Below are 56,607 nucleotides of genomic sequence, written 5' to 3'. Positions count from 1 at the left end.
AGGCCCTCGTAGGTGCCGCCGGCGACGAGCCGGGCGCCGGCATCGACCGACGCGGTGACCAGGGCATGAATCTTCTCGAGCTGACCCTGGTCGATGATCGGCCCGAGCGCGACCTGCTCGGTGACGGGGTCGCCGACGGGCAGTGCCTCGGCCTTGGCGGCGAGCTGGGCGACGTACTCGTCGTAGACGGACTCGTGCACGATGTGCCGGCCGGTGGTCATGCACACCTGGCCCTGGTGCAGGAAGGATCCGGCGGCACCGGCCGAGACGGTGGCGGCGAGGTCGGCGTCGTCGAGCACGACGATCGCGGAGTTGCCGCCGAGTTCGAGGTGGACCTTCTTGAGGTTGCGGGAGGCGGCGGCACCGACGGCCCGGCCGGCCGGGGTGGAACCGGTGAAGGAGATCACCGGCACCCGCGGGTCGTCGACGAGCGCGGCGCCGACGTCGGCGCCGGCGGGCAGCACGGACAGCACCCCGGCCGGCAGGCCCGCCTGCTCGAAGATGCGGGCGAGCGCCACGCCGCCGCAGACCGCGGTACGCGGGTCGGGCTTGAGGATCACGGCGTTGCCGAGGGCCAGCGCCGGCGCGACGGAACGGATCGCGAGGATCAACGGGAAGTTGAACGGCGCGATGACACCGACGACCCCGACGGGGACCCGCTTCGACATGCTCAGACGCGGTGCCTCGCTGGGCAGGATCTCGCCGAGCGCATGGGAGGGCAGGGCCGCACCCTCGTAGCACTCCTGCGCCGCGACGTGCGTCTCGAGCTGCGCCTTGGGACGCAGGGAGCCGGACTCGCGCATGATCCAGCGCTCGATCTCGTCGGCGTGCTGCTGCCACAGGACGCCGGCCCGGCGCATGACCGCGGCACGCTCGGTGTGCGGGCGGGCCGCCCAGTCGCGCTGGGCCGCGACGGCACGGTCGACCGCGCGCTCGAGGTCCCCCTCGTCGGCGAGGCCGGCGCTGCCGAGCGTCGCGCCGGTCGCCGGTTCGACGACCTTGATCTCACCGCCCCCGCCGGGGGTCCAGTCCCCGGTGAAGATTTTTCCCTGCCAGATGGATTCGTCGAGAAGGGCCATCACGAACTCCTTGTGTACGGGTGCCGGACCGGCCGGCGGGCGACGCGGGACGCGGCGGGCGCGATTGCGGGTGAAGGGACGGCCGAGACGGCCGGACAGTGCGGGCCGCACGGTGCGGGCTGGGCGCTCGCTCGGTGGAGCGAGCTCTCCGTTCGGCCCCTGAAGTATGGGTCACGTCACATTGACGTGAAAAGCAGAATTAGCCGGTGATATTCCCCAGGTCTGCTCAACAACGGCGACATGCGGGACCGCGGGCGGCACCGGAGCCGGTCGCCGCCCTCGGATCGGCCGAGTAGGCAGGTCAGGAACTCGGCACGGCCGGGTCGAGAACGCCCCAGGTGCGCAGGATCTCATCCGGATCGTCCTGCCCGGGCACGGGCGGGGCCGTGGGCCGGCCCGCCGGTGTACGCGAGAAGCGGGGCGCGGGCGCAGGTTCGGGGTGACCGTCCCGGTACAGGAAGGTGCCCCGGGCGGTGAGGTGTGCGTCCGCGGGCGCCTCGGTCATCGAGAGGATCGGCGCGACACACGCATCGGTGTCCCGGAAGATCGCCGCCCACTCGTCGCGGGGGCGGGTGGCGAACACGCCGGCGATCCGCGCGCGCAGCTCCGGCCAGCGCCGGCGGTCCCACTGCCCCGGCAGCGCACCGTCCGCGTCGAGGCCGAGGCCCGCGAGAAGCCGCGCGTAGAACGGCGGTTCGAGGGCCGCGACCGCGACGTGCCGCCCGTCGGAGGTCTCGTACACGTCGACGAACGGTGCCCCGGAGTCGATGAGATTGGTGCCGCGCTCGTCGTTCCATGCGCCGCCGGCGAGCATCGAGTACGGGTTGGCCATCAGGTGTGCGACGCCGTCGACGATCGCGGCATCGACGACCTGACCGCGCCCGGAGCGCTGCACCTCCCACAGGGCGGCGAGAATGCCGGACACGAGATACATTGCGCCGCCGCCGAAATCGCCGACCAGACTGAGGGGCAGCTGTGGCGGTCCCCCGGCCCGGCCGATCGCGTGCAGCGATCCGACCAGGGCCTGATAGGTGGGGTCGTGCCCGGCACGCTGCGCGAGGGGCCCGTCCTGCCCCCAGCCGGTCATCCGGCCGTAGACCAGTTTCGGGTTGCGCGCCCAGCAGTCCTCGGGGCCCAGACCCAGGCGCTCGGTGACGCCGGGCCGGTAGCCCTCGATCAGCACGTCGGCCTTCTCGGCCAGCGCGAGCACGGTGGCGAGCCCGTCGGGGTCCTTCAGGTCGGCGGCGATCATCCGTTTGCCGCGCTGGAGGGTGTCCAGCCGCGGGTCGATGGGCATGGTGAACCCGGCGCCGGTGCGTTCGACGCGCACGACGTCGGCGCCCTGGTCGGCGAGGAACATCGCGGCGAACGGCGCGGGACCGAGTCCCGCCAGTTCCACGACCTTCAGTCCGGCCAGCGGGCCCTGCCGAGATTCGGTCATCGTGATCTACTCCTGCAGGTGAGGGTGCGGCCGGCGGCACACGACACGGCCGCCGGCCAGGGGTTCGTTACCGTCTAGACTCCGACGAGTTCGCCGACGGTGACGGTCTGCTTGCCCTCGGTGATGTGGGCGGCGATGAACTCCTCGTTGAGTTCGATCCCGAAGCCCGGCCCCTCGTTCGGGTAGAGCTTGCCGTCGGAGAAGACCGGGACGTTCAGGGCGATGTCCTGCGTGATCGTCTGCTCGGCGTTCTCCCACTGGTTGTTGATGATCAGCGGACCGAGATTCTCGTGGGTGAACTGCGAGGCCCAGTTGTTGGCGATCATCAGGTGCGCCGAGGGACTGGCCTCGAGGCCCGAGCCGATCATGCACCCGCTCATGACGGCCATGTCGGCGAGGCGGGCCATCGTCAGCCAGCGCTGCGCCTTGAGCAGGCCGCCGGCCTTCTGCATCTTGATGAACAACCCGTCGGCCGCGCGACGTTCGATGATCTCCCGGATGTTGTGCAGCTCCTGCGCGGACTCGTCGGCGAAGATCGGCGTGTCGATGCGGGTGCGCAGGCGCGCCATGCCCTCGATGTCCCAGTGCGGGACGGGCTGCTCGATGCACTCCATGCCGTACCGGTCGAGCCGGCGCATCGTCTTCAGGGCCTGGTCGTAGTTCCAGAAGCCGTTGGCGTCGACCACGATCCGCGCCGAGTCACCGAGTGCGGCCCGGACCTCGCGGACGTTGTCCACGTCGTGGTCGGAGTTGCCGTCGGACTTGAGCTTGATCAGGCAGAAGCCGTTCTCGTGGGCCTGGACGGCCTCGGCGACCACCTGGTCGACCGGTCCGGCGGACGCGACCCAGCCCTGCACGGAAGCCTCGGCGTTCTTGCCGCCGAGCAGCTGGTACACCGGTACGCCCAGCGCCTTGCCCTTGAGGTCGTGCAGCGCGAAGTCGACGAGCGCCTTGGCCTGGTTGTTGTCGCGGACGAACGTGTCCATCTGCCCGACGATCTTCTCGATGTTGAGCGGATCCTGGCCGATCAGGAATGCCGGGGCGATGTGGTTCGCGATCATCGCCGTCATCGACTCCTGGGTCTCCCCCCGGTACCAGGTGGAGGTGTCGCCGCTGTCGCCGTAGCCGACGATTCCCTCGTCGGTGTGCAGCTTCAGCACGACGGAATGGATGTGGGTGATCCGGGTTCCCGGCATGATGAACGGCTTGACGAGCGGGGTGGAGACCGGGATCAGTTCGACCTTGGTGATGATCATGCGACGTGCTCCTGAGCAGACGAAGGAATGACGGTGGCGCCGGCGTCGGCCAGAGCCGTGAGTTCTGCGGTGTCGAGGCCGGCCTCGCGGAGGATCTCGACGGTGTGCTCGCCGACGAGCGGAGCGCGGCGCTCGATCGTGCCCGGGGTGTGGGAGAGCTTGGCAGGGATGCCGGGGACGGTGACCGCGCGGCCGTCGTGCGGGTGCGTGACGGTCGGCAGCATGTCGCGGGCCCGGAAGTGGGGGTCCGCGAAGATGTCCGCGGCGTCGAGGATCGGGCCGAGCGGCACCTTGCCGCCGAGCAACTCGACGAGTTCGGCGACGGTGTGGGTGCGGGTCCAGGCGTTGACCACCTCGTAGACGGCGTCGCGGTTGAGCCACCGGTCGTGGTCCGTGGCGAACCGGGGGTCGTCGACGAGTTCCGGCTGACCCATGACGGCGGCGAGCTTGGCCCACTGCGGATTGTGCGGGGCGCCGAGCGCGACGACGCCGTCCTTCGCCTGCACCGTGTCGAACGGCGCGAATCCCTGCAGCTGGTTGCCGAGCGGCCCGGGGACCTGACCGGTGTGGCCGTAGGTGTTGACCACGACCTCGGAGATCGCGAGCACGGCGTCGGCCATGGCGACGTCGACGTACTGGCCCTGCCCGGTGCGCTCGGCGTCCCGCAGCGCGGCGAGGATGCCGAACGCGGCGAACAATCCCGGAACGGTATCTCCCACACCGGATCCCACCCGGACGGGGTGCGCGGCGTCGGTCCCGGTGATGGACATCAGACCGCCCATGGCCTGCGCGACGATGTCGAAGGCCGGCCAGTCCCGGTAGGGGCTGTGCCCGCCCGTCTTGTCGCCGAAGCCGCGAATCGAGGCGTAGACCAGGCGGGGATTGCGGGCCGCGAGGGTGTCGTAGTCGAGACCGAAGCGGTCCATGACGCCGGCGGTGAAGTTCTCGACGACGATGTCGGCGTCGTCGATCAGGCGCAGCAGTACGTCGCGGGCCTCGGGCTTCTTCAGGTCCAGCACGAGCGACCGCTTGTTGCGATTGGCCGACTGGAACACCCCGCCGTAGTCGCGGGGTTCGTCGTCGGAGGCGAACGGGCCGGCGTAGCGGAGGAAGTCGCCGCGCGGCGGCTCCACCTTGATCACGTCGGCGCCCTGGTCGGCGAGCAGCGACGTGCAGAACGGCCCGGCGAGGGCCTGGGTGAGGTCGACGACCCGCACCCCGTCGAGGGCGCGGCGGGCAGTGGTGTTCATGCGGTGGCCTCCCGCCCGAGCAGCGCGCGGCCGATGACGACCTTCTGGATCTGCGGGGTGCCCTCGCCGATCTCGAGGCCGGAGACGTCGCGCAGCATGGCCTGCAGCGGCAGTTCCTCGGCGAAGCCGCTGTGGCCGTGGGCGACGATGCAGTCCCGGATGGTCTGCAGCGAGACCTCGGTGGCGTAGAGCTTGGTCATCGCGGCCTCCTTGGTGAAGGGCTTGCCGGCGTCGGCGAGGGAGAGGGCGCGGTAGGTGAGCCAGCGGGCCGCCTCGAGCTTGGTGGCGTTCTCGGCGATCGGGAAGGACACCCCCTGGAACGAGGAGACCGGCCTACCGAATGCCTTGCGGGACTTGACGTAGTCGATGGTGATGTCGAGGGCCTTGCGGGCGACGCCGGTCGACATCAGGCCGATGACCGAGCGGGTGTAGTCGAATTCGCTCATGACGAGCCGGAATCCGTTGCCGACACCACCGATGACGTACTCGTCCGGGACGAACACGTCGTCGAGGAACACCCCGGCCCGGCCGAGCGGCTTCCAGCCGGCGTCCGGGAACTTCTGCATGCTCACACCCTCGGCGTCGAGGGGCACGAGGAAGGCGGTGACGCCGGATTCCTCCGGGGTGGCGCCGCGGGCCTTGACGAACGTGATCATCGCCTTGGCGTGCGGAGCGAAGGTGATGGACGTCTTCTCGCCGTTGAGCTTCCAGCCGCCGTCGACCTTCTCTGCCTTGGCGCGCATGGCCATCGCGTCCGAGCCGCTGCCCGGCTCGGTCAGGCCGAGGGCGACGACGTGGCGGCCCTCGACGATGCCGCGCACCCAGTCCTTCGCGACCTCGGGGGCGAGGAAGCGTTCGAGCAGCGGGCCGGTGAGGTTGTTCGTGTAGGCGAGCTGGGTGAGGTAGAAGTTCGAGTAGGCCAGTTCCTCGTGGGCGATGCCGAGGTGGGTCTTGGTGAGCACCTCGCCGATGCGGCCCTGGCCGCCGTTCTCCTCGGAGACGCCGAGCCCGAGAAGGCCCTGCGCGGCCATCTTCTCGGCGAGATCCCACGGGAACTCCTCGCGGTGGGCGCGTTCGAGGTAGCTCTCGGCGTGCGGTGCCGCGAACTCTCGGACCCACTGGGCGAACTCCTCGTATTCCGGCGCGAAGAGAACCGGCGGGTGCAGGGCGTCCGTGGCAGACATGATCGATCTCCTCGAAGTGGTTGTGAATCAGCGCTTGTCGTCGGCGCCGGGAAGAACACCCGGGCCGCGCGCTGCCGATCAGCGCGTCGGAACCCAGTATGTCCGCAGTCACAACCCCAGAAAAGAACAAGAATGTGTTGATGGTTATGAGTAAATGTGTGGTGTGTCTTTCGGGCGGCCCTGGCAGCCCAAAGGAGACACCGCCTACAACTGTGGCACCCGGACCGTGGCGAAGGAGATGAACTCGCGCACCACACGGCTCAGGATCACGTCGGGGCGCCACGCGATGACCAGCCGCACCGGATCGAGCGCCGGTACGTCGATCGGCAGCAACACGATCTTCAGGCCCCCGTAGGTGCGGTTGACCTGCGGCTGGTGCAGCATGATCGTCCAGCCCAGGCCCCGGCCGACGTACGCCCGCACGGTCTCGTAGTTCGCCGACCGGTACTCGATCCGGGGCGTGAACCCGGCCCGTGCGCACACCTGCAGCGCGTGGGTCGATGCCGGGGCCGCGTCGAGCAGCACCATCGGTTCGTCCCGCACCGCCGCCAGCTCCACCGGGCCGGGTGTCGCCGCCAGCCGATGGCCCGCCGCGACGACCAGGGCCGGGCGTCTCGTCATCAGCGTGGCGGTACGCCAGGTCGGCGGCAGCTCGAGGTCGTAGGTGATCACCGCGTCCAGCGCCCCGCCTTCGAGGCGCTCGGCCAGCTCGTCGGCCATCGCCTCCCGGAACTCGAGTGACACCCGCGGATGCAGGTCGGTGAACTCGGACAGCATCGGCGGCAGGATCGTCGGCCCGACCGTCGTGTAGCACCCGATGGCGAGACGGCCGGCGAGCTCGCCGCCCGAACCGAGCATCTCGTCCTCGATCTCGCTCGCCTGCTGCAGGAGCGTCCGCGCCCGGGCCAGGAGCGACTCCCCGGCCGGCGTGAGCTGCACGCCGTGGGCGCGGCGGCGCACGCACAGCTGCGTCGAGAGGGCCTTCTCGAGTTCGGTGACCGCCAGCGACACGGCCGACTGCGAGACCAGCAACCGTTCGGCCGCCGCGCTGATCGTGCCGGTCTCGGCGACGGCGACGAAGGCGACCAGTTGCCGCATCGTGAAGGCCGGCGCCCGATCGCTGCTCATGAATCGATCATATGGGCGGTCCGCCCCGGGGCCGTCAGGCGTCGGGAGCGGTCGTCAGCGGCACGTCGCCGTCCGGCCGCCGGCGGGGCTCGGCGACCCGGTGCAGCCCCCGGCCCAGCTTGCCGACCCCGGTGGTGCCCGCCCCGACCGCCCGGCCGCCCAGGGTGCGGGCGCTGTCGCCCAGCGTGCGGGCACTGTCACCCAGCGTGCGGGCACTCTCGCCGAGGGCACCGCCCGCGGCCCGGACCGGCTTGCCCAGCTCCACCAGGTTCTCGGCCACCGCCGGGTCCTCGGCCTCGAGAGCACGCTGCGCGGCGCTGCCGAACGCCGCGGCGACGTCGTCCAGGTCCGTGCGGAACCGGGCGATGTCCCGCTTCACCCGGGCGGACGACAGCCACCGCACCAGTTCGAACGGCGTGAGGCCCGCGTAGCTCGCGAGCCGCGCGCGGGCGCGCAGCAGCAGCGCGACGTCCCGCTCGACGCGCCCGGCCAGCGACGTGCCGATCGTCGCGCGTTCGTGCTCGAGCCGGTCCGGTTCGGTGGTACGCACCTGCTCGAGCCGCAGCCGCTGCCACAGGTTCAGCGAGTCCTCGACGAGCACGAGCAGCTGCAGCGTCTCCCCGAGCCGGTCGGTCGCCACGGCCTGCTGCAGGCAGGCCACCCGGTCCTGCGCGGGTGCGTCGACGGCGAGCCCGTCGAGCAGCCGTCCGGCGTGGGCGTGGAGCCGCTCGGCTCGATCGGCGAGGACGTCGCCGAGCCCGCGCACCGATTCCCAGTCTGCAGCGCGCAGCCGGCCGGTGCCGTCCAGGATCCCCGCCACCCGGGTCAGCGCGTTGTGATGGTCGACGGCGTCCCCACCGTCGGGGGCACCGACCAGCTCGAGGATCTCCGCGGAGAGCTCGTGCACCCGCGCGACGGCCGCCTCCACCGAGACGATCGCGGCCCGCAGGGCGCGGGCGACGGCGTCGTCGGCGGGACCCGGTTCCTCGAGGTGCACGTCGTCGGTCATGGCTCCATGGTGCTACGTGCGCGCGACGGACGCAGCAGGATCCTTCGCGGCGAGCAGGTGGCGGATGCCGTAGCCGGTGACGAGGGCGGTCACGAACGCCATCAGCAGGCCGCCGAGCACCCCGATCGCCGCGACGAGCCACCACGGCTGACCGGGTTGCCACAGCGGGGTGCACACCAGGAGGAACACGGTGAGGCCGGCCAGCCACGCGGCTGCGGTCCACACGATCCAGCGCCCGGCACGGGCGACGTGCCGGCGCAGCTCGAGCCACTGCGCGAATCCGATGGACGCCAGCAACGCCACGCCGAAGACGACTCCGAGCGCGATCGGGAGCGCCATCGGCCATGCGGACCACGTCTCGTGGAACGTCGAGGGCGACATCCCGAGCAGGTAGGCGCACGCCGCGGCGACGCCCGTGCCCAGCACCCAGCGCCGCACCGACATCGCCGGCAGCCGGCGTCGCAGCACCCGCGCCTGCGACCAGCCCAGCACCGACCCCTCGACGACACCGGCGGCCATCAGCGCCGGTAATGCCGCGGCACTGTCGAACAGCACGGCACCGACGACGGCGGGAACGAGGAATCCGGCGAACTCCCCCGCCGTCGCCGACACGGTCCAGTCCCGCAGCAGACTCATCGGCCGAGCCCCAGCCGGGCCGCCAGTTCCGGCCCGCCGACCTGCCGGACGAAGTCCGGGTCCCCGCACACCACCAGCTGGTCGCGGGCCCGGGACAGCCCGACGTACAGCCGCTCCCGGGAACGCTCCTGCGGCTGTGTCTCGTTCACCGCGAGCACCACCGCCCGGCGCTCGAGTCCCTTGAAGCCGAGGACGTGCCCGTAGAAGACCTGTTCGGTGTCCCAGAAGCTGTCCCAGTACGCCGCGTTGCCCTCGGCCTGCCGCGCCACCTGCTCCGGGTGCCGGCTGCCCGTCGCGAGCAGCGCGACGTCGCCGGGCCGCCAGCCCTCGTCGAGCAGGGCGTCGATCCGGTCGTCGGCCACGGCGAGCGCCTCGTCGCCGCGGCACGCGACGAACTGCACGTCGGGTCCCTCACCGCCGAGCAGCCGCATGCGCTGCCCGACGAGCGGACCGAAGGTCCCGGCGATCTGCCGGGTGTTGCGCAGGTTGTGGTCGAGCACCAGCGGGACCAGTGGCACCGGGGGCCGGCCCTCCCGGTCGAACACCCGCTGCGCTTCGTCGGTGAACACGTAGATCCCGCTGGTCTCCTCGTCGCGCAGGGCGGCCATGATCGGATCCCACCAGGCGTCGGCGAAGTCCTGCGCCTCGTCGACGACGACCGCGTCGAAGCGCTGTCCCTCCGGCAGGGACCGGGCCAGTTCCGTCATCTGGGCGGGCAGGTCGTGTTCCCAGAAGCGCACGGTGTCGGCGGTCCGCAGCGCCTCGTCGGGGCCTTCGGCCGCACCCCACAGCCGGCCGAGGGCGTGGAACTCGCCGACGTAGGCGGGCCGCTTCTTCCGGTTCCACGTCGCGGTGATCCGCTGCAGGTAGGACGCGAGACCGTGCGAATAGCAGATCAACGCGACGCGCTGGTGCTGCTCGGCGAGGCGCCGGGCCTGCTCGAGCGCGAGGAACGTCTTCCCCGTGCCGGCGCCGCCGCGCACCTCGACACGGGTCAGCAGGCGGGTCGCGTCGAGGATGACGGCCTGCTGCTCGGTGAGCCGGTCCGCGGCGTCCTCGTTGGCGACGGCGCGCGAGACCACGTCGCGCTGCGGCAGGCCCCGGCCCGCGAGGACCTCGGCGAACCGGTCGACGCCGTCGGCGGTGAGGGCCGGCCGGTCGAGCTCCTGCTTGTCGAGCACCGCCCGCAGTCGTTCGGCGATGCTGCCGAGGTCGTTGCGATCGATCACCTTCCACCGCGGACACTCGGGCAGGGCGAAGTCGGCGCGGATCTCGGTGTGGGGCAGGACGACGAAGTGGTCCCAGCGCAGCCGGCCCTGCGTCCAGCGAGGATCGGCCTCGACGTAGCGCCGCAACGCGTAGCAGGACTGGAGCACCTGCCGGACCGGATCGATCGACCGGTCCTTGCCCTGCCGGGCCTGCACCCACTGGAAGCCGTCGTGCCACACCTGACCACCCTTGACCTCGAGGCACACGATGCCGTGGCCCTCGAGCGCGACGACGAAGTCGATCTCGTGGTCCTTGAGGTGGTCGGTGACCCGCAGGCCCGCCGCGACGAGATCCCCGTCGCCGAGCTGCCGGACGAGTGCCTCCCAGACGAGGCGTTCGGCGTCGTTCGCCAGCAGTGGGCGCTCGGGTCTGCGGATCGGCATGCGCTCAGCTTGGCACGCGCACCCACGCCTGCTCGAGCAATGCGGTCACTTCGGCCTCGTGCCGGGCCCGGTAGGCACTGAGCACCCGGCGCGGGCGGGTCTCGTCGCCCAGACCGACGGCGGCCGCGAAGGCCGGCGCGACGCCCTCCTCCGGCACGATCTCCGGGGCCGAGTGGCCGATGAGGGCGAGTGCCTTGCGCAGCGGTTCGGCGTTGTCGGCGACGGTGCGCAGCGGGAGCACGTCGAACCGTCCGCCGGGGTGGAACTCGAGGAACATCTCGTTGCCCTCGTCCACTCCGAGATCCTCGAGGAACCGTCGCACGCTGCCGAGATGCGGGGACGCACCCGTCCAGCGCACGACCTGGGTGCCCAGCCGGGACGACAGGGCGACCTCGCGTCCCGGGGCGCAGCCGATGACGCCCGCGACCGCGGACGGCACCGGGAAATCGGCGCCGCGCAGGTGGTCCCGCGTGGCGGTGACCCGCAGCCGCCACACGTCGCCGAGGCGGTAGAGCCGGCGGGTGCGGTGCGGGGGCTTGACGCTCACGTGGGTGCGACGGCGCCGGCGCACCCGGCCGTCGACGATCTCGAAGTCGCCGCTGCCGGCGAAGATCCGGGCGCTGGTCGGCGACACCCCGAAGCGTTCGACCAGACGGTCGACGACACGGTCGAGGTCGGCGGAGCCGCCGTCGGCGTCGACGATCCGGGCGATGCGGCCGCGCACCGCGCCCGCCTCGTCGGTCTCCCATTCGGTGAGCGACCACCGGCCGTTCTCGGCGAGCGAGAACCGCTCGTCGGCGCCCATCGCGTCGATCACGGCGGCGGGACCGGCGGGGGTGCCCATGCGGTCGACGAGCTCCGCGGCCGTGAGCGGATCCCCGATCACCTCGAGCACCGCGGCGGCGTGATCGGCGAACGCGGACTGCCGGGTCAGAGCACGGCCCTCGAACATCGGGACGCCGCACCGGTGCAGCCACGCGGCGAATTCCGCGGCGGGCAGGTTCCACACGACGGCGACGGCTGCGGGTTCGACGACCCCGTTCGGGGATTCGAACTCGGCGAGCAGCGCGTGGGTGTGGCGCTCGGCTTCGGGGAGGCCCGGGACCGCGACCCACCCGTCGGCCACCTCGAAGCGATCGTCGAGGCGCGCGAGCGCCCGCCACAGCGGCACGTCGAGTCCCGGGACGGGCTGGGCCAGCTCCGGTCGCAACCCCAGGATCCGCTCGAGGGCGGCGACGGGGCGGACATCGACGCGCAGCGCCGCGAGCAGATCGCCGACGGCGGTGCCGAACGCGAAGGTCGACGGAGCGTCCGGGTCCGGTGGCTCGTCGCCGAGCACCCGGCGGCGGATCGCGTCACGCTCGGGTGCGGACAGCCCGGCGACGTACGCGGCGAGCTCGTCGAGGGCCCGCTGCGGCGCGGGCACCGGCAGGTCGCGGGCGGTCAGGGCGGCGATGCGCGCGGCGACCTGCTGGATCTCCTCGGGGGTGCCGTCCTCGAGTTCGACCCGCACCAGCGGCCGGTCCGGGTCGGCGCGCAGCGCGCGCCACCGTGCGAGCGCGACGAGGTCGTCGAGCAGCAGCGACAACGCGGGCGGGAGCGTGGGGGCGTCGGTCGCCACTCGCAGCGACGCCGGATCCCGCAGGATGGCGAGGACGAGGACGGCCTGCACGATCTGGTGCACGGTCTCCGGGCCCGCGCCGCGCACGGAGAACAACGCGGCGGGCGTGTAGCCGAGCAGACCGGCGGTGGTCGCGGCGCGGGGCAGCCGCGCGACGGTGGCGGCGGCCCGGGTGCCGAGACCGAGCGCGGCGACGGGGACGTCGACGGTGTCGGCGATGCCCGCGGAGAACACCAGATCGGGATGCTCGGTGACGTAGATGCGGGCCAGTTCCCCACAGATCGCCACGACGTCGGCGGAGGCGGCGGTCTCCGCCGGGGACCGGCGTTCCCACCAGCGCTCGTCGGGTGCGAGGGCGGCCAGTTGCGCGTTGCGGGCCGAGCCGTACCGGTCGAGCCACGGCATCAGGTCGATCCAGACGTACTCGCTGAGCATCCCGGGGGACAGTGCAGTCGACCACAGCGACACGACCCGGTGCTCCTCTTCGATGCGCGACTGGCGACCGCGGTCTCGTGCGGGACGCCCGCCGGGGACTCTACCGGCCGGCGGTCCGGCCGATGCACGACGACCGGATCAGCCGAGTTCGTCGGCGCGCCGGACCAGCATGTCCCGCAGCCGGGCCGTGTCCCGCTCACCGAACCCGATCTCGGGGAGACGGTCGAGGCCCCCGGCGATCCCGCGCCGGATCCCGTCGAGCATCCGGGTGACGGCGCGTTCGGGCACCCCGAGCCGGCCGCCGGACTCGACGAAGTGGCGGCGGGTGAGCTTGTTGCCCTTGCCGTACAGGTCGAGGGCCATCGGGTCGCGCCAACCGAGGTAGGGCTGGGTGCACAGGAGGTCGTAGGCCGGGGTGACGGCCCACAGCCCGGCCTCGGTGAGGCGGATCGAGAAGTTCTTCCCGTGCAGGTCGCCGTTGCCGACGGCGTACGAGTACGCCACCAGCCGCAGCAGTTCGAGGGTCGCGACGCGGGCCGATCCGCCGCCGCGCTCGCACGCGGCGGCCAGCGCCTCGACGACGCGTTCGGTCTTCAGCCGGTACTTGGCCGCCGGGTAGACACCGAGGACCTGGCAGGCGTCCTCCTGCGCGGTGCGGTGGACGGTGTGGCCGGGACCGATCCATCGGTCGAAGCGGGCGACGAGCAGTCCCGCGTTGCCCCTGCGGTCGTAGACCAGCTGGTGTCCGGCGACGGCGAGGCCGCAGGCGGTCGCGAGACCCATGAAGAAGTGCTCGTTCTCGACCAGGCGGGGGTAGCCGCGGGGCGGTGCGAGTTTGAGGATGGCGGGGCCCTGCACCGTCGCGACGGGGGCGGAGTACATCTGGGCCGACACCTTCGCCTGCACTCCCGGCAGGGAGGTCGGGTCGAGGACGACGGACTCGTGGCCGGAGATCCGGTCGAACAGCTCGTGCAGGTCCTCACGCCGGACGGCCTCCGGGTCCAGCAGGAGCGTCGACGTCGGGGGCCGGGCGCCGGCGGGGAGCACCCGCACATCGCCGATGGTGTCCGCGCCGACCGCCATGAGAATGGTGAGGTGGTCGTCTTCGGAGGTCTTGGTGGCGGCGACGGCGCCGCGGAGCCGGATGCCTTCGGGCAGCAGGCCGGCGAAGAACGGGGGCACGCTGCCGCCGCCGGCGCGGACCTCCTCCGCGGTCTTCGGCACCGTCCACGCGAGGGCGGGGGCGGCCGGATCGTCGAGGTAGTCCTGCGCGTACCGGAACACGACATCGTGGCCGTCCCGGGCGAGGTGCCCGGCCAGCCGGTCGCCCTTGTACACGTCGGCGCTGTCGACGGCGACGAGGCGTTCGACCACCCGGCTCACCCGGCCCGGTCGCCGCGCGTGGTGAGGGTCAGGTCGCAGCCCAGCGCGTCGGCGATGGCCACGACGAGATCGAGTTGCACGGTGGCGCGGCCGGACTCGAGCGACTGCACGCTCGAACGCGACACACCGGCGAGGTCGGCCAGTTCGGACTGGGTGAGGCCGAGCCGGTGCCGACGGTCGACGAAGTAGTCACCGAGACCGCCGCGTCCCGTGCGGGCGCGACGACGGGGCGTGGCCACGGCCTCTCCTCTCTGTGCTTGCGACGGCAGGCATTGATGCGAGTGTGCCCCCACTGCGCGCGATTGTCCAGGGTTGTGCCTGCCATGACAGGCTCAAGGAGGAGAGGGTGCGTCTGCCGACGCGCGTCCGCTGCTTCGGCCTGCCCTCGCAAGCCCAGCGTGCGGGCGGTCAGGGTGTGACGCGCTCCGGTTCGACCTCGAGCTGGGCCGCGGGCCGGAGCCGCAGCAGCACCAGACCCGCGACGGACGCCACGATCAGTGACCCGACGGCGCCGTGCACATGCAGCGCGTTGACGGCGACCCCGGCGCCGACCAGCCCCACCAGCAGCGCACACCACAGAACGACTTTCGCGACCACCATGACCCAAGCACCTTCCCGAGGCCCCCTGCCCGAGAGGAAGAATAGTGCGCCAGGTCACACGAGCGCGGGAGGGTCGCGGCGTGTCCACCACGGGGAACGCATCGCACCCGCTGCGGCGCAGCACAGGGCACACCGCTGCGGCGCAGCACAGGGCACACCGCTGCGGCGCAGCACAGGGCACACCGCTGCGGCGCAGCACAGGGCACACCGCTGCGGCGCAGCACAGGGCACACCGCTGCGGCGCAGCACAGGGCACACACCGCTGCGGCGCAGCACAGGGCACACCGCTGCGGCGCAGCACAGGGCACACTGTTGCCCATGAACTCGGAGGAGATCCTGCGCCCTCTCGAAGGCATCCGCGTCCTCGAACTCGGCAACTACATCGCCGCGCCCACCGCGGGCCGGCTGCTCGCCGACTTCGGCGCGGAGGTCATCAAGGTCGAACGGCCCCGCACCGGCGACGAACTGCGCAACTGGCGCCTGTACGCCGGGGACACGTCGATGCTGTACCGCACGGTGAACCGCAACAAGAAGTCCATCGTGGTGGACCTGCGCACCGAGGCGGGCCGGGCCGTGATCCTCGATCTGGTGCGTCACTGCGACGTGCTGCTCGAGAACTTCCGGCCCGGCACCCTGGAGAGGTGGGGAATGGGCCCCGAGGTGCTCGCGCAGATCAAACCGGACCTGGTGATCACCCGGATCTCCGCGTTCGGCCAGACCGGCCCGCTCGCGGAGCGTCCCGGATTCGCGGCCGTGGCCGAGGCCGTGGGCGGGTTCCGGGAACTCGTCGGGGACCCGGACCGGCCGCCGGTGCGGGTGGGGGTGTCGATCGGCGACTCCATCGCCGGGCTGTACGCGGCCTTCGGCTCGGTCACGGCGCTGCTGCAGCGGCAGCTGATCGGGTCGCTGCCGCCGGCGAACCGGGTCGTCGACGTCGCCCTGAACGAGTCGATGCTGTCGATGATGGAGTCGCTGATTCCCGACTACCTCGCCTACGGGGTCCGGCGGGAACGGGTGGGCGGCCGCATGGAGGGCATCGCCCCCTCCAACGCCTATCCCTGCTCGGACGGCACCTCCGTGATCATCGCCGGGAACGCGGACGCCATCTTCCAGCGCTACATGCGCACCATCGAGCGACCCGACCTCGCCGACGATCCCGACCTCGCCACCAACGCCGGTCGCTGGGCCCGCCGGGAGGAACTCGACGCCGCGATCGCCGACTGGACGCGGCGTCGGCCGCGCGACGAGGTGCTCGGGATCCTCGACGCCGCGGGGGTGCCGAGCGGGCCGATCTACACGGCGGCCGACATCGTCGACGACGAGCAGTACCGGGCGCGGAACATGATCCAGCACTTCGCCGTCGACGTCGGCGAGGACGAGCCGAAGCAGGTCGGGTTCCCGGGCATCGTCCCCGTGCTCGGCGGCCGGTCGCTGCCCATCCGCCACGTCGGACCGGATCTGGGCGAACACACCCGCGAGGTGCTCGGGGGTCTGCTCGGCCGGACCGAGGCCGAGATCGACGAGCTCCTGGAGGTGGTGTCGTGAGTGGCGGTGTGGTGCGCGGTGGTGTGATGAGCGGTGGTGTCGTGAGTGCCGGGGCACCGCAGCTGCGCGACGTGACCCTGCGCGACGGGCTGCAACTGACCGGCAAGGTGCTGCCCACCGAGCGGAAGGCGCAGATCGTCCGCGCCCTGCTGGCCGCCGGCGTGCCGCAGCTCGAGATCGGCTCGATGGCCCGGCCCGACCTGGTCCCGCCGATGGCCGGCACGGTCGAGCTGATCGGGATGCTCACCCCCGAGGAACTCGACCGCTGCTACATCTGGGTGGCCACGCCGCGGCACGTGGAGAAGGCGGCCGCCGCCGGCGCCCGGCACTTCCAGTACTGCCTGTCGGTGTCGGACGCCCACAACCGCGCCAACATCGGACGGGACACCGACGCGAGCCTCGCCGCGATGCCCGCCGCGGTGGAACACACCCGCGCCGCCGGCGGCACCATCCAGCTCTGCCTCGCCACTGCATTCACGTGCCCGTTCGACGGGCCCGTCGACCCCGACCGGGTGCTCGAGATCGCGTGCGACCCGCGCGCCGACGGCGCCGCCGACATCGTCCTCGCCGATACCCTCGGTCAGGCCGTGCCCGCGCAGGTCACGGCGCTGGTGTCCCGGGTACGTGCGGACTCCCCCGCCCGCCGCATCGTCTTCCACGGCCACGACACCTGGGGCCTGGGCGTCGCCAACAGCCTCGCCGCGATCGAGGCGGGCGCCGCGGTGGTGGACGGCTCGCTCGGCGGACTCGGTGGTTGCCCCTTCGCACCCGGCGCGAGCGGCAACACCGCGAGCGAGGACCTGCTCTTCGCCACCCGGCCCGCGTGGCTGACCCCGCCGGTGTTCGCCGACCTGGTCCGGCTGGGCGAGTCCGTCGTCACCGAGCTGGGCGAGCCGAACCGCGCCCGCGCCGCGCAGGGTGCCCGATCCGAGGCCGCGGCGTTCGAATGGGTGGTGCGGCGGTGAAGGTGCTGATCGCCCCGGACAGTTTCAAGGGCACGTACCGCGCCGCCGAGGTGGCCGACGCCGTGGCGGCGGGCGCGGAATCGGCCGGGCTCGAGACGATCCGGATGCCGGTCGCCGACGGCGGCGACGGCACCCTCGCGGTGCTCACCGGCCCGCTCGGTCTCGAGCTGATCGAGATCGACTCCGTCAATCCGTGGCGCGCCCCGTGTGCGGGTTCGTTCGGGCTCGGCGAGGACGGCACCGCGGTCGTCGAGCTCGCCACCTTCAGCGGAATCACCACACCGCACAAGGGCTTCCGCGATCCGATGACGGCGGACACCTACGGCACCGGGCTGGCGATGGCCGAGGCCGTGCGGCGCGGCGCCACGCACGTCGTCGTCGCGGCGGGAGGATCGGCCACGACCGACGGTGGGCTCGGTGCGATCGCCGCCGTCATGGACGCCGGCGGCCTGGGTACCGCCACCGTCACGGTACTGACGGACGTGACCACCCGCTACACCGACGCCGCGCGGGTGTTCGGCCCGCAGAAGGGCGCGGACGCGACAACCGTGGAACGGCTCACCCGCCGCCTCGAGGACGCGGCCGTGACGTTGCCGCGTGATCCGCGGGAGGTGGACGGGACCGGCGCGGCCGGGGGTTTCGCCGGCGGCATGTGGGCGCAGTTCGGCGCGGATCTGCGCTCGGGAGCCGACTTCGTGCTCGACGCGCTCGGGTTCGACACCGCACTCGCCGGCGCCGACCTCGTCGTCGTCGGCGAAGGACGCCTCGACGGGCAGTCCCGCTCGGGAAAGATCGTCTCGGCGATCCTCGCCCGGGTGCACGCGGCGCCGGTCGTGGCGGTGGTGGGATCCGTGGGCGACGACCTCGGTGACTACCGGGACCGGTTCGCGGAGATCATGATCGCCACCGATCTCGACGCCCTGCGCGCGGCCGGTGCCCGGCTCGCACGCCTCGGCTGACTCGGTCGCGACCGGGAAGGAACGTCATTCGCACGGCGGTGCGGTGACGGACGGCGGTGCGGTGACGGACGGCGACGTCGAGTCGGGGTGGGGGCCGGGATCCGGGTCGGACGCCCGCATCGACCAGCCCGCGGGCCGGACCTGCGGAGTGTCGCGCCCCGGGCACGGGACCGCGGTCGGCGCCCCGGTGTCCGGGCCGGGGCCGGCCGAGGGGGCGGGCACGAACCGGGCGGCGTCGGCCGGACGCGGCGGTTCGGACGGGCCGGCCCCACCGATGGCGACGGCCAGCCCGCCGCCGAGCAGGACGGCCAGCGCGACGACGACCGCCGCCAGCAGCGCGACCCGCCGTGACGACGGCGACGAGGGCGCCGGTAGCGGTTCGGTGCGTGCGGCCACGAGCGCGGCTCCGGTGGCCCGGTGCCACGGCCCGCCGTGCGGCGTCACGAACGGCACGCCGAGCGCCGCCGCGAGCGCACGGGCGGCGGCGACGTCGCCGGGGCGCAGGTCCGGGAACACCAGCGCCTCCGGTGCGACACCGGCGAGCGCCCCGGCCTCGCCGGCGGCCTCCGGTAGTGCGAGCGCGATCTGACCGAAGTCGTCCTCCGCCACGGCAACCGACGCGAGCACCGCACCCGAGCGGATGTCGGCGACCGACACGCGCACGGTCGCATCGTCGGGGCCGATCAGGACCACCGTCCGCACACCGTCGAGCTCCGGGGCCGCAGCGAGGAAGGCCAGCCGGGCTTCGTCGATCCCCACGGTCCGCACCTCGGTCGTCCCGGAGTCCGGGACGACCGTCGCGGGTGCCACCAGTCCGGCTCGGGTGAAGTGCACCTCCGCCCGCGCGGCACGCTCGGTCATCGCCGTGAACGCCCGGCTCACCGCCTCAGCTTCGGCACGGTCCCCCACGGGCCAGCGTTGCGTGTCGAACGGGCCGAGGACCGGAACGTCGGCGTCCACGAGCACCGCACAGACCTCACCGGCATCGATCGCGACGCCGAGCACCGCACGCATCACTGCCCTTTCGCCGACGGGACGAGGCTCGAGCCTAACGCACGGCGAGGTGGGGACACCGCGAGCGAGAAGGGACACGCCGCGGTCGAGCAACCGCGCGGGCGGTGCCGGACGAGCCCGGACTACGGCGGCTCGGGGTAACACCCCACCGTCAGCCCCACCGTCGCGGCGAGATTGCTGCCGAACGCGATGACGGAACCGTCCGCGGCAAACATCCGGATCTCGAGCCCCGTCCCGACCGGTATGGACCGGGAGCCGTGGAATCCGCTGCCCGCCAACGATTCCTCGAACACCCGTGCCGCCCGCTCCAGCTGCCCGGCCGGCACGGGCCGATCGGAGAGCAGCGCGGGGAGGAACACCGTGGTGCCCGCCGAGCCGTCGGGCAGTTCGCAGTAACCCGTCGTCCCCCGGGTCGACTGCCGGAACTGCATCTCCGGGAATGCGCGTGACAGGGCGGCGGTCGCGTCGTGCCGGACCCGGGTGTAGTACTCGACGGCACCGGCGCGGTCCGCGGCCACCGGCTCGGGCACGGCGACGGGGAACGGTCCACCCGCGCACCCGGCGACCACCAGCGCCAGCATCGGCACACCGAGCCGCACCCCCCTCATCGCACCACTCGATCCGTGAGCCCGCCGGCGACCGCGGCGACGTTGTACAGGCTCATCGTGCCGTCGTTCAGGTACTCGCTGTGCCCGGTCGAGCCGAGACGCGGCCGGCCGGACGCGTCCGGCCCGGCGTCGCTCGACAGCTGGGTCACCCCGTCGAGGAAACTCGGATCGCCGTCGAACGTGCCGAGGTCCCCGACCGGGTCGCGGTCGGCCTCGACGAGGTACGCCGCGCCCGGTGGCACCCCCAGTTCGGCGACGTCGTCGGTGCCGATGCCCGGGGCGCCGAGGAACACGGCGGCATCCACACCGACGCCCTGCTGCAGCGCCAGCCCGGTGGCGAGAGCGCCGTAGGAGTGACCGACTGCGGTCACGTGCGGATCCCGCTCGGCGCGCAGGCCGTCGAGGAATCCGGCGAGCCGCGGGGCGGCGCGGACCGCGGCGAGGTCGGAGACCGGGCTCGACTCGGTGCGGGCGAGGCCCCAGCCCCATTGCGGCACCTGATAGTTCAGCCAGGTCACGGCGGCGACCGACTCGGCGCCGCGGCCCGCCGCCTGCAGTTGGCGCTCGGTCTCGTCCTTCAGCGCCGCCATCCGGCTGTCGTATCCGGCGAGATGGCCCTGCACGGTGGACCCGGCGCCCGGGGTGAAGACGGTGACGTGGTCGGCGGTGTCGACATCTCCGACCGCCACGGCGGCCATCGCTTCGCGGCCCGAGAGGTCGAGAGTCAGCAACTGCCGTGCCGGCCGGGACAGCGCCACCTCGACGGCGTCGAGCGCGGCGATCTTGTTGCGGGTCTGGGCGAGCCCGGCGTCGGCGTTGCTCGTCAGTCCGCCGAACGGAGCGGCGTCGAGCTGGGCCTGCAAGCGGGCGGCGACCGCCTCGAGCCGGTGCCGTTCGGCCGCCAGCTGCGCGCGGTTGGCCAGGTCCCGCACCGCGGCGGGCACCCCGTCGAGGTTGCCGATCCGCTCGGGCGCCGAGGCGGCGAGCCACGTGCGCTCGCCGTCGTCGAGTCCGGCCCACCATGCCGCCACCTCGGCCGCGGCCGTCCCGGCTGGCGGCACCACGGCGGTGGGTGCGGGTGCAGCGCGCACGGCACCGAAACCGAGCGGACGGGACGCCGGTTCGTGCACCGTCCCGGCGAGATCGGCCGCGGCCCACCGATCGAGCGCCTCGGCCCGGTCGAGGACCGCCCGGATGCGGGCCTCGGCCTCGTGCCGGTGCGAGTCCGCGTCCGGTCCCGGGCCGGCCGTGACGGTTCCGTCGTCCCGCACCGTCAAGGCCCGGTCCCGGGCCCAGCGGGTGGCGTCGTCGAGTTCCGCGCGCAGCGCCCGCAGCCGCGGTGCGCACGATGTCGCGCAGCGGCTCACCTCGCGATACGCGTCGGACCGCCGCGCGATCTGCTCGGCGACGTCACCGATCCGCCGCTCGGCGGCGGCGTGGGCGATGCCCGACCACTGTCCGCCGAACCGTCCGGTGATCTGTGTCCCGATCCGCTCGAGTTCCCCCGCGTGCCGGTCCAGCACCGTGCCGAGACCGTCCAGTGCATCCGGGTCCCACTGCTGCAACTGCCGAAGATCCATCGATCCACCCCCCTGGCGCGGCAGCCTAACCGGCCGCGCGCCCGCCGCGGCGCGATGCGACCCTGCGGCGGGCGAACTGTGGAGAAACGGTCCGGGTGTGGACAACTCGCGACCGGCACGGGCGGCCGGACGCCGTCCGCCCCCGGTGCGTGGCACCGGGGGCGGACGACGAGGACTGCGGCGTCAGATGTCGGAGATCGCCTCGAGCGGCGGGGTGCGCGCGGCGCGCACACCCGGCCACAGGGCGGCGAGCACCCCGACGACGGCCGAGCCGACGAGCATGCCGAGCACCTGTCCCCACGGGACGGCGATTTGGTCGAGGCCCTGATCGGCCAGGGTCCGGACGAAGCCCCAGCCGAACGCCAGACCCAGCACCAGACCGACGACCGCCCCGAACACCGCGATGAGCATCGACTCGAGGTAGATGGTGCGGCGGACCTGGACCCGCTGCATGCCTACCGCGCGGAGCATGCCGATCTCCCGGCGGCGTTCCACGACGGACAGCGCGAGGGTGTTGACGATGCCCAGGATCGCGATGACCACCGCCAGCGCGAGAAGCCCGTAGAGCACGGCGAGCAGGGTGTCGATCTGGGCGGCCTGCTGGCCCTTGAACTGCTCCCGGTCGAGCACCTGCACCACGACGAACTGTTTGGTGGCGTCCTCGAGGGCCGCGCGGATCGCATCCGGGTCGCTGCCGGCCGCGGTGTCGACGAACACCACGAAGTCCGCGCGGGAGGCGGGGGCGGTGAACTCCTGGTAGACCTCCTCGGAGACGACCCACGAGCCGAGCAGCTGGTTGTCGGCGAAGATGCCGCTCACCGTCGTGGCGACGTCCTCGCCGTCGCGGCTGGTGAGGGTGACCACATCGCCGACCCGCCAGCCCTTCTCCGCGGCCGTGGTCTGCGACACCAGCAGGTCGGTGCCGGCGACGTCCTCCCGTCCCTCGACGACGTCGACCTCGAGCACGTCGCCGAGCGGCCCGGACAGCGCGACGCCGAACGTGTCCTCGTCGCCGATGCGCGCCGGGACGCCGTGCATCGCGACGGTCTCCTCCACGCCGTCGGCGCGGGCGGCCGCCGCGGCCGCCCCCACGGGCACCCCGATCATCTGCGGTCCGGTGAGCATGAAGTCGGACTTGACGCCGGTGTCGACGAGCGAGTTGACGCTCGCCTTGGCGGACGCGCCGAACACCCCGATCACGGACACCAGCATCAGGCCCAGGGTCAGGGCGAACGCGGTGGCGGCGGTGCGGCGGGGATTGCGCACCGCGTTGGTGCGCGCGAGCCGGCCCACCGCTCCGAACGGGCGGGCGACGACCGCGCCGAGCCCCGCCACGAACGGCCGCGACAGCGCAGGCGCCGCGAGCAGGACCGCGATGATCAGGGCGAACGCCCCGATGCCGACGGTGGAGGCCGCGCCCCCGCCGGTGCCCTGGGCGCCGACGACGACGACGGCGGCACCGACCACGGCGGCGACGGCCCCGACGACGGTGCGCATCCGCAGCGACTCGACGGTCGCGGTGGACTCCTCCCGCATGGCCGCGACCGGCGCAACCTTGCTCGCGCGACGGGCCGGGGCGTAGGCGCTGACGACGGTGACGACGATGCCGATGAGCAGGGCCACGAGCACGGTCCGCGGTGCGAGCTGCAGGGGACCCGAGGGCAGGCCGACGTCGAACGCGTTGAGCGCGGCGCGCAGCCCGTAGGCCAGGGCCACGCCGCCGACGATGCCGAGGGCGCTGCCCACGACCCCGACGACCAGCGCCTCGAGGGTCACCGACCGGCCCACCTGGCTGCGGCTCGCCCCGATCGCCCGGAGCAGGGCGAGCTCCCGCAGGCGTTGCGCGACGATCATCGAGAAGGTGTTGTAGATGATGAAGGTGCCCACCAGCAGCGCGATCGCGCCGAACGCGAGCAGGAAGTAGTTCAGGAAGCTCAGGGCCTCCTCGATCTCGGTCTTGATCTCCTCGCTCACCTCGGCGCCGGTCTGGACCTTCTGGTCGGGCACGGCGGCGGCGATCCGGTCCCGCAGCTCGTCGGCGGGCACTCCGTCCCCGGCGACGTCGATGTACTGCACGTGGGTGCCGTCGGTGAACAGGGCACGGGCCTGGTTCTCGGTGAACATCGCCCCGACGTAACCGCCGGTGTCGGTCTCGACGTCGTAGATGCCGCTGACCGTGACCGGAACGATCCCGGCCGACGCGGCGAGGATCTTTGTCGGGTCACCGACGGACAGACCGGCGCGTTCGGCGGCGCTCGAGTTGAGCGCGATCTGGCCGTCCGCGGCGGGCGGCCGGCCGGCGACGAACTCGGTGGGATCACCGAGCTGCTGGTCGGGCGGCAGATAGGCGGTCCCCTCGCTGGGGGCACCGCCGGTCTGGATGGCCGCCCCCTCGGAGTCGAGGACGATGACCGGCCCCTCGAACGCCGGCACCACGGTTCGCACACCGGGGACCGCGGAGACGACCGCGACGTCGGAGTCGGGGACGCCGCTCGAGCCCTGCTGTTCGCTGCTGACGCGGACGTCGACGCCCTTGGCGGCGTCGGCGAAGAGGTCGTCGAACGTGCGCTGCAGCGTGTCGGTGAAGACGAAGGAGCCGGTGACGAACGCCGTGCCGAGCACCACGGACAGAACGGTCAGCAGCAGCCGCACCTTGTGGGCGGCGAGGTTGCGCAGGGCAACCCTGCGGATGGGATTCGCGCTCATGGTCGGCTCGCCCCTACTTCGCCGTGGGCACGACGACGGCGTCGAACTGCTTCATCCGGTCGAGGACCGACTCGGCGGTCGGGTCGCGCATCTCGTCGACGATGCGCCCGTCCGCGAGGAACACCACGCGGTCCGCGTAGCTGGCCGCCCGGGGGTCGTGCGTGACGATCACGACGGTCTGCCCGAACTCGTCGACCGCGGCCCGCAGGATCGACATCACCTCACCCGAGGAGCGGGAGTCGAGGTTACCGGTGGGCTCGTCACCGAAGATGATGTCGGGCCGGCCGGCGAGCGCGCGAGCGCACGCCACCCGCTGCTGCTGACCGCCGGACAGCTCCCCCGGCCGGTGATCGAGCCGGTCGCCGAGCCCGAGACGGGTCACGACGGTGTCCAGCCATTCCCGGTCGACCTTGCGACCGGCGATGTCGACGGGCAGCGTGATGTTCTCGAGGGCAGTGAGCGTGGGCACCAGGTTGAACGCCTGGAAGACGAAGCCGATGCGGTCGCGGCGCAACTGGGTCATCTGCTTGTCGGACAGGTCGGTCAGATCGGTGTCCCCGAGGACCACCGCACCGGACGTGGCGGTGTCGAGGCCGGCGAGGCAGTGCATCAGCGTCGACTTCCCCGAACCCGAGGGGCCCATGATGGCGGTGAACTCCCCCGCCGCGAACTCCGCGTTCACCCCGTCGAGGGCGTGGACAGCGGTCTCACCGGTTCCGTAGATCTTGATCAGGTCGATAGCGCGCGCGGCGGTGGCGGTGTGGGCTGGCATGTCCACCATCTTCCTGACTTTTCCGACGAGGCACCATCGGGGACGTCCCGGATTCCTCGGGGCCGGATCTCGGGGTGACGCGCGGCGGGGTGCTGTGGCGGCGCCGCCGGGCGCTACCGTCGAGATCATGCGGATAGGAGCACACGTCCGGCAGGACGACGATCCGATCGGCCGCGGCGAACGATACGGCGCAGACCTGGTGCAACTGTTCCTCGGCGAGCCCCAGGGGTGGACGAAGCCGGGCACGCATCCCCGGCAGGAGCAGATCCGTGCGTCGGATGTCGCGGTGGTGGTGCACGCCCCCTACGTGATCAACGTCGCCAGCACGAACAACCGGTTGCGGATGCCGTCGCGCAAGGCCGTGGCCGAGCACGCGGAGGCGGCCGCCCGGATCGGCGCCTTCGGCCTGGTGGTGCACGGCGGCCACGTCCGGTCCGGGGAGGAGATCGCGGCGGGGGTGGAGAACTGGCGCAAGTTGTTCGAGCGGCAGGAGGACAAGGGCGGGTTCGCGGTACCCGTCCTGATCGAGAACACCGCGGGCGGCGACTTCGCGATGGCGCGGCACGTGGATGCCATCGCCCGGTTGTGGGACGCCGTCGGCGACTACGACGTCGGCTTCTGCCTCGACACCTGCCACGCCTGGGCGGGCGGCGAGGACCTCGTCGACGTCGTGGAACGGGTCCGGGCCGCGACCGGCCGGATCGACCTGGTCCACCTGAACAATTCCCGCGACGGCTTCGGCTCCGGCCGGGACCGCCACGCCGGCATCACCTCCGGCACGATCGATCCCGACCTGTTGGTGGCCGTGTGCCGGGCGGCGGACGCCCCGGTCGTCCTCGAAACCCCGGCGGAGGGAATTGCCGAGGACATCGCCTACCTGCGCGAACTCCTGGAGTGAGGCCCGCTTCCCGGAAACCGCTCCGTCACAGCCGTAACATCTTCCCCATGAAGCACGCCCGGATCGCCGTCGTCGCCCTCGCCCTGGTCCTCGCGGGCTGCTCGGACGCCGACAGCCCTGCGCCGTCCGCGTCGGCGAGCACCGCCACCTCGTCCGTCCCGTCCGGGTCCTCGTCGGGGTCGACGGACTCGTCGCGTGAGGAGCCCGCCCCCACCGACGCGGCGGACAAGACGTCACCCGCCTCGGCGGACGCGAAGCTGACCGTCACCGAGATCCGCACCGGCCGGCACGAGAACTTCGACCGGGTCGTGTACGAGATGGGCGGGACCGGCACCCCGGGATGGCGCGTCGGCTACGTCGACCGGGCGGTGCAGGACGGCAGCGGCAACGACGTGACCGTCGCCGGCGGCGCGATCCTGCAGGTGCTCATCGACGGGTCCGCGTACCCGTTCGACAGCGGTGTCGAGCCCTACTCCGGCCCGAACCCGGTGCTCGCGCAGCCGGGCGGCTCGGTCGTCGAGGTCAACGGCTCCGGGGTGTTCGAGGGCGTGACCCAGTCGTTCATCGGCGTCGCCGAGCCGAACACCCCGTTCGACGTGTACACGCTGACGAACCCGACCCGGCTGGTCGTAGACGTCGCGCGCTGATCCCGCGGTTCAGACCCGGCCGGGCGGGAAGCCGCCCGTCGCCACGGGACCCCAGTCGTCGACGGTGATGCGGATCAGGGACTTGCCCTGCGTGCGCATGGCCTCCCGGTACTCGTCCCAGTCGGGGTGCTCCCCGGCGACGGCGCGGAAGTACTCGACCAGCGGCTCGACCGAATCCGGCAGGTGGATCACCTCGGCGGTGCCGTCGATCTGGACGTACGGGCCGTTCCAGTCGTCGGAGTGGATCATGATCGACACGGCCGGGCGGCGGCGGATGTTCACGACCTTGGCGCGTTCCGGGTAGGTCGCGATCACGATGCGGCCGGCGTCGTCGAGCCCGCACGTGACCGGGGACATCTGCAGCCGGCCGTCGGACCGGGTGGTGACCAGCGTGCCGCGGTGACGCGGGCGGACGAACTCGAGCAACCGGTCACGGTCCACGCGGTCTGCGGTTGCGATCTTCGGTGCCATGCTCCCGACCCTACGTCCGCGGCCGCGACGACGACGAGCCTTCCTGTCGGAGTGGCCGGGCAGAATTCCCCCGGCGGGACGCGACCGCGCCGACGGATCCGGTGGTGACGACACGGTCGCGTGGCCCCGCGCGACCTACCCTTGACCTCGAGTCCACTCGAGGTTCTACGGTCGGGCGACCGACTTCAGGAGGCTCCCCACATGAGCATGGAAGTGACCGCGTGGAACGCGATGTACAACGCGATGCACGCGCAGAGCGACCGGCGCCCGTTCTCGCGCGCCAGCCTGCGCCGGATCGCCGAGTTCGCCCGCCCCCACCGCCGCAACATCGGCATGTACCTGCTGCTGAGCGTCGTGATCGCCGCGCTCGGAGTGGCCACCCCCGTGTTGGCCGGCCGAGTGATCGATGCGATCGTCGACCGCGCCGACCTCTCGGTGATCACGTGGCTGGCGGTGCTGATCGCCGCGATCGCGCTCGTCGAGGCCGGCCTGGGGATCCTGAACCGCTGGCTGTCCGCGAGTATCGGCGAGGACCTGATCCTCGACCTGCGCACCACCGTGTTCGACCATGTGCAGCGCATGCCCGTCGCGTTCTTCACCCGCACCCGCACCGGCGCCCTCGTCAGCCGGCTCAACAGCGACGTGATCGGTGCCCAGCGGGCCTTCAGCGACACCCTCTCCGGGGTGGTCGGCAACCTCGTCACCCTCGCGATCACGCTGGTGGTGATGATCGGCATCTCGTGGCAGATCACGCTGCTCGCGCTGCTGCTGCTGCCGATCTTCGTGGTGCCCGCCCGGCACATGGGCGTACGACTCGCCCGACTGAATCGTGAAGCAGCCAACCACAATTCGATGATGAGCACCCAGATGACGGAGCGGTTCTCCGCGCCCGGGGCGACGCTGGTGAAGCTGTTCGGACGCCCGTCGCAGGAATCGTCGGAGTTCGCCGTCCGGGCCCGCCGGGTGCGCGACATCGGGGTGAAGACGGCGATGCTGCAGTCGGTGTTCGTCACCGCTCTGACGCTCGTGTCCGCCCTCGCGCTGGCCCTGGTCTACGGCCTCGGCGGCTTCTACGCGCTGCGCGGACAACTCGAGCCGGGCGCCGTCGTGGCGATGGCGATGCTGCTCACGCGGCTGTACTCGCCGCTGACCGCGCTCGCAAGCGCCCGCGTCGACGTGATGAGCGCGATGGTGAGCTTCGAGCGGGTCTTCGAGGTGCTCGACCTGCGGCCGCTGATCCAGGAGGCGCCCGACGCCCGCCCCGTCCCCGACGGTCCGGTCGCCGTCGAGTTCCGGCACGTGGACTTCGCGTACCCCTCCGCCGACAAGGTCTCGCTGGCCTCGCTGGAGGAGGTGGCCACCCTCGACACCCGCGGCGGCGCACCGGTCCTGCACGACGTGAGCTTCCGGGCCGCGCCCGGGCAGATGGTGGCCCTGGTGGGTTCCTCCGGCGCCGGCAAGTCCACCATCGCGCAGCTGGTGCCGCGGCTCTACGACACCGACGCCGGATCCGTGCTGCTCGGCGACGTCGACGTGCGCCGGCTGACGACCGCCTCGATCCGCGGCGCCGTCGGCATGGTGACCCAGGACGGGCACCTGTTCCACGACACCGTGCGGGCGAACCTGCTCCTGGCTCGCCCGGAGGCGACCGAGGACGAGTTGTGGGACGTACTGCACCGGGCCCGGCTCACCGAGCTGATCCGCTCCCTTCCCGACGGCCTGGACACCGTCGTCGGCGAACGCGGGTACCGGCTCTCCGGGGGTGAACGCCAGCGGCTGACCATCGCGCGCCTGCTGCTCGCCCATCCGCGGGTGGTGATCCTCGACGAGGCCACCGCGCACCTGGACTCGACCTCGGAGGCCGCCGTGCAGGAGGCGCTCACGGAGGCGCTGGCCGGCCGGACGGCGGTGGTGATCGCGCACCGGTTGTCGACGGTCCGCGCGGCGGACCTCATCCTCGTGGTCGAGGACGGCCGCATCGTCGAGCGCGGCACCCACGCCGAACTGCTTGCCGCCGACGGCCGCTACGGCGAGCTGTACCGCACCCAGTTCGCCGATTCAGGACCGAAGATGTCCGCAATGGCCCCGACACTGGGCACATGACGACGAACGAGACCGACCTGCTGCTCCTCCTGCTCGACACTCAGCGCACCGCGTTCCGCAATGCGCTGTCCGGCATGACCGAGGACCAGGCCCGCAGTGCACCCAGCGCCTCGACGATGAGCCTGGCCTCACTGCTGAACCATGTGATCGACGGCGAGGTCGCGGCCGCCGACCGCATCTCCGGAACCGAGTCCCGCGACCCCGACCCCGTCGCGGCCTGGACGGCCGGGTGGGAGGTGCGCGACGACGAGACCGTCGCGGGTCAGCTCGCCCGGCTCGACACCGTCGCAGCTCGCTTCGCCGACGTGCTGCGGGCGGAGCCGGACCTCGGCCGGGTGGTGGACCTGCCGGAGAGCATCGCCCGCTGGCTGGACCAGGGCGTGCCGCTGAGTGTCCGCTTCCTGGTCCTGCACCAGATCGAGGAATGGGCCCGGCACGCCGGCCACGCCGACATCATCCGCGAATCCGTCGACGGGGCCACCGCCGACGTCCTGGCGGGCCGGGTCCGGTAGCCGGCACCGGCGAACCCGGACGGCGCCCCGCAGCCGCGATAGGCTGCCCGTAGGCACCACTGCCCGGGCGCCCCGGCGCCGTCGCCGCGAGATCCTGGAGGCCTGTCGCGTGACCGGACAACAGACCAGCACGGGCGCTGCGGGCGCCGCTCAGCACCCGATGTTCGAGAAGGTGGCGCGGGCCGGACAGGCCGCGAGCGGGGTGGTGCACCTGCTGATCGCGTACGTCGTGATCCAGGTTGCATTCGGCGATCCGGCCAGCGCCGATCAGTCCGGCGCGCTCCGCCAGCTCGCCGCCCAGCCCGGCGGCAGGATCGTCCTGTGGGTCCTGGCCGTGACGCTCACCGCCCTGGCGGTGTGGCGCCTGGTCGAAGCCGCGGTGGGCAAACGCTCGGACCTCGAGAAGCCCTCGGCCCTGGACCGGGTCAAGACCCTCGGGGTCGCTGTGGCCTACCTGGCGCTGGCGCTGACCGCGTTCCAGTTCGCGCGGGGCAGCGGCAAGTCGAGCAGTGAGCAGAACGCCGGATTGAGCGCCCGGTTGATGCAGTCCGGCGGCGGCAAGGTCCTGCTCGTCGCGGCCGGTCTGGTGATCATCGGCATCGGCGCCTACCACGTCTACAAGGGCGCGGCGAAGAAGTTCCTCGACGACCTGCACCGCGGGCGGCTGCCCCGGTACGCCGAGCCGCTCGGTGTCGTCGGGTACGTCGCGAAGGGCCTGGCGATCGCCGGTGCCGGCGTCCTGGTCCTCGTCGCGACGTTCACCGCCGACCCGTCCAAGGCGACGGGACTGGACGGTGCCCTCAAGACGCTGGGCACCGCCCCGTTCGGTCAGATCCTGCTCGTCGCGGCCGGTCTCGGCATCGCCGCGTACGGCGTGTACTGCTTCGTCCTGGCGCGGTACGGGAAGATGTGAGTCTCGCGGGCGCACTCAGGTGCGCCCGCGATCACCACCGGTGCCCTCAGTCGCGCCCGCGATAGCCGCCGGTGCCGTGTCCACCGGACTGCCCGCGCTCGCCCGAGCGTTCCCGGAAGCCACGGTGCGGCTTGTCGCCGCGCCCGCCGAAGTCCTTGCCGCGGCCGCCGCGATCGCCCCAGTCCTTCTTGCCGCCGTACTCCCTGCGCTCACCCTGGCGGCGCTCCCCGCGGTCGTCGCGCGGACGGTAGGACGACGGGCGGCCCGACGGGGCCCCGCTGTCGGGCTGCAGCTGGATCAGCACACCCGAGATGCGGGTGCCCCGCAACGCCTCGAGCGTCTCCGGCGACAGGTCCTTCGGCAGCTCGACGAGGCTGTGATCCGGGCGGATGCTGATGTGCCCGAAGTCGCTGCGGCGCAGGCCGCCCTCGTTGGCGATGGCGCCGACGATCGCGCCGGGCACCACCCGGTGGCGCTTGCCCACGGCGATGCGGTAGGTGACCAGTTCCTGCCCGTCCCGCCCGACACGGGACGCACCGTCGTCGTCGAACCGGCGCGGCGGCCGCTCCCGCGGCTCGCGTTCGCGCCGCGGCGGTGCCACGGGCTCGGGTTCGGCCTCCATGAGGAACGACTCCCCGTCGCGGGAGAGCACCGCGAGCGCCGCCGCGATGTCGGCGAGAGGCACGTCGTGCTCGCGCTCGTAGTCCTCGACGAATCGCCGGAACAACGCCAGATGGTCGGAGGTGAGCGCCTCGGTGATGGAGTCGTTGAACTTCTCGACGCGCTGGGCGTTGACATCCTCCACCGACGGCAGCTGGATCTCGGTGAGCGGCTGCCGGGTGGCCCGCTCGATCGCCTTGAGCAGGTGCCGCTCGCGGGGGGCGACGAACAGGAGCGCGTCACCGCTGCGGCCGGCCCGGCCGGTGCGGCCGATGCGGTGCACGTAGGACTCGGTGTCGTGCGGGATGTCGTAGTTCACGACGTGGCTGATGCGGTCGACGTCCAGGCCGCGGGCCGCGACGTCCGTCGCGACGAGGATGTCCAGCGCGCCGCTCTTGAGCTGCCCGATGGTGCGTTCGCGCTGGGCCTGGACGATGTCGCCGTTGATCGCGGCGGCCGAGAAGCCCCGGGCCCGCAGCCGCTCCGCGAGGTCCTCGGTGGCCTGCTTCGTCCGGACGAAGATGATCATCGCCTCGAACTGCTCGACCTCGAGAATCCGGGTCAGGGCGTCGAGCTTGCGCTGGTGCGACACGAGCACCCAGCGCTGGGAGATGTTCGCCGACGTCGTCGTCTTCGACTTGACCGTGATCTCGACCGGGTCGTGCAGATACTGCTTGGACAACCGGCGGATGGCGCCCGGCATGGTCGCCGAGAACAGCGCGACCTGCTTGCTCTCGGGGGTGTCGGCGAGGATCCGCTCGACGTCCTCCTGGAAGCCCATGGTGAGCATCTCGTCGGCCTCGTCGAGCACGAGGAACTCGAGCTCGGAGATGTCGAGGGTGCCCTTGGCGAGGTGATCGATCACACGTCCGGGCGTGCCCACGATGACCTGCGCGCCCCGGCGCAGCCCGGACAGCTGCACGCCGTAGCTCTGGCCGCCGTAGATGGGCAGCACGTGCAGACCCGGGATGTGCGCCGAATACTTGCCGAAAGCCTCGGCGACCTGCAGGGCGAGCTCGCGGGTGGGCGCCAGGATCAGCGCCTGGGGCCGTTTCACCGCGGTGTCGATCCGCGACAGGATCGGCACCGCGAACGCGGCGGTCTTGCCGGTACCGGTCTGCGCGAGACCGACGACGTCGCGCCCCTCCAGCAGCGGCGGGATGGTGGCCGCCTGGATCGGCGACGGGTTCTCGTAGCCCACATCCGAAAGCGCCTGCAGCACACGGGCGTCGATGTCGAGATCGGCGAACGTGGGGGTGGCGGTGTCGGCTTCGGGGTCTTGCACAGTATCACTCATTTGACCTGCAGTTTATCGGATGGACGGCCATGACCCCTCCACAGCGCCCGGACGGGGGTCCCCGACCACCCTATCCGCCCGCCGAACCCGGCGCCGTCGCCGCCAGATGGCGGGCCCACAGCCGCAGCGCCGGCCGCACCGGCGGGTACTCGAGTCCGTGCCGGCGGGCGAGGGCGGCGGCGGACGCCGTCGGGTAGGTGTCGGCGCTGAGAAAGCTCAGGGTCTCCTTCTCCGCACCGGTCACGCGGGACGGCAGCGCCCGCAGCACCGCCACGGGTATCCGCCGGCGTGGTGCGGGGACGCCGAGTTCGTCGGCGAGCAGGGCGACGAGTTCGGGCAGCGGAGGGGTGGCCTCGTCGAGGACCCAGTAGGCCTGCCCCACCGTCTCCGGATCGCGCGGCACCAGCGCCAGGAACCGGGCCAGATGGTCGACGGTGACGACGGGCAGCACGGTGCGCCGGGAGCCGGGCACGGCGCGCAGCTGCCCGCGGGCGAGTTGCACGACCAGCTCCGCGAGACCGAGGTACTGATCGGCCGCCCCGGTGCGGGAGTCGCCGATCACCGTCCCGGGATTGACGACCGTGAGGGGAACCCCGAGTTCGGCGGCGAGTGCACGCACCACAGCGTCGGCTTCGATCTTCGACGCCTCGTACGCGCCGAACCTGCGGTAGGTGCGCCGCCGGTGCCGCCGGGGCCACGGCGCCGGCACGGCCGGGTACGCCGCGACCCGGTAGCCGCTGACGTGCACGAGCCGGCGCGCGCCCGCCACCGCCGCGAATCGGGTGATCTTCGCCGCCAGAACGACGTTCACCTCCCGCGCCGCGTGCGCGGTCATCCCGAAGGCGAACGCGGCGGCCAGGTTGTAGACGTCACGCACGTCCGCCGGCGCGGGATCGAGGGCGAGCTCGGCGGCGTCCGGGTCGAACACGTGGACCGAGAGCCGGTCGAGCGGCACCCCGTCGGCGGCGAGCCGGTCGCGCAGGCGTGCCCCGGACTCCGCCGAACGCACCGCGGCGACGACGAGGACGTCCCCGTCGGGGCCGGTGAGCAGGTCCCGCAGCAGTCCGCGGCCGAGGAACCCCGTCGCCCCGAAGACCACCGCGGCGCTCATCGTCCGGCTCCGACGAGGTCGAGTGCGACCGCGCGGGCGTCCGCGAGGGGGGCCACGTCGTGCCTGGCACGGGCGACGGTGGTGGCGCCCTCGACGAGGCTGACGATCACCCCGGCGAGCCGGGTGGCATCGGGTACCCCGTCGCGGGCGAGCACGCGCTCGAGGATCACGCGCCACGATTCGTAGACGCGGGCGCAGCTCTGCTGCAGCACAGGGTTGTCGGCGGCGGCGTCGACGGCGACGGCGACCACGGCGCAGCCGGCCGCGAACCCGGACCCCTCGAGCCTGGCCGCGAGGTCGTCGAACACCGCGGCGACGATCTCGGCGGCGGTCCGCCCCTCGGCCAGCAACTCCTCGAGCAGGCCGGTGAACTCCGCGCCCACCCGGTCCAGGGCCGCCACGACGAGTTCGTCCTTGCCGCCGGGGAAGTGGAAGTACACCGAGCCGCGCGGCGCTCCGGAGGCGTCGGTGATGCGGCCCAGCCCGGTGCCGTGGTAGCCGCGGGACTGGATCAGATCCAGCGTGGTGTCGATCATGCGCGCCTTCGTGCGCGCTCCCTTGGTGGTCACCCCTAAATAATAGACCGGTCTACATATTTCTGTCGATGCCGACGGACCTGGCGCGGCAGCCCGCATGCGACGGAAGGCACACTGAACCCGTTCCACTCTCGTAAGACGAAAGGACCGTCCGGTGTCGGAGCCCGTCAGCATTCCCACCCACTGGTACAACATCGCGGGAGATCTGCCCGACGCCCCGCCGCCGCACCTGCATCCCGGCACGAGGGAGCCGGTCACGGCCGCCGATCTCGAACCGCTGTTCGCCGCGGGGCTGATCGAGCAGGAGCTCTCCACCGAGACCGACATCGCGATCCCCGAGCCCGTCCGGGAGGCGTACGCGACCTACCGCACCACGCCGCTGCTGCGGGCCCGGTCCTTCGAGCGGGCGCTCGGCACCGCCGCCCGCATCTACGTCAAGTACGAGGGCGTGAGCCCGGTGGGCAGCCACAAGACGAATTCGGCTCTCGCGCAGGCGTACTACAACTCCGTCGACGGCGTGAAGAAGCTCACCACCGAGACCGGCGCCGGCCAGTGGGGCAGCGCCCTGTCGTTCGCATGCGCCAAGTTCGGCATCGACCTCGAGGTGTGGCAGGTGCGCGCCTCGTACGAGTCCAAGCCGTACCGCAGGCACCTCATCGAGGTGTACGGCGGCACCGTGCACTCGAGCCCGTCGGACCTCACCGCGTCCGGCCGCAAGGTCCTCGACGAGCAGCCGGACACCCCCGGCTCGCTGGGCATCGCCGTGTCCGAGGCCGTCGAGGTCGCCGCCGGCGATCCCGCCGCCCGGTATGCGCTCGGCAGCGTGCTCAACCACGTCGTGCTGCACCAGACCGTGATCGGCCTCGAGGCCGTCGAGCAACTGCGTGCCGCCGGCGAGGAGCAGGCCGACGTCGTGTTCGGGTGCGCCGGCGGCGGCTCCAACCTCGCGGGCCTGTCGTTCCCGTTCCTGCGCGAGGTGCTGCACGGCCGTGCCACCACCCGGGTGGTGGCGGCCGAGCCCGCCGCGTGCCCGTCCATCACGCGCGGCGAGTACCGCTACGACCACGGCGACATCGTGGGCCTGACCCCGCTGCTCAAGATGCATACCCTCGGTCAGGATTTCATTCCCGATCCCATCCACGCCGGTGGGCTGCGCTATCACGGCATGGCGCCACTGCTGAGTCACACCGTCGAACTGGGATACGTGCAGGGCACAGCCGTGGCGCAGACCGACGCCTTCGCGGCGGCGGTCGAGTTCGCCCGCACCGAGGGCATCGTGCCGGCCCCCGAGTCGGCCCACGCGATCGCGGCGGCCGCCGAGTACGCGCGGACCGTGACCGAACCCGAGGTGATCGTGATCGGGCTGTCGGGGCACGGGCAGCTCGACCTGCCGGCCTACGCCGCCTACCTGCACGGCGAGCTCGGATAGCAGCTCGGATAGCGCTGCCGGCGTGTCTTCCCCCCTGTGATCGGGGGGAAGACACGCCGACGAACGCTGTGATGCAACACACTGCCGGTCATCGGCGATACACCTGTGGAACCGCTTCATCGCGCGATGTCACCACCGGGAGGCCCTGATGCCCGACGCAGCCGACAACCTGGCCCTGCGCCTGCTCGACGCAGTGCACCGCACCCGAGGGATAGACCCTGGGATCGTCACCGATCGCTACCGGGCCTACCGGGCGGCGCAGAGCGCGGACGCCGGCCACGACGGGATCCGCGCGCTTCTGCGTACCTTCGAGGAGACCGGCGGCAGCGCCCAGTGGGCCGGCAAGGTCGGGCACTACCGTCGTCGCTACAGCCCCGAGGACGCGCCCATCGCCGCCGACACCGTCGAACTGGCCGCCGATGTCCTGCACCGGCACGGCGTCGACTCGGTGGACGACCTCGCCGGCACGGACGACACGACCCTCGCCGACGAGTGGCAGCGGGCCGGGGGCGACCCCGCCGTCTGGCAGCCGCTTCTCGACGCCCTGCGCCCGGCCCGGGCCCTGTCCGGCGTCGCCTGACCGACCCCCGCGGGCCGCGGCAAATCCGCCCGGCCACCCGTCGGCCGGGCGCATACTCGACGCATGCGTTATTCCGGCCGTCCGGAGGCCGGGCGGCGGCTGGCCCGGTCGGTTGCCCACCTGCGCGAGGCGAACCCCGTGATCCTGGCGCTCCCCCGCGGCGGGATCCCCGTCGCACGGGAGGTGGCACACGCGCTCGACGCCCCGCTCGACGTACTCGTCGTGCGCAAACTGGGGGTGCCGTGGCAACCGGAACTGGCGATGGGCGCCATCGCCGAGGGCGGCTTCCGCGTGCTCAACGAGGACGTCATCCGTATCGGCCGGGTGGCCGAGGACTCGATCGAACGGATCGAGGCCCGCGAACGCACCGAACTCGACCGTCGCGCCCGGCTGCTGCGCGGCGGCAAGGAGCGCACGTCGCTGTCGGGACGCACGGTCGTCCTCGTCGACGACGGCATGGCCACCGGCGCGACCGCCGCCGTCGCCTGCCTGGCCGCGCGGGAGTCCGGGGCCGAGCGGGTGGTGCTGGCGGTTCCCGTGGCCTCCCCGGAGGCGGCGCGACGCGTCCGAGCGGTGGCCGACGAGGTGGTGTGCCCGTTCACGCCTGCCGACCTGGGCAGCGTCGGGGCCGCGTACGACGACTTCCATCAGCTCTCCGACGACGAGGCCGCCCGCCTGCTCGAATCCGCCTGAGCACCTGCCGCGCCGACCGGTATCCGTGTCCAGAATTCACAGTTATATCTACAGGTCAGCGCGAAAAGGCTACAAATCGGGCACCCCCGCTGCTGCATTTTCCAGCCTCGTGTGATGCAATGCACATCCACAAGTGGAAAATTGATGGAGGGGTCACCGTGAAAGAGTTTGCCGTGCCACAGTCGTTCTCGATCCCCGAGGACGCATCGATGGCGGAGGCCGTCTTCCGGCACGAAAAGGAGTCGCCGACCTGGGTGCCGTTCGAGCGCCGGATCGACGGCCGGTGGGTCAGCGTCACCGCCGCCGAGTTCGCCGCCCAGGTCCGCGGGGTGGCCAAGGGCCTGATGGCGTCCGGGATCGAGCTCGGTGACCGGGTCGCGATCCTGTCGAGCACGCGCTACGAGTGGGTCCTGATCGACTACGCGATCTGGGCGGCCGGTGGCTGCACCGTCGCCATCTACGAGACCTCCTCGGCCGACCAGGCCCAGTGGATCCTCGAGGATTCGGGGACCTCGCTGCTCGTCGTCGAGAACGACGGCCACGCCCGAACGGTTGCGACGGTGGCCGAGGCCGCGCCGGCCCTGCGCGAGGTCCTGCAGATCGAGGGCGCACCGGGCGCCAAGAGCGCCGTCGACGAGCTGATCGCCCGGGGTGCGGCGATCACCGACGCACAGCTCGAGGAGCGGCGCCACCAGGTGCGGGCCGAGTCCCCCGCCACACTGATCTACACCTCGGGCACCACCGGCCGCCCCAAGGGCGTGCAGCTGACCCACAGCAACCTGTGGGCCGAGGCCGCCGCCGTCAAGCTCGCCCTCCCGAACTCCATGGTGAGCGGCAAGCGGACCCTGCTGTTCCTGCCCCTCGCCCACGTGTTCGCCCGCGAGATCTCGTTCGGCGCCTTCGAGCACGGCGTGACCGTCGCGCACACCTCCGACCTGACCACGCTGCTCGACCAGCTCGGCGAGTTCAAGCCGAACTTCATCCTGTCGGTCCCGCGCGTGTTCGAGAAGGTCTACAACTCGGCCAAGCAGAAGGCGTACGACGGCGGCAAGGGCAAGATCTTCGAGAAGGCCTCCGACACCGCCATCGCGTACAGCGAGGCGCTGGACAAGGGCGGGGCCGGCCTCGGCCTGAAGATCAAGCACTTCGTCTTCGACAAGCTGGTGTACAGCAAGCTGCGCGCGGCCCTCGGCGGCGAGTGCGAGCAGGCGGTCTCCGGCGGCGCCGCCCTCGGCGCGCGCCTGGGCCACTTCTTCCGCGGCGTCGGCATTCCCATCTACGAGGGCTACGGCCTGACCGAGACCACGGGTGGCGTCACCCTCAACACCCCCGAGCACCAGCGGGTGGGCAGCGTCGGCCGGCCGGTCAACGGGCACGCCGCACGCATCGCCGAGGACGGCGAGCTGCTGCTCAAGGGCCCCGCGGTGTTCGGCGGCTACTGGAAGAACGAGAAGGCCACCGCCGAAGCGATCGTCGACGGCTGGTTCCACACCGGTGACATCGGCAGGATCGACGAGGACGGGTTCGTCCACATCACCGGCCGCAAGAAGGAGCTCATCGTCACCGCCGGCGGCAAGAACGTCGCCCCGGCCGTGCTCGAGGACGCGCTCCGGGCACACCCGCTGATCAGCCAGGTCATCGTCGTCGGCGACGCGAAGCCGTTCATCGGCGCGCTGATCACCCTCGATCCCGAGGCCCTGCCCGGCTGGAAGGAACGCCACGGCATCGCCGCCGACGCTCCGGTCTCCGAGCTGCTCGGGCATCCCGACCTGATCGCGGAGATCGACGCCGCGGTCGCCGAGGGCAACAAGAAGGTCTCCAACCCCGAGCAGATCAAGAAGTACCGGATCCTCGAGGTGGACTTCACCATCGAGACCGGCGAGCTGACCCCGACGCTCAAGCTCAAGCGCAACGTCATCCACGAGGCGCACGGCACGGCGATCGAGGCCATCTACTCGTAGGGCCATCTACTCGTAGGGCCATCTACTCGTAGGGCCATGCCCCGGCTGAGCGAATGCATCCTCCACCTCCGCGGCGAGGGATGCATTCGCTCACTCGCGTCGGTGGGCCGGCACGTCGGTCACGGCCAGGACGAACTCGGCGACGTCGCGGGTCACCGTGCGGTGCACCGGCTCGTGCAGCAGGTCGTGGCCTGCGTCCGGGTACTCGCGCAGCTCCAACGCCGGGATCGTCCGGGACCAGGCCCGGACGGGCTCGATCGGGGCCAGCCGGTCGTCGACGCCGTGCACCGCGAGCAGCGGTATGCGCGCCTGCGCGAGGATCTCGGCCGTCGCGGGCACGGCCGCCGATCGAGGCGTCCCGCACAGCACGGCGCCGCGGAATCGGCCGGCGTCGGTGCGCAGCACCGTGAGGGCGGTTCCCGCGCCGAGCGAGTGCCCCATCACCACCAACGGCATCCCCGGCTCCGCGCGCTCGGCCAGCTCGGCGACGCACAGCAGGTCGGCCGCCAGGTCGTCGACGGCGCCCGGTTCACCGGGGTTGCCCTCGGACAGGCCGTGCCCGGCGAGATCGAGGCCCCACACCGCGATGCCGTGCGGCGCCAGACCCGCGGCGAAGCGATGGTAGTGACCGGTGTGCTGACGCATCCCGTGGGCGAAGACGACGGCGGCCGTCGCGCCGTCGACGGACCAGTGCCGGTAGTGGACGCGGCCGGTGCTGCCGTCGAAAAAGGGCATGCGGCCATTGTGCGCCGGTGCACAATCGCGGGATGACACCGACCACCGCCGTCGAGCGCAGCCGAGCCGAGGGGCGCGCCGCCCGCACCCGCATGCCCCGCAGTGCGCACGGCGAAATTCGTTGTCCCGAACGGGATCCGGTCGCGATCTTCGAACAGCAGAACCGCACCCGACTGCCGGAACTGGTGCCGATCCGGTACGAACGGATGACGGAGTCGCCGTTCGCCTACTACCGCGGCAGCGCCGCCGCGATGGCGGGGGACCTGTCCACCGAGCCGGTGACGGGGCCCCACGTGGTGGCGTCGGGCGATGCACATCTGGCGAATTTCGGCCTGTACGCCTCGCCGGAGCGCCGAGTCCTGTTCGACCTCAACGACTTCGACGAAGCGTATCCGGCGCCGTGGGAATGGGACGTCAAACGGCTGGCCGCGTCGGTGTGGTTGGCCGGCCGTCAGACCGGGCGCACCGAGCAGCAGTGCCGGGACGCGACCCTCACGACGGTGCGCTCGTACCGCGAGACGATCCGCTTCCTGTCCGACCTGACGGCCACCGAGCGGTTCTACTTCCAGGTCGACGCGGACGAGATCGAGCAGGCGTCGCGGAATCCGGAGGCGATACGCGCCGTCGTGCAGAAGGCACGGGGCCGCACCTCCGAACAGGTCCTGAGGAAGCTGACGGTTACCACGGCCGACGGCGCACCGCGCATCGTCGACCAACCCCCGATCGTCCGGCACCTCGACATCGGGTCGCTCGAAGCCATCGACGGGATCGTCGCGTCCTACCGGGCGACGGTGCGGGCGGACGTCCTGCTGCTGCTCTCCCAGTACCGCGTCGTGGATTTCGCGATGCGGATCGTGGGAGTGGGCAGTGTGGGCACCCGGTGCTTCGTCGTCCTGCTGCTCGGGCCGGCCGACGAGCCGCTGTTCCTCCAGGTCAAGGAGGCCGGACAGTCGGTGCTGGAGACGCACGGCGGGATCCGCGAGACTCCCCACCGCGTCGCGTCCGAACTCATCACGCACGGCCAGGGCGCCCGGGTCGTGGGTGCGCAGCGAATCCTGCAGGCCCACTCGGATCCGCTCCTCGGCTGGATCACCGGCGTGCCCGGTCCGGACGGCGTGCGACGGGACTTCTACGTCCGGCAGTTCCGTGACATGAAGGGATCGGTGCAGTGGGATCGGTTGAGTGCCGCACAGTCGGAGCGGTACGGCCGGTTGTGCGGGGCGCTGCTCGCCCGTGCCCACAGCCAGAGCCCGGTCGGCGCGTTCGTCGCCGGGTACCTCGGCCGCGGGACGGTCTTCGACGAGGCGGTCGCGCGGTGGTCGGCCGCCTACGCCGATCGCACGGAGCAGGACTGGCGGGCGCTGTGCGACAAGGGGCCGTAGGTCACCAGCAGCGCCCCTCGCCGCGGTAGGTGGGGACGGTGGTGCGGGTGCCGTCGGCGTCGACGAGGTGCAGTTCCGCGAACCGCTCGCACAGCTCCCCCGCCTTGGCGTGCCGCAACCATACGCGCCCGCCGACGGGCAGATCCGCCGCGGCACGGCCGGTGACGGGGGTCTGCACCTCACCGGCCCCCTCGGCGCGCAGCAGCCGCAGGCCGGCGGGACGGACCGGACGCGGCACCCGCGAGGGACCCGCCGGGCCGGAGGCGATGTAGCCGCCCCCGAAGAGGGTGGCGACGGTGGGGCCGGGCCTGCGCACCGTGGGCAGTGCGAAATACAGCGCAGGGCGCGGGGTGAAGGCCCGGTAGCGATCGAACAGCGTGGGCACGTACAGACCGGAGCCGGCGGTGACCTCGGTGACGACCGGGTCGGCGGAGCTGACCTCGAGCGAGCCGGTGCCGCCGCTGTTGACGATCTCGAGGTCGCCGACGACAGCACGGACGGCCCCGGCGACGGCGCCGCGCCGGGTGGACAGCTCGGCGGCCGAGCGGCGTTTGACCCACCGGACCGCCGGCGAGGTGTCGGGCAGACCGGCGATCTGCGCCTCGTAGAACATCACGCCGACGACGGCGAAACCGGCGGTCGTCGCGCAGCGCGCAAGCTGCGCCACCTCGTCGGGGGTGCGCAGCGGCGAGCGCCGCACACCGAGATGCACCGGCCCGAGCCGCAGTGACGCGTCCACGTCGAGGCACACGCGGGGACGCACGCGGGCGGTGCCGAGGGCGTCGCGCACGATGCCGAGTTGGGCGGCGGAGTCGACCATGAGGGTGACGGCGTCGAGCGCCTGCGGCCGGCCGGCCAGTTCGGCGAGCGCGGCTCGGTCGACGGTCGGATAGCCGAGAAGCACGTCGCGGGCGCCGCGCTCGACCAGCCAGAGCGCTTCGCGCAGCGAGTACGCCATGATCCCACGGAATCCGGCCCTGGCGGTGAGGCCGGTGCCGAGCACCTCCTCGAGGACGGCGCGGCACCGGACGGACTTGCTCGCCACTCGCACGGGGGTACCCCCGGCGCGGCGGACGAGGTCGGCGGCGTTGCTCCGGAGCGTGGGGAGATCGACGGCCGCGAGCGGGGGGTCCAGGTCGGCCGTCGCGTCGTGGAGCCGGTCGAGGGGGTGGGTCACGGCGGGGTCCAATCCACGGCAGGTCGGGGGTCGCGGCCAGTCAAGCACCGAGTTGGACCTGTGTCCAGGTTCAGGTCGTTTCCACGGCCCGTCCGGCGACGATCGCGGCGATGTCGTCGAGTTCGGTGACGATGGCGTCGCCGTCCCGATCGACCAGCCATCGCAGGACCAGTCCGTCGAGCATGGCCAGCGCGAGCCGGGCGACGGTCGAGACGGGCTCGATCCACTCGGTGCCGGTGCGGGCGGCGCACTCCTCGAGGAACGTCCGTGCCTCGACGTCCATGATGCGGTACTGATCGGTGGCGATGTTGCCGCCGAGGGGCTCGCCGGCATCGCGGTGACGCAGCGAGTACGCCGTGATCTCGTAGGTGAGCAGCTGCCGGTCGGGCGTCTTCTCGATCGTCGGCCACATCGCGTTGATCCCCACGTAGAGCAGCTGCCGCAAGCCGCGCAGGCCCTGCGGGTCGGGTCCGTCCTGCGGGAGGGTGAAGGCGGTGCGCAGCGCCTGGCTGAGCTGGAGCACCAGCGCCTCCCCCATCGCGGCGACGAGGGCCTCCTTGCTCTCGAAGCAGTAGTGCACCACCCCGAGGGAGACGCCGGCGTGCTCGGCGACCGCCCGCACGGTGACGGCCCCGAGACCCCCGCCCTCTGCCAGCGCGAGAGCGGATTCGACGAGTTGGGCTCGACGTTGGTCCGCCGGCAACCGGTTCAGCATGCCTCCGATCGTAGATCCCGGCCCGGATCCGTCGGCATCTATTGACCTGGACGGTCGTCCAAGTCGATGATGGGCGCATGGCCACCGACCGCCCCGTCGCCACCTGGCACAACTGGGCCCACACCGAATCCGCGACGCCGCACGCGTACGAGACCCCGGAAACCCTGGAGGAGATCGTCGCCGTCGTCGCACACGCATCCGGACGCGGGCTGCGCGTCAAGGCGGTCGGGGCCGGCCACTCCTTCACCGGCGTCGCCGTCACCGACGGCGTGCTCGTCTCCCTCGACCGGTTCACCGGCATCGAGGAGGTCCGTCCCACCCCTGCGGGTGCGTTCGTCACGGTGCGGGCCGGCACCCGGCTGCGGGATCTCAACCGGCTCCTGTGGGAGCACGGTCTGGCGGTGCCGAACCTCGGGGACATCGACGTGCAGTCGCTCGCCGGCGCGATGTCCACCGGCACCCACGGCACCGGCGCCCGGTTCGGGGGCCTGGCCACCGTCGCGCGCGCGGCCACCCTCGTCCTTGCGGACGGCTCGGTCGTGCGCTGCTCCCCCGAGGCCGAGCCGGAACTCTTCGAGGCCGCCCGGCTCGGCCTCGGCGCCGTCGGCATCCTCGCCACGATCACCCTGGAGTGTGTGCCCGCGTTCGCACTGCATGCGGCGGAAGCACCCGGGACGCTCGACGACACCCTGGCCGTGCTCGAGCGCGACCGGCTCGGCGTCGACCACTTCGAGTTCTACTGGTTTCCGCACACCGACCGGGTACTCACCAAGCGCAACACCCGGCTGCCCGACGACGCACCGGGCGCCCCGGTGGGACGGCTGCGCGGCTTCCTCGACGACGAGGTGCTCGCCAACGGCATGTTCGAGGTCGTCCAGCGCCTCGCAACCCGCGCGCCGGCCCTCGTCCCCAAGCTCAACGGGTTCGCCGCGCGGACCCTGTCCCCCCGGGAGTTCGTCGATCGCAGCTACCGCGTCTTCGCCTCCCCGCGCCGGGTCCGGTTCCGGGAGATGGAGTACGCCGTCCCCGTCGAATCCGCGACCGAGGTGCTCACCGAGATCGATACGTGGCTCTCCCGCAGCGACTTCCACGTCGCATTTCCGGTGGAGGTACGCTTCGCCGCCGCCGACGACGTGTGGCTGTCGACGGCCCACGGCCGCGACAGTGCCTATCTCGCGGTGCACCAGTACCACCGTCGCGAACACCGGCCGTACTTCGATGCGGTCGAGGCGATCGCCCGCGCCGTGGACGGCCGGCCGCACTGGGGCAAGATGCACGGCCGCACCGCGGCCGACCTGCGCGCGACGTATCCGCGATTCGACGACTTCCTCGCCGTCCGCGACCGCGTCGACCCGCAGCGCACGTTCGCCAACCCGTACCTGGACCGCGTGCTCGGCCCGTAGCTCGCGCCCGGACCGCACGTCCTATCCGAACGATGCCGTGATCGAATTGCGCGCCAACGTCTCCCGCTGCTCGTCGGTGAGCCCGAGCCGGTCGCGCAGCGCCGCGAACGTGTCGTCGACGTACCCGCCGAAGTACGCCGGATCGTCGGAGTTCACGGTCACCAGCAAACCCGCCTCGAGCATGCGCGGCAGCGGATGCTGCTCGATCGAATCCACCACGCGCAGGCGGACATTCGACAAAGGACAGACGGTGAGCGGAATCTGCTCGTCGACGAGGCGCGCGACGAGAAGCGGGTCCTCGAGGGAGCGGATTCCGTGGTCGATGCGTTCGGCCCCGAGCAGATCCAGTGCCTGCCAGACGTATTCGGGCGGCCCCTCCTCCCCCGCATGGGCGACCGCGTGCAGGCCCTCGGCGCGGGCGCGGGCGAAGACGTCCTCGAACAGCGACGGCGGATAACCCACCTCCGCGGAGTCCAGGCCCAGCCCGCTGATCGGAGCCGACAGGCGCAGCAGTTCCCCGAACACCTCCTCGGCCTCGTGCACGGGCCGGTCCCGCACGACGGACGCGATCATCGCCGCGTCGACGCCGAACTCCCGCCGGCCCGCCGCGACGGCGGCGGCGAGGCCCTCGACCACCTCGGCCAGCGGCACGCCGCGGCTCGTGTGCGCCTGCGGGTCGAAGAAGAACTCGGCCCGCGTCACCCCGGCCTGCGCCGCCCGGCGCAGGTACGCCGTCGCGAGATCGGTGAAGTCCTCGGCGGTCCTCAGCACCTGCATGTTCGCGTAGTACAGGTCGAGGAACGACTGCAGGTCGGTGAACTCGTACCGGCCGCGCAGCTCGTCGAGGTCGGCATACGGGAGCGAGACGCGGTTGCGCTCGGCGAGAGCGAAGATCAGCTCCGGTTCGAGGGTGCCCTCGATGTGGACGTGCAGTTCGGCGAGCACGATCGATCTCCTTCGTCGGCGCGGGTCGTCAGCGGCCCTTCCAGACCGGCGGACGCTTCTGCGCGAACGCCGTCGCACCCTCGCGGGCGTCCTCGGACACGAACACCGGGCCGACGATCTCGCGCTGGCGGTCGAAGGCCTCGTCCGCCGGCCAGTCGGCGGCCTTGGCGATGACCTCCTTGGTGGCCGCCACGGCGAGCGGGCCGTTGGCCGTGATCCGTTCGGCGAGAGCCAGGGCGCCCGCCAGCGCACCGCCCGGCTCGGTGAGAACGTTGACGAAACCGTAGCCGTGGGCCTCCTCGGCGGTGAACGCGTCGCCGGTGAGCGCCAGTTCCATCGCCTTCTGATACGGAATCCGGGTGGGCAGGCGCAGCAGGCCACCACCCGCGGCGACGAGTCCGCGCTTGACCTCCGGGATGCCGAACTTCGCGTCCGTGGCGGCGACCACGAGGTCGGTGGCGAGGACGAGTTCGGTGCCGCCGGCGAGCGCGAAGCCCTCGACGGCGGCGATGATCGGCTTGCGCGGCGGCGCCTCGGTGAAGCCGAGACCCTTGCCCGGCACCGCGATGTTCTCCCCGGCGACGAACGCCTTGAGATCCATACCGGCGCAGAAGGTGCCGCCGGCACCGGTGAGCACGCCCACGGACAGGTCGGGGTCGGCGTCGAGTTCGTCGACGGCGGCCGCGAGGCCGTGGCTGACGGCCGCGTCGACGGCGTTGCGGGCCTCGGGACGGTTGATGGTGATCACCAGAATTCGACCGCGACGCTCGAGCAGGACCTCGTCGGACATGCGCACACCTTTCACGGGGTTCGGTTGCCGATCGCGCGTGCCGCGGTCCGTTCGCTTGTACCGCACTCGAACCCGACGGCAGCGGACCGCCGTGTCACGACACGCGGACGGCGACGGGCGTGACGAAACCGTCCGCGTCGATGTGCACCTGGTCGCCGGTGCGGAACCAGCCGTCGTCGAAGGTCTCGGCGGTCGCCTCCGGGTCGTTCCAATAGCGGCGAGCGACACTGGGGCCGCGGCACAGCAGTTCGCCTTCACCTCGATCGGCCGCCGGACCGAGGAGGGCGACCTCCATCCCGCCGAACGGAACCCCCACGCTGCGCGGGTGTGCGGCCCGCTGATCGGTGGGCAGCAGCAACCCGATGCCGCCGGTCTCGGCCACCCCCCAACCGCGCACGCATCTCGCCGCGGGGAACGACGCACGCAGGTGCCGCCACGGCACGCGCACCCCCCGCGCCCCGGCGGCGACGACGGTGCCGCCGGCCGCCAGGGTCGGCAGCAGTTGCACGGCGCTGCCCGCCGCCGTGGACAGCGGTGCGGTGAGCACCGTGCGCGCGCCCTCCGCGGTCAGGTCCATGGCGTGCACCACGGCCTCGATCGTGGAGAGGATGTTCTCGTTGGTGAGCTCGACCCCGTGCAGTCCCCCGCCGCGTTTGCGCACGTAGTACAACACCGCGAGCTCGTCCGGCGCGGCGCCCTCGTCCAGGAACGCCACCCCGTCGGGCAGCTCTCCGTCGAGGGTCAGGACGGCGCCGCTGTCCTCGGCGATCCACTCGAGTTCCGGTTCGCTGCACGTCGGATCCGGCAGCACCGGCACGCCACCGGCGAGGACCACCCCGAGGAACGCGTACAGCCAGCGGAATCCGTTCGGGCAGTGGACGACGACGCGGTCGGCCGGGCCCACGCCCTGATCGAGCAGGCCGCCGGCCACCCGGGCCGCCGACGACCACATCTGCCCGTAGGTGAGGGCGTTGCCGGCCCGGTCCACGGCGGCGACGCGGGCGGAATGCCGCAGCGCGCTGCGGTCGAGCAGCTCGGCCAGGCACGGCTCGAGGTCCTCGTACCGCAGGACACCGTCCAAGCGGCGACTGACGCGTTCGTCACGGAACCACCCGGCTGCACACGAAACCCGGACCAGCGCCACCGACATCGTCACCTCCGCCTCGTCGTGTGCCTGCACTATATGGCGCGGGTCACAGCTGGGGGCTGGATCGGCTTACCTTCCCGTGTACGACGCCTTCCCCGGCCCGACGGAGAGGAAGCTCCGCACCGCACCTTTCAGGTCGTCGGTGCCGAACAGCGCACCGGAGACCTCCGGGGTCTCCGAGTCGGCGTGGGCGACGCCACCGGACCGCCACGCGCCGATGATGCGCTTGGTGGCGTCGTGGGCGCGGGTGGGACCGTCGGCGAGCCGGTCCGTGAGGGCGCGCGCCGCGGCGTCGACGTCGTCGTGCACCGCGTTGACCACTCCCCACGACCGCAGCGTCTCGGCGTCGTAGAGATCGCCGGTCATCACCAGCTCGCGCGCACGGCCGGAGCCGGCGCGCTCCGCCAGCCGCTGCGGCCCGCCCATCGACGGAGTCAGACCGACGACGGTCTCCACCAGCCCGAACTTCGCGCCCGGCGCCGCGAGGACGATGTCGCAGGCGAGCGAGATCTCGAATGCCGCGGTGAGGGTGAGCCCGTGCGCGGCGAACACGACGGGGCACGGCAGGGCCTCGAGCGGATGGATGATCCGAGCGAACAGGTCCTGCCACAGCTGGGCGCCCTGGCCGGCGTCGAGGCCCTCGAACAGGTGGACGTCCACACCGCCGGAGACGACCTTGCCCTCCGCGCGGATCAGGACCGCGCGCGGCGGTGCCGCCCCGAGCGCGGCGACGTCGGCGATCACGGCGTCGAACAGGGCTCGGTCGAACAGGTTCAGCGTGCCGTGCGCGACGGTCAGCACGGCGACCTCGGCACCGGCCGCGGTGGTGTGGCGCTCGAGGCGGGTGGGGTGGGTGGTCTGCGTCATGCGCGCCACACTAGGCGAGTGTGCTGCGCTCCTCGAGGGACAGGCTCGGCACCGGCTCGGCCCGGCCGGGCCGACCGAAGAACAGCGCCGCGGCGAAGCCGACGAGCAGGACCGCGGCGGGCAGCAGCGTCGACTCGGCCATGGCGGCGGCGAAGGGCGCGCGCACCGGCTCCGGCAGGGCCGTCGTCCCGCCCTCGGCCGCCTCGGCCGTCCCGCCGCCGGTGAGCCCGTGCACGGCGAGGCGCGAGGTGATGAGCGCCCCCACGGCGGCGCTGCCCAGGACGGCACCGACCTGACGGGTGGTGTTGTAGACACCCGACCCGGCCCCCGCCTGATGGGGCGGCAGGCCGTGCGTCGCGGTGGCGGCGAGCGGCGACCAGATGCCGGCCATCGCGGCACCCATGAGGGCGATCGGCAGCAGCAGCTGCCACACCGGCGAGTCGGGTGTCATCAGTGCCGCCAGCCACGCCAGCGCCACCGCGAGCAGCGCGAAGCCGGTGCCGGCGATGTAGCGCGGATGGGTCCGGTCCACGAGCCGGCCGACCATCGGGGCGAGCACGCCGGTCAGGACCGCCATCGGGGCCATCAGCAGCGCCGACTCCGTGGGTGTCCAGCCGCGCACGCCCTGGGCGTAGAACATCAACGGCAGGACCATCGCGGTGACCGAGAAGCCCATCGCGGCGATGCCGATGTTGGCCAGCGAGAAGTTGCGGTCGCGGAACAAGCCGAGCGGGACGAGCGGCTCTCCGCGCCCGCGGGACTGGTACCACACGAACACCGCCAGCAGCGCCACTCCGGCGGCGATCAGCACCCACACGGGCGTGGACCAGTCGTAGGAGTTGCCCTCCTGGATACCGAACACGAGGCAGAACATGCCCGCGCCGCTGAGCAGCACGCCGAGGAGGTCGAACCGGTGCGGATGGGTGGGCAGCGCCGGGACCAGGCGCGCCGCCAGGACGAACCCGACGATCCCGACCGGCACGTTGACGAAGAAGATCCACTCCCAGCCGAGGTGGTCGACGAGGACACCGCCGGCCAGCGGACCCACGAGGGTGGCCACACCGGCCACCGCGCCCCACAGTCCCATGGCGGTGCCCCGCCGGTCCGGCGGGAAGGTGCGGGTGATGATCGCCATGGTCTGGGGGGTCATCAGCGCCGCGCCGAGGCCCTGGAAGACCCGGGCGACGACGAGGGCGGCGACGGTGCCGGACAACCCGCACCACAGCGACGCCGCGGTGAACACCACCAGCCCCGCCAGGTAGACCCGCTTCGGGCCGAACCGGTCCCCGAGGCGGCCGGTGACCAACAGCGGCACCGCGTACGCCAGCAGGTAGGCGCTGGTGACCCACACGACGTTGTTGATGTCGGTGTCGAGCGCCCGCATGATCGCCGGGTTGGCGACCGCCACGATGGTGCTGTCCACCAGGATCATGAAGAACCCGAGGCACAGCGCCCACAGCGCCGGCCACGGACTTGTCTCGGTCTCCACCCGCACGCCCTCCGCTCGTAGGCGTCTACGGTAGCGCCGTGGACGGACATCTCCTGGACATCGTGCGGCTGGCCTGGTGCCGCGAACTCGGGCTCGACGACGCAGCGCTCGCCACCCCGGGCCGGGTGACGCGGGTGGACGACGCATCCGCCCTGGTCCGGGTGCTACGACTCGGCGACGTCAGCGCGGTGGTGGGCCCGGGCTGGGTGGTCGACGCCGTCGCGACGGTGCCCGACGCGGAGCTGGACGCGTCGGCGCTGCTCGACCTGACGCGCGGGCACGCGGTGCGCAGCCACGCGCTGAGCTACTGCGCCGACTGGGTCGACGCGACACGGGTCCGCGATCCGCTGATCTCCCACGAGGTCGACGACCTGGCGGAGCTGTTGCGGCGCTGCCCACCCGACGACGCGACCGAGGCGGGCCTCGAGATCGTGACCGAGGCGGGCCTCGAGATCGTGACCGAGGCGGGCCTCGAAATCGCGACCGAGGCGGGGCTCGAGAACGTGACCGAGGCGGGGCTCGGGAACGTGACCGGGGAGGCGTCGTCGTTCGTGCTGCTCGACGACGACCACCGGCCGCTGTCGGGTGCGGTGTACACCGAAGTGCAGTCGATCCTGGCGGACGTGACGGCGCTGACCGTGCCGGAGCACCGGCGGATCGGCCTGGCGGCGACCGTCGCGACCCTGGCGACGCACGATGCGCTCGACGCCGGACTCGTCCCCCAGTGGCGGGCCCGGCGCGACAACACCGCGGGCCGTGGCCTGGCCGCGGTGTTGGGGTACACCGAACTGGGAACCCACATCTCGGTGGCAGTACCGGCCGCCGCAGGAACGTAACGAGCCGCAGGAACGTAACGAGTGAGGGGAGCCCAGTGAACGAGCACTCGGGAGGCGACGGGGACGGGTACGTCACGCCCGGCGCCGAGTACAGCCGTGACACGCACTACATCACCACGCGCATCACAGCCGACGGGCGCGACGGGTACCCGGTGGAGGCCGGCCGGTACCGGCTGATCGCGGCCCGCGCCTGCCCGTGGGCGAACCGCGCGCTCATCGTGCGGCGGCTGCTGGGGCTCGAGGACGCGCTGTCGCTGGGGTTGTGCGGCCCCACGCACGACGAGCGCAGCTGGACGTTCGATCTGGACCCGGGCGGGGTGGATCCGGTGCTGCAGATCCCGCGGTTGCAGGACGCGTACTTCGCGCGGGACCCCGAGTACTCCCGGGGGATCACGGTGCCCGCCGTCGTCGACGTGCCTACCGGCCGCGTGGTCACCAACGACTACCCGCAGATCACCCTGGACTTCGCCACGGAGTGGACGGCACTGCACCGCGACGGCGCCCCCGACCTCTACCCGGAACCGCTGCGCGACGAGATCGACGAGGTCGCCGAGCTCGTCTACCAGGACGTCAACAACGGCGTGTACCGGTGCGGGTTCGCCGGGTCCCAGCGCGCGTACGACCGTGCCTTCGACCGGCTGTTCGCGCGGCTGGACTGGCTCGAGGAACGGCTCGGCTCCCGTCGGTACCTGGTGGGCGAGACGATCACCGAGGCGGACGTGCGGCTGTTCACCACGCTGGCCCGCTTCGACGCCGTCTACCACGGGCATTTCAAGTGCAACCGGAATCTGCTGGCGTCCATGCCGGCGTTGTGGGGGTACGCCCGGGACCTGTTCCAGACGCCCGGTTTCGGCGACACCATCGACTTCGGGCAGATCAAGCAGCACTACTACATCGTGCACACCGACATCAATCCGACGCAGATCGTGCCGAAGGGCCCCGACCCGAGCGGATGGCTGACCCCGCACGGCCGGGAAGAGCTGGGCGGCACGCCGTTCGGGGACGGCACGCCGCCGCCCCCGCCGCGGGCGCAGGAGGCGGTGCCGGCTTGAGTCCGACTCACGCGCCCGCGTACGTTCCGAAACTCCAGTACACCCCCTGCGGGTCCCGGCACGTGAAGTCGTGCGATCCGTAGTCGGTGTCGTGCAGGCCGAGGACGACCGTGGCACCGGCGGCCACAGCGCGGGCGTGCAGCGCGTCGACCGCGGGGGCGTCGGGGAGGACGAGGTAGATGCAGCCGGTGCCGGCGGGTATCTCGATCGGGCCGCCCCCGCCGGCCGAGCCGAGCATGACGCCGCCGCCGTGCGGCCAGCGCAGCTCGGCGTGGTCGACGCGCCCGCCGTCGCCGTAGACGGCGTTCTCGGTGAAACCGAACGCGTCGACGAGGAAGCGGATCGCCGCCCGGGCATCGGTGTAGGAGAGGCAGGGCCACACGGGTGTGGTGAGTGCTGTCGTAGTCATGGTTGCCAGTGTTCGTCGGCAGCCGGGTCGCCGTCTTGGACGATTGGGAACTGCTCGTCGCGCAGCCAGTGCGACGGCGGAACCCCGGCGATCGCGCGCCATTCCCGTGCGAGGTGGGCCTGATCGTAGAACCCGGACCGGGCGGCCACGTCGGCGAGCACGTGCGGTCCGGGCCGGCGCAGCAGCCGACGGGACCGGTCGAACCGGACCACCCGCGCCGCCTCCTTGGGCCCCACCCCGAACTCGGCGGTGAATCGTGCGTTCAGATACCTTCGACTCCAACCGATCTCGTCGGCCAGGTCGGCGATCCGCACACCGGGGGTGCGGGGATCCTGCAGCCTGCGCCACACGTGACGCAGGTGTGGATCGATCTCGCCGTGCTCGGCGGCGAGCCGCCGGGCGAGCACCTCGTCGAGGACCCGGAATCGGCTTTCCCACCCCGCAGCGGCGGCGATCCGCTCGCCGAGTTCCCGGGCGGCGGCGCCGAGCACGTCCTCGAGATCGACGACCCACGCGCCGAGTGCACCGGCGGGCACCCCCAGCAACACCCGGGCTCCCGCCGGGGTGAGCGCGAGCTGGATTCCGTGCTGGTTGCCGTCGTGGGCGATGGTGACGGCGGTGGTGGCCAGGCCGCTCGCGAGCGCACCGAACCGGCCGGGGCCCTGACCCGGTGCCGCGGCCCGCGCGAGTTCGACAGGGGCACCGATCGTGAGCACGACGGTCAGGTCCGGGGACGGCAGACCGAGGTGGGTACCGGGGGCGAATCCCGTCAGCCGGTACCCGTCGTAACTGCGCACGTAGGGGCACAGCGGCGGGGCGGGCCGCCGCCGGGCACCGTCCGAGATGCCGGTCACGGTCCCAGGGTAAACACGGATAGACGCCACGCCCACGGGGTACACAGGGTGAGCAGCCGTGGAACTCACGGCGGTGTATGCAGGCCCGGGAGGGCCGGGAGGATCGAGGACGGAACGATGAGCGACAGGGTAGGACGCGTGGAGAAGTATCTCGTCACGCTCCTGGACAACGGCAGCAGGCTGCAAGCGCCCGCGGTGGCACGCTACGTCGACCTGACGCGGCGTGCCCATCCCGACGAGACTCCCGAGCAGATCATCAGGCGGTTGGAGAAGACCTTCCTCAACGGAGTCACCGGGAGCGGCACGGCGGCCGGCGCCGCGGCGACCGTGCCCGGGATCGGCACACTCGCGTCGATCGCCGCGGTCGGCGCCGAGACCGCGTTCTTCCTCGAGGCCGCCGCGTTGCTGACCCTGGCGGTGGCATCGGTGCACGGGATCGAACCGCACCAGCACGAGCAGCGCCGCGCCCTCGTGCTCGCCGTGGCACTGGGCGAAGCCGGCATGGAGATCGTCGAGCGCGCCACCGGCACGACCGCGAAGACGTGGACGTCGGCGCTCACCGGCAAGATCCCCGGTGCCCAGCTGAAGTCCGTGAACAAATCGCTCGTGCGGACCTTCGTCCGCAAGTACCTCGCCAAGCGCAGCGCCCTGGTGTTCGGCAAGCTCGTGCCCGCCGGCATCGGTGCCGCGATCGGTGGCGCGGGCAACCGCGCGCTGGGCAAGCGGGTCATCGCGAACGCCCGGGACGCGTTCGGGCCGCCGCCGGCGCAGTGGCCGTCGCAGCGTCCACCGCTCACCGGCGCAGCGTCCGGACCGGACGGGGATCCGAACTGGCAGGCGCTGTCCTCCCCCCTGACCGGCTGGTGACATGTCCGCGGGCAAGGTGTTCGTGCGCGAGAGCGGATCCGGCACCCGCACCGTGGTTCTCCTGCACGGATACTCCGATCACGGGGGCACCTGGTGCAAGGTGGTCCCGGCGCTGGCCGAGCGCCACCGGGTCCTGACCGTCGACCTGCCCGGATTCGGCCGCAGCGCCGGACACTGGCGGGCGCCGGTGCTGGATCACTATGTCGACACCGTCGCCGAGGTGATCGCCGACTGCGCGGATCCGGTGGCGCTGATCGGCAATTCGCTGGGAGCGGTGACCTCGCTGGCGTTCGCATCGACGTATCCGGGCCGGGTGGACGGCGTCGTGCTCGCCGACATGCCGGGGATGGCCGGGATCCCGCGCAGCTGGTCGAGCGGCGCGCGGTTGCCGCTGGACATGGTGTCGCGCGCGCTGTCCCGGCCCGTGCCGCCCGCCCTGGTGCAGTTCGCCGTCGCCACTCTCTACGCCCGTGCGGCGCTGCACCGTCCGGACCGGCTGGGCGTCGACACCCGCACCGCGTTCGCGGCGAACTACGCGAGCCGGCGCAGCATCGAGACCCTGCTGGCCGTCGGCCGGGCCGTGATCCCCGAACTGGCCCGGCTGCCCATCCCCGAAATGGTGAACTCCCTGTCCGTGCCGGCACTGCTGGTGTGGGGTGAGCGGGATCTGATCACCCCGGCGCGCGCCGCGGGCCGGGTGCATACCGGCGCCCGACGGCGGGTCGCGATCATTCCGGACGCCGGGCATTGCCCGCAGCTCGACTCCCCCAGCGAATTCCTCGAACTGGTGCTGCCGTTCCTCGAGCGGTCCTTCTCCCGGCCTGCCGCGCCGGGCACGTAGGCTCTCGGGGTCCGAGCAGGACCCACCAGAGAGGGAGTCGATGACAGCGCCGTTCCCGACGGAGCCGGCCGCCGGCGCCGGGTACGCGCCCGCGGCGGGTATCGCCGTGCAGGGCCTGTGGAAGAACTTCCGCGACGTACCCGCGGTGTCGGACCTGTCGTTCTCCGTGCCGCCGGGTTCGATCACGGGATTTCTCGGGCCGAACGGTTCCGGGAAGACGACGACCCTGCGGATGCTGCTCGGCCTGGTGCGCCCGACGGCCGGTGTCGCGCTCGTCGACGGGGTGCCCTTCACCTCGCTGCCGCACCCGGCACGGGTGGTCGGTGCGGTGCTGGACGCGCAGAGCTTCCATCCCAAGCACACCGCCGGCACCCATCTCGAGGTGTACGCCGCGGCGATCGGCGTGCCGTCGGCACAGGTGCGGCGCGTCCTCGACCTGACCGGGCTCGCCGCGGCGACCCGCCGGCGGATCGGCGAGTTCTCCCTCGGCATGCGGCAGCGGCTGGCGCTGGCCACCGCGCTGCTCGGCGAACCGCGCTACCTCGTGCTCGACGAACCGGCGAACGGCCTCGACCCCGAAGGCATGGCCTGGTTGCGCGACTTCCTGCTCGGCTACGCCCGCTCCGGGGGCACCGTGCTGATCTCGAGTCACATCCTGCGGGAGGTCGAGCAGACGGCCGACCGTCTGGTGATCATCAGCCGCGGCAGGCTCGTGCACCAGGGCACGACGGCGGATCTGCGGCATGCGCATCGAGCCCGGGTCCTCGTCGCCGTCTCCGACCCTGCCCGCCTGGCGACGGCTCTCGCCGCGTCGGGCCACACCGACGCGCAGGTCCAGCCCGACGGGCGGCTCGCGATCGTCGGGGTGGAACCCGAGCGCGTCGCCGAGTTCGCCACCGCGTACGGCGTGACCGTCTTCGGAACGAGCGTCGAGCACATCGACCTCGAGCAGGTGTTCCTGGCGATGACGGCGGGTCAGTACGTGGGTGCCGCGCCCGGGTGGGGGATGCAGGGACCGCCGGCTCCACAGCCCCCGTACCCGGGGCAGTTCCCACAGCCCCCGCAACAGCCGCCGTACCCGGGGCAGTTCCCGCACTCCCCACAGCCTCATCCGCCGACCGGTTGGGAAGGACCCCGTTGACTGCGTTGCTGACGGCCGAGTTCCGTAAGGTCCTGGGCCTGCGTTACTGGTGGATCCTCGGGATCGCCCCGGCGGTGGTGGGCCTGTTCTCGGGGGCTCTGACCCTGCCGATCCTCACCACCCTCGAGGGACTCGTCGGCGAGAACTTCGCCGAAGCCGCCGCCGCCGCGATCGGTGTCGCGGTCGCACTGGCGCTGGTGTTCCTGTTCGCGGCCCTGTTCGGGGTGGTCAACACGGGCAGCGAGTTCCAGCACCGCACCATCGTCACCAGTTTCCTGACCGCCCGCGGCCGCGACGGGGTCGTCGCCGCCAAGCTGACGACGGCGGTCGCGTTCGGCCTGTTGTACTGCGTGGTGGTGGAAACCGTGTCGGTGCTGACCGTCCTGATGTTCGGCGGCGGACCGTCCGGCGACGGCTCGGGGGCGGGCAATGTCGCCGCGGTCCTCGGCGCCGGCCTGTTCGCCGCGATGCTGTGGGCCCTCATGGGCGCGGGGCTCGGCCTGCTCACCGGTTCGACGGCCGGCAGCGTCCTGGCGATCACCGCCTGGGTTCCGTTCGGGGAGCTGATCGTCTCGCTGATCCTCGACGGTCTCGGGGCGGGTGCGCTCGCCCGGCTGCTGCCCGGACAGCTCACCTGGTACACGGTGTTCACGGCCATCGACCTGCCCGAGGAGGTCGACCCGGCCGTGACGTGGCCGGCGGCGCCGCTGGGGTTGCTCGGCTGGACGGTACTGCTGTGCGGCCTCGGCTGGTGGCGTACCCGTACCCGCGACATCGTCTGATTCCCTCTGCGCGGATTCGTCCGCTCGTTGCGAATTCGCGCCGGTCGCGCACGGAGCGGATTCCGAAGGGCCGAGCGGATCCGCTTCGACGGAAGCGGATCGTGGAGAGCCGTGACCGTGGCCCGCGTCCTGTCGGCCGCCGGGGCTAATGTCGAAAAGCGATGGCACACGACGCGCGTTCCCCCGGTTGGATCCGTCGGCTGGGCGCGGAGGCCTGGCAGCACCGCCGCGTCGCGCTCGGCGCACTGACCGTCACCGTCGTCGCCGCACTGATCGACATCACCTTCCCGCTGCTGACCAAGCTGGCACTCGACAGCGCCACCCACCCGGAGGGGCACGACCTGCAGCTGATCGGTCTGGCGGCGGCGGCGATCGCGGGGGGCGCGGTGGTGCGGTTCGGGTGCCAGTACGGCCGGCGGATGCTCGCCGGCCGGCTCTCCCTCGACGTGCAGCACGACCTGCGGCTCGGTCTGCTCGCCTCTCTGCAGCGGCTCGACGGACGCGGCCAGGACCAGATCCGCACCGGGCAGGTGGTGTCGCG

53 protein-coding genes (2 of these 53 running past the window's edge) are annotated in these 56,607 nt (G+C 72.1%); 21 read left to right on the top strand and 32 right to left on the bottom strand.

Annotated features, from left to right (window positions below; all coding sequences use genetic code 11):
• From RR3_RS01570 to RR3_RS01510, 13 genes are all read right to left on the bottom strand, one after another.
• Positions 1-1,079, bottom strand: partial view of a benzaldehyde dehydrogenase gene (locus tag RR3_RS01570; RefSeq protein WP_010592361.1) — the 5' portion only. The gene continues 382 nt to the left of window position 1, outside the view; 1,079 of the gene's 1,461 nt are visible here — the first part of the coding sequence; the start codon lies at positions 1,077-1,079; its stop codon lies off the left edge, out of view.
• A 301-nt stretch (positions 1,080-1,380) separates the two neighbouring features.
• Positions 1,381-2,520 carry a CaiB/BaiF CoA transferase family protein gene (locus RR3_RS01565; protein WP_017681881.1) on the bottom strand — a complete coding sequence of 380 codons (1,140 nt, stop codon included), beginning with the start codon at positions 2,518-2,520 and terminating at the stop codon, positions 1,381-1,383.
• A gap of 74 nt (positions 2,521-2,594) precedes the next feature.
• Positions 2,595-3,776, bottom strand: coding sequence for a mandelate racemase/muconate lactonizing enzyme family protein (locus RR3_RS01560; RefSeq protein ID WP_017681882.1), 1,182 nt, complete (start codon positions 3,774-3,776; stop codon positions 2,595-2,597).
• Entirely contained in the window at positions 3,773-5,026 is a 1,254-nt protein-coding gene (locus RR3_RS01555) for a CaiB/BaiF CoA transferase family protein (protein WP_010592364.1), read from the bottom strand. The genes RR3_RS01560 and RR3_RS01555 overlap by 4 nt, the downstream gene beginning before the upstream one ends.
• The gene (locus tag RR3_RS01550; protein ID WP_017681883.1) at positions 5,023-6,210 is read right to left on the bottom strand and encodes an acyl-CoA dehydrogenase family protein; all 1,188 of its coding nucleotides are present in this window, start codon (positions 6,208-6,210) and stop codon (positions 5,023-5,025) included. Before RR3_RS01550 ends, RR3_RS01555 begins: the two co-directional genes overlap by 4 nt.
• Positions 6,211-6,414: 204 nt before the next feature.
• Entirely contained in the window at positions 6,415-7,338 is a 924-nt protein-coding gene (locus tag RR3_RS01545; RefSeq protein WP_010592366.1) for a LysR substrate-binding domain-containing protein, read from the bottom strand.
• Positions 7,339-7,372: 34 nt separating this feature from the next.
• Complete coding sequence (locus RR3_RS01540) at positions 7,373-8,347, bottom strand: hypothetical protein (RefSeq protein WP_010592367.1); 975 nt, start codon at positions 8,345-8,347, stop codon at positions 7,373-7,375.
• Positions 8,348-8,359: 12 nt separating this feature from the next.
• Positions 8,360-8,983: a hypothetical protein gene (locus tag RR3_RS01535; RefSeq protein WP_010592368.1), complete on the bottom strand. Its 624-nt coding sequence runs from the start codon at positions 8,981-8,983 to the stop codon at positions 8,360-8,362.
• Entirely contained in the window at positions 8,980-10,635 is a 1,656-nt protein-coding gene (locus tag RR3_RS01530; RefSeq protein ID WP_017681884.1) for an NERD domain-containing protein, read from the bottom strand. The genes RR3_RS01535 and RR3_RS01530 overlap by 4 nt, the downstream gene beginning before the upstream one ends.
• 4 nt (positions 10,636-10,639) lie before the next feature.
• On the bottom strand, positions 10,640-12,724 hold the full coding sequence (locus RR3_RS01525) for a hypothetical protein (protein ID WP_017681885.1): 2,085 nt from the start codon (positions 12,722-12,724) through the stop codon (positions 10,640-10,642).
• A gap of 105 nt (positions 12,725-12,829) precedes the next feature.
• Positions 12,830-14,065 carry a type II toxin-antitoxin system HipA family toxin gene (locus RR3_RS01520; protein WP_010592371.1) on the bottom strand — a complete coding sequence of 412 codons (1,236 nt, stop codon included), beginning with the start codon at positions 14,063-14,065 and terminating at the stop codon, positions 12,830-12,832.
• Between the two features lie 5 nt (positions 14,066-14,070).
• Positions 14,071-14,313 carry a helix-turn-helix transcriptional regulator gene (locus RR3_RS01515; protein ID WP_017681887.1) on the bottom strand — a complete coding sequence of 81 codons (243 nt, stop codon included), beginning with the start codon at positions 14,311-14,313 and terminating at the stop codon, positions 14,071-14,073.
• A gap of 169 nt (positions 14,314-14,482) precedes the next feature.
• The gene (locus RR3_RS01510; protein WP_010592373.1) at positions 14,483-14,674 is read right to left on the bottom strand and encodes a hypothetical protein; all 192 of its coding nucleotides are present in this window, start codon (positions 14,672-14,674) and stop codon (positions 14,483-14,485) included.
• 318 nt (positions 14,675-14,992) lie between these two features.
• Here RR3_RS01510 and RR3_RS01505 point away from each other — a divergent pair, with 318 nt between their 5' ends.
• The 3 genes from RR3_RS01505 to RR3_RS01495 are packed head-to-tail and all read left to right on the top strand — an operon-like array spanning position 14,993 to position 18,143.
• Positions 14,993-16,219, top strand: coding sequence for a CaiB/BaiF CoA transferase family protein (locus RR3_RS01505; protein WP_017682394.1), 1,227 nt, complete (start codon positions 14,993-14,995; stop codon positions 16,217-16,219).
• 26 nt (positions 16,220-16,245) lie between these two features.
• Positions 16,246-17,184, top strand: coding sequence for a hydroxymethylglutaryl-CoA lyase-like TIM-barrel protein (locus tag RR3_RS01500; RefSeq protein ID WP_051059617.1), 939 nt, complete (start codon positions 16,246-16,248; stop codon positions 17,182-17,184).
• Positions 17,166-18,143 (top strand): glycerate kinase, encoded by a 978-nt coding sequence (locus tag RR3_RS01495; protein WP_010592376.1) that lies wholly within the window; start codon positions 17,166-17,168, stop codon positions 18,141-18,143. The genes RR3_RS01500 and RR3_RS01495 overlap by 19 nt, the downstream gene beginning before the upstream one ends.
• 24 nt (positions 18,144-18,167) lie before the next feature.
• Here the strand turns inward: RR3_RS01495 and RR3_RS01490 are convergent, their stop codons facing one another.
• The 5 genes from RR3_RS01490 to RR3_RS01470 form a co-directional block, all read right to left on the bottom strand.
• On the bottom strand, positions 18,168-19,157 hold the full coding sequence (locus tag RR3_RS01490) for a hypothetical protein (RefSeq protein WP_010592377.1): 990 nt from the start codon (positions 19,155-19,157) through the stop codon (positions 18,168-18,170).
• Between the two features lie 122 nt (positions 19,158-19,279).
• Positions 19,280-19,765: a hypothetical protein gene (locus tag RR3_RS01485; protein WP_026138004.1), complete on the bottom strand. Its 486-nt coding sequence runs from the start codon at positions 19,763-19,765 to the stop codon at positions 19,280-19,282.
• Positions 19,762-21,345 (bottom strand): alpha/beta hydrolase, encoded by a 1,584-nt coding sequence (locus tag RR3_RS01480; protein WP_017681747.1) that lies wholly within the window; start codon positions 21,343-21,345, stop codon positions 19,762-19,764. Before RR3_RS01480 ends, RR3_RS01485 begins: the two co-directional genes overlap by 4 nt.
• 183 nt (positions 21,346-21,528) lie before the next feature.
• On the bottom strand, positions 21,529-24,051 hold the full coding sequence (locus RR3_RS01475) for an ABC transporter permease (protein WP_017681746.1): 2,523 nt from the start codon (positions 24,049-24,051) through the stop codon (positions 21,529-21,531).
• Positions 24,052-24,064: 13 nt separating this feature from the next.
• Positions 24,065-24,823: an ABC transporter ATP-binding protein gene (locus RR3_RS01470; RefSeq protein ID WP_026138003.1), complete on the bottom strand. Its 759-nt coding sequence runs from the start codon at positions 24,821-24,823 to the stop codon at positions 24,065-24,067.
• A 127-nt stretch (positions 24,824-24,950) separates the two neighbouring features.
• Here RR3_RS01470 and RR3_RS01465 point away from each other — a divergent pair, with 127 nt between their 5' ends.
• Together RR3_RS01465 and RR3_RS01460 are read left to right on the top strand one after the other, a co-directional pair.
• Entirely contained in the window at positions 24,951-25,721 is a 771-nt protein-coding gene (locus RR3_RS01465) for a deoxyribonuclease IV (protein ID WP_026138002.1), read from the top strand.
• A 47-nt stretch (positions 25,722-25,768) separates the two neighbouring features.
• Positions 25,769-26,368, top strand: coding sequence for an AMIN-like domain-containing (lipo)protein (locus RR3_RS01460; protein ID WP_010592384.1), 600 nt, complete (start codon positions 25,769-25,771; stop codon positions 26,366-26,368).
• 9 nt (positions 26,369-26,377) lie between these two features.
• Here the strand turns inward: RR3_RS01460 and RR3_RS01455 are convergent, their stop codons facing one another.
• A complete protein-coding gene (locus RR3_RS01455; RefSeq protein ID WP_010592385.1) occupies positions 26,378-26,839 on the bottom strand; it encodes a PPOX class F420-dependent oxidoreductase in 462 nt (153 codons plus the stop codon).
• 201 nt (positions 26,840-27,040) lie between these two features.
• Between RR3_RS01455 and RR3_RS01450 the strand changes: the two genes are divergently transcribed.
• From RR3_RS01450 to RR3_RS01440, 3 genes are all read left to right on the top strand, one after another.
• Positions 27,041-28,942 carry an ABC transporter ATP-binding protein gene (locus RR3_RS01450; protein ID WP_017681744.1) on the top strand — a complete coding sequence of 634 codons (1,902 nt, stop codon included), beginning with the start codon at positions 27,041-27,043 and terminating at the stop codon, positions 28,940-28,942.
• A complete protein-coding gene (locus RR3_RS01445) occupies positions 28,939-29,454 on the top strand; it encodes a mycothiol transferase (RefSeq protein WP_010592388.1) in 516 nt (171 codons plus the stop codon). Before RR3_RS01450 ends, RR3_RS01445 begins: the two co-directional genes overlap by 4 nt.
• A 109-nt stretch (positions 29,455-29,563) precedes the next feature.
• Positions 29,564-30,367 (top strand): DUF1206 domain-containing protein, encoded by an 804-nt coding sequence (locus tag RR3_RS01440; RefSeq protein ID WP_010592389.1) that lies wholly within the window; start codon positions 29,564-29,566, stop codon positions 30,365-30,367.
• A 46-nt stretch (positions 30,368-30,413) separates the two neighbouring features.
• On the opposite strand, the gene RR3_RS01435 is transcribed toward RR3_RS01440, so the two are convergent.
• The 3 genes from RR3_RS01435 to RR3_RS01425 form a co-directional block, all read right to left on the bottom strand.
• Positions 30,414-32,324: a DEAD/DEAH box helicase gene (locus RR3_RS01435; RefSeq protein ID WP_082752451.1), complete on the bottom strand. Its 1,911-nt coding sequence runs from the start codon at positions 32,322-32,324 to the stop codon at positions 30,414-30,416.
• Positions 32,325-32,394: 70 nt separating this feature from the next.
• Positions 32,395-33,435: an SDR family oxidoreductase gene (locus RR3_RS01430; RefSeq protein ID WP_017681742.1), complete on the bottom strand. Its 1,041-nt coding sequence runs from the start codon at positions 33,433-33,435 to the stop codon at positions 32,395-32,397.
• Positions 33,432-34,004: a TetR/AcrR family transcriptional regulator gene (locus RR3_RS01425; RefSeq protein WP_017681741.1), complete on the bottom strand. Its 573-nt coding sequence runs from the start codon at positions 34,002-34,004 to the stop codon at positions 33,432-33,434. The genes RR3_RS01430 and RR3_RS01425 overlap by 4 nt, the downstream gene beginning before the upstream one ends.
• A gap of 121 nt (positions 34,005-34,125) precedes the next feature.
• On the opposite strand from RR3_RS01425, the gene RR3_RS01420 reads away from it, so the two are divergent.
• The 4 genes from RR3_RS01420 (at position 34,126) to RR3_RS01405 (ending at position 38,634) form a co-directional block, all read left to right on the top strand.
• Positions 34,126-35,400, top strand: a complete 1,275-nt coding sequence (locus tag RR3_RS01420; protein WP_010592393.1) for a TrpB-like pyridoxal phosphate-dependent enzyme — start codon at positions 34,126-34,128, stop codon at positions 35,398-35,400.
• A 148-nt stretch (positions 35,401-35,548) separates the two neighbouring features.
• Entirely contained in the window at positions 35,549-35,980 is a 432-nt protein-coding gene (locus tag RR3_RS01415; protein ID WP_017681740.1) for a DUF8548 family protein, read from the top strand.
• A 63-nt stretch (positions 35,981-36,043) separates the two neighbouring features.
• Complete coding sequence (locus RR3_RS01410) at positions 36,044-36,673, top strand: phosphoribosyltransferase (protein WP_010592395.1); 630 nt, start codon at positions 36,044-36,046, stop codon at positions 36,671-36,673.
• A 158-nt stretch (positions 36,674-36,831) separates the two neighbouring features.
• On the top strand, positions 36,832-38,634 hold the full coding sequence (locus RR3_RS01405; RefSeq protein ID WP_010592396.1) for an AMP-dependent synthetase/ligase: 1,803 nt from the start codon (positions 36,832-36,834) through the stop codon (positions 38,632-38,634).
• A 90-nt stretch (positions 38,635-38,724) separates the two neighbouring features.
• Here RR3_RS01405 and RR3_RS01400 read toward each other — a convergent pair whose 3' ends face one another.
• Positions 38,725-39,369: an alpha/beta hydrolase gene (locus RR3_RS01400; RefSeq protein WP_010592397.1), complete on the bottom strand. Its 645-nt coding sequence runs from the start codon at positions 39,367-39,369 to the stop codon at positions 38,725-38,727.
• Between the two features lie 32 nt (positions 39,370-39,401).
• Between RR3_RS01400 and RR3_RS01395 the strand changes: the two genes are divergently transcribed.
• On the top strand, positions 39,402-40,751 hold the full coding sequence (locus RR3_RS01395; protein WP_043823046.1) for a DUF2252 domain-containing protein: 1,350 nt from the start codon (positions 39,402-39,404) through the stop codon (positions 40,749-40,751).
• Position 40,752: 1 nt separating this feature from the next.
• Here RR3_RS01395 and RR3_RS01390 read toward each other — a convergent pair whose 3' ends face one another.
• Both RR3_RS01390 and RR3_RS01385 read right to left on the bottom strand, forming a co-directional pair.
• Positions 40,753-41,928 carry an amino acid deaminase/aldolase gene (locus RR3_RS01390; protein WP_010592399.1) on the bottom strand — a complete coding sequence of 392 codons (1,176 nt, stop codon included), beginning with the start codon at positions 41,926-41,928 and terminating at the stop codon, positions 40,753-40,755.
• 70 nt (positions 41,929-41,998) lie between these two features.
• Positions 41,999-42,643 carry a TetR/AcrR family transcriptional regulator gene (locus tag RR3_RS01385; protein ID WP_010592400.1) on the bottom strand — a complete coding sequence of 215 codons (645 nt, stop codon included), beginning with the start codon at positions 42,641-42,643 and terminating at the stop codon, positions 41,999-42,001.
• A 77-nt stretch (positions 42,644-42,720) separates the two neighbouring features.
• Between RR3_RS01385 and RR3_RS01380 the strand changes: the two genes are divergently transcribed.
• Positions 42,721-44,046 carry a D-arabinono-1,4-lactone oxidase gene (locus RR3_RS01380; protein ID WP_010592401.1) on the top strand — a complete coding sequence of 442 codons (1,326 nt, stop codon included), beginning with the start codon at positions 42,721-42,723 and terminating at the stop codon, positions 44,044-44,046.
• Positions 44,047-44,067: 21 nt separating this feature from the next.
• On the opposite strand, the gene RR3_RS01375 is transcribed toward RR3_RS01380, so the two are convergent.
• The 5 genes from RR3_RS01375 to RR3_RS01355 all read right to left on the bottom strand — a co-directional run bounded on the left by RR3_RS01375 (position 44,068) and on the right by RR3_RS01355 (position 49,284).
• Positions 44,068-44,991 (bottom strand): adenosine deaminase, encoded by a 924-nt coding sequence (locus RR3_RS01375; protein WP_010592402.1) that lies wholly within the window; start codon positions 44,989-44,991, stop codon positions 44,068-44,070.
• A 28-nt stretch (positions 44,992-45,019) separates the two neighbouring features.
• Complete coding sequence (locus tag RR3_RS01370; protein WP_010592403.1) at positions 45,020-45,781, bottom strand: crotonase/enoyl-CoA hydratase family protein; 762 nt, start codon at positions 45,779-45,781, stop codon at positions 45,020-45,022.
• Positions 45,782-45,875: 94 nt separating this feature from the next.
• On the bottom strand, positions 45,876-46,931 hold the full coding sequence (locus RR3_RS01365; RefSeq protein WP_029539872.1) for a class I adenylate-forming enzyme family protein: 1,056 nt from the start codon (positions 46,929-46,931) through the stop codon (positions 45,876-45,878).
• Positions 46,932-46,997: 66 nt separating this feature from the next.
• Positions 46,998-47,795 (bottom strand): enoyl-CoA hydratase/isomerase family protein, encoded by a 798-nt coding sequence (locus tag RR3_RS01360; RefSeq protein ID WP_017681736.1) that lies wholly within the window; start codon positions 47,793-47,795, stop codon positions 46,998-47,000.
• Between the two features lie 10 nt (positions 47,796-47,805).
• Positions 47,806-49,284, bottom strand: a complete 1,479-nt coding sequence (locus RR3_RS01355) for a DHA2 family efflux MFS transporter permease subunit (RefSeq protein ID WP_026138001.1) — start codon at positions 49,282-49,284, stop codon at positions 47,806-47,808.
• Positions 49,285-49,322: 38 nt separating this feature from the next.
• On the opposite strand from RR3_RS01355, the gene RR3_RS01350 reads away from it, so the two are divergent.
• Both RR3_RS01350 and RR3_RS01345 read left to right on the top strand, forming a co-directional pair.
• Positions 49,323-50,120: a GNAT family N-acetyltransferase gene (locus RR3_RS01350; RefSeq protein ID WP_017681734.1), complete on the top strand. Its 798-nt coding sequence runs from the start codon at positions 49,323-49,325 to the stop codon at positions 50,118-50,120.
• A 35-nt stretch (positions 50,121-50,155) separates the two neighbouring features.
• A complete protein-coding gene (locus tag RR3_RS01345) occupies positions 50,156-51,172 on the top strand; it encodes a glutathione S-transferase family protein (protein ID WP_017681733.1) in 1,017 nt (338 codons plus the stop codon).
• Positions 51,173-51,179: 7 nt separating this feature from the next.
• Here the strand turns inward: RR3_RS01345 and RR3_RS01340 are convergent, their stop codons facing one another.
• Both RR3_RS01340 and RR3_RS01335 read right to left on the bottom strand, forming a co-directional pair.
• Complete coding sequence (locus RR3_RS01340) at positions 51,180-51,581, bottom strand: VOC family protein (RefSeq protein WP_026138000.1); 402 nt, start codon at positions 51,579-51,581, stop codon at positions 51,180-51,182.
• On the bottom strand, positions 51,578-52,435 hold the full coding sequence (locus tag RR3_RS01335) for an AraC family transcriptional regulator (protein WP_010592411.1): 858 nt from the start codon (positions 52,433-52,435) through the stop codon (positions 51,578-51,580). The genes RR3_RS01340 and RR3_RS01335 overlap by 4 nt, the downstream gene beginning before the upstream one ends.
• A 117-nt stretch (positions 52,436-52,552) precedes the next feature.
• On the opposite strand from RR3_RS01335, the gene RR3_RS01330 reads away from it, so the two are divergent.
• The 5 genes from RR3_RS01330 to RR3_RS01310 all read left to right on the top strand — a co-directional run.
• Positions 52,553-53,302, top strand: a complete 750-nt coding sequence (locus tag RR3_RS01330) for a hypothetical protein (protein WP_026137999.1) — start codon at positions 52,553-52,555, stop codon at positions 53,300-53,302.
• Position 53,303: 1 nt separating this feature from the next.
• The gene (locus RR3_RS01325; RefSeq protein WP_010592413.1) at positions 53,304-54,143 is read left to right on the top strand and encodes an alpha/beta fold hydrolase; all 840 of its coding nucleotides are present in this window, start codon (positions 53,304-53,306) and stop codon (positions 54,141-54,143) included.
• 40 nt (positions 54,144-54,183) lie between these two features.
• Positions 54,184-55,284, top strand: coding sequence for an ABC transporter ATP-binding protein (locus RR3_RS01320; RefSeq protein WP_017681731.1), 1,101 nt, complete (start codon positions 54,184-54,186; stop codon positions 55,282-55,284).
• Positions 55,281-56,066 carry an ABC transporter permease gene (locus RR3_RS01315; protein WP_029539874.1) on the top strand — a complete coding sequence of 262 codons (786 nt, stop codon included), beginning with the start codon at positions 55,281-55,283 and terminating at the stop codon, positions 56,064-56,066. The genes RR3_RS01320 and RR3_RS01315 overlap by 4 nt, the downstream gene beginning before the upstream one ends.
• Before the next feature lie 161 nt (positions 56,067-56,227).
• A protein-coding gene (locus tag RR3_RS01310) for an ABC transporter ATP-binding protein (protein WP_010592416.1) crosses the window boundary here: on the top strand, positions 56,228-56,607 show its 5' end (the start). Its footprint extends 3,421 nt past the window's final position; 380 of the gene's 3,801 nt are visible here — the first part of the coding sequence; it begins with the start codon at positions 56,228-56,230; its stop codon lies beyond the right edge, outside the window.

It is taken from the genome of Rhodococcus ruber NBRC 15591, from assembly GCF_001894945.1.
Taxonomy (GTDB): domain Bacteria; phylum Actinomycetota; class Actinomycetes; order Mycobacteriales; family Mycobacteriaceae; genus Rhodococcus; species Rhodococcus ruber.
The sequence above is the reverse complement of the archived record's forward strand: the minus strand, read 5'-3'. Positions and strand labels throughout refer to the sequence as shown.

Coding starts and splice junctions, on each gene's coding strand:
- RR3_RS01340 (WP_026138000.1), bottom strand. CDS start 51,581: ATGACTACGACAGCACTCACCACACCCGTGTGGCCCTGCCTCTCCTAC.
- RR3_RS01445 (WP_010592388.1), top strand. CDS start 28,939: ATGACGACGAACGAGACCGACCTGCTGCTCCTCCTGCTCGACACTCAG.
- RR3_RS01550 (WP_017681883.1), bottom strand. CDS start 6,210: ATGTCTGCCACGGACGCCCTGCACCCGCCGGTTCTCTTCGCGCCGGAA.
- RR3_RS01415 (WP_017681740.1), top strand. CDS start 35,549: ATGCCCGACGCAGCCGACAACCTGGCCCTGCGCCTGCTCGACGCAGTG.
- RR3_RS01560 (WP_017681882.1), bottom strand. CDS start 3,776: ATGATCATCACCAAGGTCGAACTGATCCCGGTCTCCACCCCGCTCGTC.
- RR3_RS01540 (WP_010592367.1), bottom strand. CDS start 8,347: ATGACCGACGACGTGCACCTCGAGGAACCGGGTCCCGCCGACGACGCC.
- RR3_RS01485 (WP_026138004.1), bottom strand. CDS start 19,765: ATGAGGGGGGTGCGGCTCGGTGTGCCGATGCTGGCGCTGGTGGTCGCC.
- RR3_RS01475 (WP_017681746.1), bottom strand. CDS start 24,051: ATGAGCGCGAATCCCATCCGCAGGGTTGCCCTGCGCAACCTCGCCGCC.
- RR3_RS01495 (WP_010592376.1), top strand. CDS start 17,166: ATGGGTGGTGCGGCGGTGAAGGTGCTGATCGCCCCGGACAGTTTCAAG.
- RR3_RS01385 (WP_010592400.1), bottom strand. CDS start 42,643: ATGCTGAACCGGTTGCCGGCGGACCAACGTCGAGCCCAACTCGTCGAA.
- RR3_RS01430 (WP_017681742.1), bottom strand. CDS start 33,435: ATGAGCGCCGCGGTGGTCTTCGGGGCGACGGGGTTCCTCGGCCGCGGA.
- RR3_RS01460 (WP_010592384.1), top strand. CDS start 25,769: ATGAAGCACGCCCGGATCGCCGTCGTCGCCCTCGCCCTGGTCCTCGCG.
- RR3_RS01480 (WP_017681747.1), bottom strand. CDS start 21,345: ATGGATCTTCGGCAGTTGCAGCAGTGGGACCCGGATGCACTGGACGGT.
- RR3_RS01535 (WP_010592368.1), bottom strand. CDS start 8,983: ATGAGTCTGCTGCGGGACTGGACCGTGTCGGCGACGGCGGGGGAGTTC.
- RR3_RS01360 (WP_017681736.1), bottom strand. CDS start 47,795: ATGACGCAGACCACCCACCCCACCCGCCTCGAGCGCCACACCACCGCG.
- RR3_RS01530 (WP_017681884.1), bottom strand. CDS start 10,635: ATGCCGATCCGCAGACCCGAGCGCCCACTGCTGGCGAACGACGCCGAA.
- RR3_RS01465 (WP_026138002.1), top strand. CDS start 24,951: ATGCGGATAGGAGCACACGTCCGGCAGGACGACGATCCGATCGGCCGC.
- RR3_RS01510 (WP_010592373.1), bottom strand. CDS start 14,674: ATGGTGGTCGCGAAAGTCGTTCTGTGGTGTGCGCTGCTGGTGGGGCTG.
- RR3_RS01470 (WP_026138003.1), bottom strand. CDS start 24,823: ATGCCAGCCCACACCGCCACCGCCGCGCGCGCTATCGACCTGATCAAG.
- RR3_RS01395 (WP_043823046.1), top strand. CDS start 39,402: ATGACACCGACCACCGCCGTCGAGCGCAGCCGAGCCGAGGGGCGCGCC.
- RR3_RS01380 (WP_010592401.1), top strand. CDS start 42,721: ATGGCCACCGACCGCCCCGTCGCCACCTGGCACAACTGGGCCCACACC.
- RR3_RS01435 (WP_082752451.1), bottom strand. CDS start 32,324: ATGAGTGATACTGTGCAAGACCCCGAAGCCGACACCGCCACCCCCACG.
- RR3_RS01365 (WP_029539872.1), bottom strand. CDS start 46,931: ATGTCGGTGGCGCTGGTCCGGGTTTCGTGTGCAGCCGGGTGGTTCCGT.
- RR3_RS01490 (WP_010592377.1), bottom strand. CDS start 19,157: ATGCGTGCGGTGCTCGGCGTCGCGATCGATGCCGGTGAGGTCTGTGCG.
- RR3_RS01555 (WP_010592364.1), bottom strand. CDS start 5,026: ATGAACACCACTGCCCGCCGCGCCCTCGACGGGGTGCGGGTCGTCGAC.
- RR3_RS01370 (WP_010592403.1), bottom strand. CDS start 45,781: ATGTCCGACGAGGTCCTGCTCGAGCGTCGCGGTCGAATTCTGGTGATC.
- RR3_RS01450 (WP_017681744.1), top strand. CDS start 27,041: ATGAGCATGGAAGTGACCGCGTGGAACGCGATGTACAACGCGATGCAC.
- RR3_RS01400 (WP_010592397.1), bottom strand. CDS start 39,369: ATGCCCTTTTTCGACGGCAGCACCGGCCGCGTCCACTACCGGCACTGG.
- RR3_RS01320 (WP_017681731.1), top strand. CDS start 54,184: ATGACAGCGCCGTTCCCGACGGAGCCGGCCGCCGGCGCCGGGTACGCG.
- RR3_RS01545 (WP_010592366.1), bottom strand. CDS start 7,338: ATGAGCAGCGATCGGGCGCCGGCCTTCACGATGCGGCAACTGGTCGCC.
- RR3_RS01505 (WP_017682394.1), top strand. CDS start 14,993: ATGAACTCGGAGGAGATCCTGCGCCCTCTCGAAGGCATCCGCGTCCTC.
- RR3_RS01330 (WP_026137999.1), top strand. CDS start 52,553: ATGAGCGACAGGGTAGGACGCGTGGAGAAGTATCTCGTCACGCTCCTG.
- RR3_RS01455 (WP_010592385.1), bottom strand. CDS start 26,839: ATGGCACCGAAGATCGCAACCGCAGACCGCGTGGACCGTGACCGGTTG.
- RR3_RS01325 (WP_010592413.1), top strand. CDS start 53,304: ATGTCCGCGGGCAAGGTGTTCGTGCGCGAGAGCGGATCCGGCACCCGC.
- RR3_RS01565 (WP_017681881.1), bottom strand. CDS start 2,520: ATGACCGAATCTCGGCAGGGCCCGCTGGCCGGACTGAAGGTCGTGGAA.
- RR3_RS01410 (WP_010592395.1), top strand. CDS start 36,044: ATGCGTTATTCCGGCCGTCCGGAGGCCGGGCGGCGGCTGGCCCGGTCG.
- RR3_RS01500 (WP_051059617.1), top strand. CDS start 16,246: ATGAGCGGTGGTGTCGTGAGTGCCGGGGCACCGCAGCTGCGCGACGTG.